General features: G+C 48.0%; 57 protein-coding genes and 2 pseudogenes (1 of these 59 only partly in view). 53 read left to right on the forward strand and 6 right to left on the reverse strand.

What is annotated here, in order from left to right:
- The 9 genes and pseudogenes from NATSA_RS06125 to folE2 form a co-directional block, all read left to right on the forward strand.
- Nucleotides 1-2,298, forward strand: partial view of a hypothetical protein gene (locus tag NATSA_RS06125; protein WP_210511116.1) — the 3' portion only. 1,209 nt of this gene lie to the left of the window's left edge; only the last 2,298 of its 3,507 coding nucleotides appear in the window; its start codon lies beyond the left edge, outside the window; its stop codon occupies nucleotides 2,296-2,298.
- Between the two features lie 337 nt (nucleotides 2,299-2,635).
- On the forward strand, nucleotides 2,636-3,394 hold the full coding sequence (locus NATSA_RS06130; RefSeq protein WP_210511117.1) for a MotA/TolQ/ExbB proton channel family protein: 759 nt from the start codon (nucleotides 2,636-2,638) through the stop codon (nucleotides 3,392-3,394).
- Nucleotides 3,395-3,421: 27 nt separating this feature from the next.
- Complete coding sequence (locus NATSA_RS06135) at nucleotides 3,422-3,691, forward strand: hypothetical protein (protein WP_210511118.1); 270 nt, start codon at nucleotides 3,422-3,424, stop codon at nucleotides 3,689-3,691.
- 11 nt (nucleotides 3,692-3,702) lie between these two features.
- Nucleotides 3,703-4,260: an ExbD/TolR family protein gene (locus tag NATSA_RS06140; protein WP_210511119.1), complete on the forward strand. Its 558-nt coding sequence runs from the start codon at nucleotides 3,703-3,705 to the stop codon at nucleotides 4,258-4,260.
- 17 nt (nucleotides 4,261-4,277) lie between these two features.
- Complete coding sequence (locus NATSA_RS06145; protein ID WP_210511120.1) at nucleotides 4,278-4,739, forward strand: ExbD/TolR family protein; 462 nt, start codon at nucleotides 4,278-4,280, stop codon at nucleotides 4,737-4,739.
- A gap of 179 nt (nucleotides 4,740-4,918) precedes the next feature.
- Nucleotides 4,919-5,944 carry a thiamine-phosphate kinase gene (gene thiL / locus NATSA_RS06150; protein WP_210511121.1) on the forward strand — a complete coding sequence of 342 codons (1,026 nt, stop codon included), beginning with the start codon at nucleotides 4,919-4,921 and terminating at the stop codon, nucleotides 5,942-5,944.
- Between the two features lie 65 nt (nucleotides 5,945-6,009).
- Nucleotides 6,010-7,932 (forward strand): annotated as a pseudogene (gene ftsH, locus NATSA_RS06155) (ATP-dependent zinc metalloprotease FtsH); the annotation flags it as partial.
- A 151-nt stretch (nucleotides 7,933-8,083) separates the two neighbouring features.
- Nucleotides 8,084-8,524, forward strand: a complete 441-nt coding sequence (locus tag NATSA_RS06160) for a 6-pyruvoyl trahydropterin synthase family protein (protein WP_419539846.1) — start codon at nucleotides 8,084-8,086, stop codon at nucleotides 8,522-8,524.
- A 3-nt stretch (nucleotides 8,525-8,527) separates the two neighbouring features.
- Entirely contained in the window at nucleotides 8,528-9,427 is a 900-nt protein-coding gene (gene folE2 / locus NATSA_RS06165) for a GTP cyclohydrolase FolE2 (RefSeq protein WP_210511124.1), read from the forward strand.
- Nucleotides 9,428-9,550: 123 nt separating this feature from the next.
- On the opposite strand, the gene NATSA_RS06170 is transcribed toward folE2, so the two are convergent.
- Nucleotides 9,551-13,312 (reverse strand): multifunctional oxoglutarate decarboxylase/oxoglutarate dehydrogenase thiamine pyrophosphate-binding subunit/dihydrolipoyllysine-residue succinyltransferase subunit, encoded by a 3,762-nt coding sequence (locus NATSA_RS06170; RefSeq protein ID WP_210511125.1) that lies wholly within the window; start codon nucleotides 13,310-13,312, stop codon nucleotides 9,551-9,553.
- A gap of 221 nt (nucleotides 13,313-13,533) precedes the next feature.
- Here NATSA_RS06170 and NATSA_RS06175 point away from each other — a divergent pair, with 221 nt between their 5' ends.
- From NATSA_RS06175 to NATSA_RS06200, 6 genes are all read left to right on the forward strand, one after another.
- A complete protein-coding gene (locus NATSA_RS06175; RefSeq protein WP_210511126.1) occupies nucleotides 13,534-15,339 on the forward strand; it encodes a M3 family oligoendopeptidase in 1,806 nt (601 codons plus the stop codon).
- A gap of 22 nt (nucleotides 15,340-15,361) precedes the next feature.
- Nucleotides 15,362-16,840 (forward strand): GAF domain-containing protein, encoded by a 1,479-nt coding sequence (locus tag NATSA_RS06180; protein WP_210511127.1) that lies wholly within the window; start codon nucleotides 15,362-15,364, stop codon nucleotides 16,838-16,840.
- A 1-nt stretch (nucleotide 16,841) separates the two neighbouring features.
- Complete coding sequence (locus NATSA_RS06185) at nucleotides 16,842-18,017, forward strand: phosphopentomutase (RefSeq protein WP_210511128.1); 1,176 nt, start codon at nucleotides 16,842-16,844, stop codon at nucleotides 18,015-18,017.
- 238 nt (nucleotides 18,018-18,255) lie between these two features.
- Complete coding sequence (locus NATSA_RS06190) at nucleotides 18,256-19,137, forward strand: sigma-70 family RNA polymerase sigma factor (RefSeq protein ID WP_210511129.1); 882 nt, start codon at nucleotides 18,256-18,258, stop codon at nucleotides 19,135-19,137.
- Between the two features lie 279 nt (nucleotides 19,138-19,416).
- A complete protein-coding gene (locus NATSA_RS06195; RefSeq protein ID WP_210511130.1) occupies nucleotides 19,417-20,493 on the forward strand; it encodes a hypothetical protein in 1,077 nt (358 codons plus the stop codon).
- Nucleotides 20,494-20,659: 166 nt separating this feature from the next.
- Nucleotides 20,660-22,219 carry a hypothetical protein gene (locus NATSA_RS06200; protein WP_210511131.1) on the forward strand — a complete coding sequence of 520 codons (1,560 nt, stop codon included), beginning with the start codon at nucleotides 20,660-20,662 and terminating at the stop codon, nucleotides 22,217-22,219.
- Between the two features lie 13 nt (nucleotides 22,220-22,232).
- Here the strand turns inward: NATSA_RS06200 and NATSA_RS06205 are convergent, their stop codons facing one another.
- Nucleotides 22,233-23,153 (reverse strand): universal stress protein, encoded by a 921-nt coding sequence (locus NATSA_RS06205; RefSeq protein ID WP_210511132.1) that lies wholly within the window; start codon nucleotides 23,151-23,153, stop codon nucleotides 22,233-22,235.
- A gap of 207 nt (nucleotides 23,154-23,360) precedes the next feature.
- On the opposite strand from NATSA_RS06205, the gene NATSA_RS06210 reads away from it, so the two are divergent.
- The 5 genes from NATSA_RS06210 to NATSA_RS06230 all read left to right on the forward strand — a co-directional run bounded on the left by NATSA_RS06210 (nucleotide 23,361) and on the right by NATSA_RS06230 (nucleotide 29,116).
- Nucleotides 23,361-24,137, forward strand: coding sequence for a hypothetical protein (locus tag NATSA_RS06210; RefSeq protein WP_210511133.1), 777 nt, complete (start codon nucleotides 23,361-23,363; stop codon nucleotides 24,135-24,137).
- 29 nt (nucleotides 24,138-24,166) lie between these two features.
- Nucleotides 24,167-25,060 carry a mechanosensitive ion channel family protein gene (locus NATSA_RS06215; protein ID WP_210511134.1) on the forward strand — a complete coding sequence of 298 codons (894 nt, stop codon included), beginning with the start codon at nucleotides 24,167-24,169 and terminating at the stop codon, nucleotides 25,058-25,060.
- A 252-nt stretch (nucleotides 25,061-25,312) separates the two neighbouring features.
- Nucleotides 25,313-26,044, forward strand: coding sequence for a hypothetical protein (locus tag NATSA_RS06220; RefSeq protein WP_210511135.1), 732 nt, complete (start codon nucleotides 25,313-25,315; stop codon nucleotides 26,042-26,044).
- 59 nt (nucleotides 26,045-26,103) lie between these two features.
- Entirely contained in the window at nucleotides 26,104-26,715 is a 612-nt protein-coding gene (locus NATSA_RS06225) for a hypothetical protein (RefSeq protein WP_210511136.1), read from the forward strand.
- Nucleotides 26,716-26,740: 25 nt separating this feature from the next.
- Nucleotides 26,741-29,116, forward strand: a complete 2,376-nt coding sequence (locus tag NATSA_RS06230) for a TonB-dependent receptor (RefSeq protein WP_210511137.1) — start codon at nucleotides 26,741-26,743, stop codon at nucleotides 29,114-29,116.
- 10 nt (nucleotides 29,117-29,126) lie between these two features.
- On the opposite strand, the gene NATSA_RS06235 is transcribed toward NATSA_RS06230, so the two are convergent.
- From NATSA_RS06235 to recG, 4 genes are all read right to left on the reverse strand, one after another.
- Complete coding sequence (locus tag NATSA_RS06235; protein ID WP_210511138.1) at nucleotides 29,127-29,861, reverse strand: P-II family nitrogen regulator; 735 nt, start codon at nucleotides 29,859-29,861, stop codon at nucleotides 29,127-29,129.
- Nucleotides 29,854-30,582 carry a DUF1538 domain-containing protein gene (locus NATSA_RS06240; protein WP_210511139.1) on the reverse strand — a complete coding sequence of 243 codons (729 nt, stop codon included), beginning with the start codon at nucleotides 30,580-30,582 and terminating at the stop codon, nucleotides 29,854-29,856. The genes NATSA_RS06235 and NATSA_RS06240 overlap by 8 nt, the downstream gene beginning before the upstream one ends.
- 4 nt (nucleotides 30,583-30,586) lie before the next feature.
- Nucleotides 30,587-31,279, reverse strand: coding sequence for a DUF1538 domain-containing protein (locus tag NATSA_RS06245; RefSeq protein WP_210511140.1), 693 nt, complete (start codon nucleotides 31,277-31,279; stop codon nucleotides 30,587-30,589).
- 85 nt (nucleotides 31,280-31,364) lie between these two features.
- Complete coding sequence (gene recG, locus NATSA_RS06250; protein WP_210511141.1) at nucleotides 31,365-33,440, reverse strand: ATP-dependent DNA helicase RecG; 2,076 nt, start codon at nucleotides 33,438-33,440, stop codon at nucleotides 31,365-31,367.
- Between the two features lie 190 nt (nucleotides 33,441-33,630).
- Here recG and rpsL point away from each other — a divergent pair, with 190 nt between their 5' ends.
- The 33 genes and pseudogenes from rpsL to rplQ form a co-directional block, all read left to right on the forward strand.
- Nucleotides 33,631-34,005 (forward strand): 30S ribosomal protein S12, encoded by a 375-nt coding sequence (gene rpsL, locus NATSA_RS06255; RefSeq protein WP_210511142.1) that lies wholly within the window; start codon nucleotides 33,631-33,633, stop codon nucleotides 34,003-34,005.
- Nucleotides 34,006-34,040: 35 nt separating this feature from the next.
- The gene (rpsG, locus tag NATSA_RS06260; RefSeq protein ID WP_210511143.1) at nucleotides 34,041-34,508 is read left to right on the forward strand and encodes a 30S ribosomal protein S7; all 468 of its coding nucleotides are present in this window, start codon (nucleotides 34,041-34,043) and stop codon (nucleotides 34,506-34,508) included.
- 24 nt (nucleotides 34,509-34,532) lie between these two features.
- On the forward strand, nucleotides 34,533-36,635 hold the full coding sequence (fusA, locus tag NATSA_RS06265; protein WP_210511144.1) for an elongation factor G: 2,103 nt from the start codon (nucleotides 34,533-34,535) through the stop codon (nucleotides 36,633-36,635).
- Between the two features lie 25 nt (nucleotides 36,636-36,660).
- Complete coding sequence (gene tuf, locus NATSA_RS06270; RefSeq protein ID WP_210510926.1) at nucleotides 36,661-37,848, forward strand: elongation factor Tu; 1,188 nt, start codon at nucleotides 36,661-36,663, stop codon at nucleotides 37,846-37,848.
- A 13-nt stretch (nucleotides 37,849-37,861) separates the two neighbouring features.
- On the forward strand, nucleotides 37,862-38,173 hold the full coding sequence (gene rpsJ / locus NATSA_RS06275) for a 30S ribosomal protein S10 (RefSeq protein ID WP_210511145.1): 312 nt from the start codon (nucleotides 37,862-37,864) through the stop codon (nucleotides 38,171-38,173).
- A 24-nt stretch (nucleotides 38,174-38,197) separates the two neighbouring features.
- Nucleotides 38,198-38,827, forward strand: coding sequence for a 50S ribosomal protein L3 (gene rplC / locus NATSA_RS06280; RefSeq protein WP_210511146.1), 630 nt, complete (start codon nucleotides 38,198-38,200; stop codon nucleotides 38,825-38,827).
- An 18-nt stretch (nucleotides 38,828-38,845) separates the two neighbouring features.
- On the forward strand, nucleotides 38,846-39,496 hold the full coding sequence (gene rplD / locus NATSA_RS06285) for a 50S ribosomal protein L4 (protein WP_210511147.1): 651 nt from the start codon (nucleotides 38,846-38,848) through the stop codon (nucleotides 39,494-39,496).
- Nucleotides 39,493-39,789 (forward strand): 50S ribosomal protein L23, encoded by a 297-nt coding sequence (rplW, locus tag NATSA_RS06290; RefSeq protein WP_210511148.1) that lies wholly within the window; start codon nucleotides 39,493-39,495, stop codon nucleotides 39,787-39,789. The genes rplD and rplW overlap by 4 nt, the downstream gene beginning before the upstream one ends.
- Before the next feature lie 11 nt (nucleotides 39,790-39,800).
- Nucleotides 39,801-40,634 (forward strand): 50S ribosomal protein L2, encoded by an 834-nt coding sequence (gene rplB / locus NATSA_RS06295; protein WP_210511149.1) that lies wholly within the window; start codon nucleotides 39,801-39,803, stop codon nucleotides 40,632-40,634.
- 6 nt (nucleotides 40,635-40,640) lie between these two features.
- Nucleotides 40,641-40,916, forward strand: a complete 276-nt coding sequence (rpsS, locus tag NATSA_RS06300; protein ID WP_210511150.1) for a 30S ribosomal protein S19 — start codon at nucleotides 40,641-40,643, stop codon at nucleotides 40,914-40,916.
- A 6-nt stretch (nucleotides 40,917-40,922) separates the two neighbouring features.
- Nucleotides 40,923-41,321, forward strand: a complete 399-nt coding sequence (rplV, locus tag NATSA_RS06305) for a 50S ribosomal protein L22 (RefSeq protein ID WP_210511151.1) — start codon at nucleotides 40,923-40,925, stop codon at nucleotides 41,319-41,321.
- 3 nt (nucleotides 41,322-41,324) lie between these two features.
- Entirely contained in the window at nucleotides 41,325-42,065 is a 741-nt protein-coding gene (gene rpsC / locus NATSA_RS06310; protein WP_210511152.1) for a 30S ribosomal protein S3, read from the forward strand.
- Between the two features lie 29 nt (nucleotides 42,066-42,094).
- Entirely contained in the window at nucleotides 42,095-42,517 is a 423-nt protein-coding gene (gene rplP, locus NATSA_RS06315) for a 50S ribosomal protein L16 (RefSeq protein WP_210511153.1), read from the forward strand.
- 11 nt (nucleotides 42,518-42,528) lie between these two features.
- On the forward strand, nucleotides 42,529-42,738 hold the full coding sequence (gene rpmC / locus NATSA_RS06320) for a 50S ribosomal protein L29 (RefSeq protein WP_210511154.1): 210 nt from the start codon (nucleotides 42,529-42,531) through the stop codon (nucleotides 42,736-42,738).
- A 20-nt stretch (nucleotides 42,739-42,758) separates the two neighbouring features.
- Complete coding sequence (gene rpsQ, locus NATSA_RS06325) at nucleotides 42,759-43,028, forward strand: 30S ribosomal protein S17 (protein WP_210511155.1); 270 nt, start codon at nucleotides 42,759-42,761, stop codon at nucleotides 43,026-43,028.
- Between the two features lie 35 nt (nucleotides 43,029-43,063).
- On the forward strand, nucleotides 43,064-43,432 hold the full coding sequence (gene rplN, locus NATSA_RS06330; protein ID WP_210511156.1) for a 50S ribosomal protein L14: 369 nt from the start codon (nucleotides 43,064-43,066) through the stop codon (nucleotides 43,430-43,432).
- Between the two features lie 12 nt (nucleotides 43,433-43,444).
- Nucleotides 43,445-43,798, forward strand: coding sequence for a 50S ribosomal protein L24 (rplX, locus tag NATSA_RS06335; RefSeq protein ID WP_210511157.1), 354 nt, complete (start codon nucleotides 43,445-43,447; stop codon nucleotides 43,796-43,798).
- 17 nt (nucleotides 43,799-43,815) lie between these two features.
- Entirely contained in the window at nucleotides 43,816-44,370 is a 555-nt protein-coding gene (rplE, locus tag NATSA_RS06340; RefSeq protein ID WP_210511158.1) for a 50S ribosomal protein L5, read from the forward strand.
- Nucleotides 44,371-44,378: 8 nt separating this feature from the next.
- On the forward strand, nucleotides 44,379-44,648 hold the full coding sequence (gene rpsN / locus NATSA_RS06345; protein ID WP_210511159.1) for a 30S ribosomal protein S14: 270 nt from the start codon (nucleotides 44,379-44,381) through the stop codon (nucleotides 44,646-44,648).
- A 22-nt stretch (nucleotides 44,649-44,670) separates the two neighbouring features.
- Complete coding sequence (gene rpsH / locus NATSA_RS06350; protein ID WP_210511160.1) at nucleotides 44,671-45,063, forward strand: 30S ribosomal protein S8; 393 nt, start codon at nucleotides 44,671-44,673, stop codon at nucleotides 45,061-45,063.
- A gap of 14 nt (nucleotides 45,064-45,077) precedes the next feature.
- On the forward strand, nucleotides 45,078-45,632 hold the full coding sequence (rplF, locus tag NATSA_RS06355) for a 50S ribosomal protein L6 (RefSeq protein WP_210511161.1): 555 nt from the start codon (nucleotides 45,078-45,080) through the stop codon (nucleotides 45,630-45,632).
- A gap of 15 nt (nucleotides 45,633-45,647) precedes the next feature.
- Complete coding sequence (gene rplR, locus NATSA_RS06360; RefSeq protein WP_210511162.1) at nucleotides 45,648-46,013, forward strand: 50S ribosomal protein L18; 366 nt, start codon at nucleotides 45,648-45,650, stop codon at nucleotides 46,011-46,013.
- Nucleotides 46,014-46,025: 12 nt separating this feature from the next.
- Nucleotides 46,026-46,553, forward strand: a complete 528-nt coding sequence (rpsE, locus tag NATSA_RS06365) for a 30S ribosomal protein S5 (RefSeq protein ID WP_210511163.1) — start codon at nucleotides 46,026-46,028, stop codon at nucleotides 46,551-46,553.
- 28 nt (nucleotides 46,554-46,581) lie between these two features.
- A complete protein-coding gene (gene rplO / locus NATSA_RS06370; RefSeq protein WP_210511164.1) occupies nucleotides 46,582-47,031 on the forward strand; it encodes a 50S ribosomal protein L15 in 450 nt (149 codons plus the stop codon).
- Nucleotides 47,032-47,056: 25 nt separating this feature from the next.
- Nucleotides 47,057-48,361 (forward strand): preprotein translocase subunit SecY, encoded by a 1,305-nt coding sequence (secY, locus tag NATSA_RS06375; RefSeq protein ID WP_210511165.1) that lies wholly within the window; start codon nucleotides 47,057-47,059, stop codon nucleotides 48,359-48,361.
- Between the two features lie 5 nt (nucleotides 48,362-48,366).
- Nucleotides 48,367-49,179 (forward strand): type I methionyl aminopeptidase, encoded by an 813-nt coding sequence (map, locus tag NATSA_RS06380; RefSeq protein WP_210511166.1) that lies wholly within the window; start codon nucleotides 48,367-48,369, stop codon nucleotides 49,177-49,179.
- Complete coding sequence (gene infA / locus NATSA_RS06385) at nucleotides 49,172-49,390, forward strand: translation initiation factor IF-1 (protein ID WP_210511167.1); 219 nt, start codon at nucleotides 49,172-49,174, stop codon at nucleotides 49,388-49,390. Before map ends, infA begins: the two co-directional genes overlap by 8 nt.
- Nucleotides 49,391-49,589: 199 nt before the next feature.
- On the forward strand, nucleotides 49,590-49,706 hold the full coding sequence (gene rpmJ, locus NATSA_RS06390) for a 50S ribosomal protein L36 (protein ID WP_210511168.1): 117 nt from the start codon (nucleotides 49,590-49,592) through the stop codon (nucleotides 49,704-49,706).
- 18 nt (nucleotides 49,707-49,724) lie between these two features.
- Nucleotides 49,725-50,105 (forward strand): 30S ribosomal protein S13, encoded by a 381-nt coding sequence (gene rpsM / locus NATSA_RS06395; protein WP_210511169.1) that lies wholly within the window; start codon nucleotides 49,725-49,727, stop codon nucleotides 50,103-50,105.
- Between the two features lie 23 nt (nucleotides 50,106-50,128).
- Nucleotides 50,129-50,530 carry a 30S ribosomal protein S11 gene (rpsK, locus tag NATSA_RS06400; RefSeq protein ID WP_210511170.1) on the forward strand — a complete coding sequence of 134 codons (402 nt, stop codon included), beginning with the start codon at nucleotides 50,129-50,131 and terminating at the stop codon, nucleotides 50,528-50,530.
- 21 nt (nucleotides 50,531-50,551) lie between these two features.
- A complete protein-coding gene (gene rpsD / locus NATSA_RS06405; RefSeq protein WP_210511171.1) occupies nucleotides 50,552-51,157 on the forward strand; it encodes a 30S ribosomal protein S4 in 606 nt (201 codons plus the stop codon).
- Between the two features lie 41 nt (nucleotides 51,158-51,198).
- Nucleotides 51,199-52,176, forward strand: coding sequence for a DNA-directed RNA polymerase subunit alpha (locus NATSA_RS06410; protein WP_210511172.1), 978 nt, complete (start codon nucleotides 51,199-51,201; stop codon nucleotides 52,174-52,176).
- Nucleotides 52,177-52,205: 29 nt separating this feature from the next.
- Nucleotides 52,206-52,853 (forward strand): annotated as a pseudogene (gene rplQ, locus NATSA_RS15745) (50S ribosomal protein L17); the annotation flags it as partial.
- Nucleotides 52,854-53,229 lie beyond the last annotated feature (376 nt).

Consider the following 53,229-nt stretch of genomic DNA (forward strand, 5'->3'; position numbering starts at 1 on the left):
GATCCCGAAAGAGCTGTGATCAGCGGTGCTGATTCTGTCGGATTCCGCCGCGATGCCGATTTTCTGCTCTACAGTAAAGTTGACACTGTGTTTGAAGGAGAAACGTACCGGGTATTTGAGCATATTCCCGGAGACTCATCGGGGGTGTACCGGGTTCAGTTCAGCAGGGTGCCTGACGGGGAGGGAGACTACCGGAGGGTTGGGAGGGCGGCTAACGGAATTTTGTATGAATGGGCCGGCCCGGGAATGGGTAATTACATGCCCGAACGGCGACTCTCCAGGCCGATCGAGCAAAACATGGTGGCGCTGCGCAGCCGTGTCCGCGCATCCCGGCACCTGGATCTCTACGGCGAGTGGGCCGGGAGTTCATTCGATCAGAACCGGTTGTCTCCGATTGACAATGAAGATAACCAGGATATGAGTTTTCTGGGTGGCATGGAACTCAGACCGTATCAGACACGGTTCGGCAAGCTCTCGCTTGATGTCAGGGGTCGTTATGAAGGAGAAAACTTCGCCTATTTTGACCGGGTGCGGGAAGTGGAGTTCGACAGGCGCTGGAATATTTCCGAGCTGGAAAAAGCCCGTGAAATCAGACTGGAAGGAAATGCAGGACTGGCGCCGTCCGATCAGACGGAAATACTGGCAGGTGCCGGACATATCGAGCGGGGTGGTTTCGATGGTACCCGCGGTGACCTGCGCATTCAGTCTGCAGAAGAAGGTCTGCCCGGAGTTGATTATCGTATTGAACTGGTTGACAGTGAGGACCGGCATTTAAATGAAAAAGGGTCGTGGCTGCGGCAGCGGGGCCAGGCAGATTACGAAATACCGTTGCCGTTTGGCTCCATCCAGCCTGAAATAATGTTTGAACAGGAGGAACGCATACAGAAAAACATACCGGCTGATACACTCCTTCCAACGTCATTTCGGTTTACAGAAGTCGGGCCCGGTTTGTTTTTCCAGGTTTCGGATGAGCTCAGGATCGGCGGATCGGTTCGTTACAGAAAAGACAGGGGTGTTTTGGACGGGGAGTTAACAAGCGAATCATCCGGGGTCACGCAGCGGTACGTATTAAACTTCCGCCGCGGGAACCTGTTTCAGACAGAAAACACACTCGGGCTCAGAGAACGCAGATTTGAAGATGCATTCAGACTGGAGCAGCAAAGAATGGACAGCCGGGGAGTCCTGGTGCGGTCGGTTACGGATTACCGCCCGTGGAACCGTCTGATAGAAACGCAGTTCCTGTACAATGCCAATACCGAGAGACGCCCGCTGCTACAGGAGGCTTTTGTTGAAGTAGGGCCGGAGCTTGGTCAGTATGTGTGGATAGATCTCAATGATGACGGTGTGCAGCAAGTCGATGAATTTTTTCCGGAGCAGAGTCCCAATGAAGGTACGTTCATCAAGCAGCTGGTTCCTTCCGATGAGCTGTTTCCGGTAATTGCTCTGCGGGCACGGTGGCGGACTGTCATCGACCCGTCGAGGATAATTGACTCCTATGACGCGCAATATTCCGATTTGCTCAATTTTCTGGCGGGCATCAGATGGCAGTCAATTATTGACATTAATGAGGAGAACCGCACCGAGCAGCTGGAGGATATTTACCTGCTGCGTCTGAACGAATTCAGGGATGACTCCCTGACCATCAGCGGCAGGCTTTATATTGAACAGGATGTGGAATTCTTCCGGAACCACACGCGCCGGGAACTCAGACTTACTGCCGACAGATTGTTGTCGCAGAACCAGCAGGCATCGGGCATCGAAAAACGGGAAGTGGCAAATCTTCAGCTGCGGGCAGGTTTGCGTCTCACAAGGCGCTATCGCACGACACTGCAGGCGGTGCTGCTAAGGAGTGACAATGAAAGTGAAACATTTGCTTCCCGAAATTATCAGATATCCGGGGCAGAGCTCAGGCCAAGACTGGACATAAGGTGGACTTCATCGGTTCAGACGGGGATCTCTGCTGCTTATCTGAATAAAACTGATAATTTCCCTGACGAAGCAGCAAGAGTAACAGGGTATACGGGCGCCATAGATTCCAGGATTACTTTGGGAAGAAGGGTTCAGTCAACTCTCAGACTGGAGCGCAGGGATTATGAACTTGAAGGCGGGCCATCAACCAGCCTTGGGGAGTTTGAGCTGACCGACGGTGCAGGTCTGGGGCAGACGTGGTCGTGGTCTGTTCAGTCCGATTACCGGATAAGTGATTTTTTAAGAGCCAGTCTGCAATATGACGGACGTACTCTTGTGGACAGACCGGCTATTCAGACACTCAGGTTTACAGTTAATGCTGTTTTTTAACATAAAATTTCCCTCAGGAGAGTTTTTTTACATGAAAATGCGCGGTGCTGAATAATTTGATTCTGAATGCACGCGTTTAGGATAGACTTGTATACCAAGTGACCGGCAACTTTCTGCAGTCTTATTATTAAAACCGGCAGATTCCGTATTGCCCGAATAGTTATAATTGAAAATATATCGATATATTTACTCTTGCAGCAAACAGACAGTTTTGATATCGGCAGCTGTCAAAAAACAGCTGTATCATGTTTTGACATTTGATTCAAAATAGTCTATAATCTGCTTATTGTGAATTGTCTTATAGAAAACAACATTTGAGAAAAAATCGGAGAATCGTATGACCCTCTCGTTTAGTGCATTGCTTTTCCAGGGAGCTCTGGAAGAAGGCTTATTCAACATGCTTGTCGGATATTTCAATGAAGGTGGCCCGTTTATGTGGCCCGTGCTCATTGCCCTGATCCTTGGACTTGCAATTTTTCTTGAGCGATTGATCACGCTCAACAGAGCAGACATCAATACGCGAAAATTTATCCTCGACGTCAAAGAGGCATTGCAGGAAGGTGGTATTCAATCTGCTGAAGAACTGTGCTCCTCAACTCGCGGACCGGTAGCATCCGTATTTCAGGCCGGCCTGCTGAGAGCCGATGAAGGTATCGATGCCGCTGAAAAGGCGATTCAGTCTTATGGCTCCATCGAAATGAGCTTTCTTGAAAGAGGACTTGTCTGGCTTTCTCTGTTTATTGCCATTGCACCCATGCTCGGATTTACCGGAACGGTTATCGGTATGATTCAGGCGTTTGATGCCATTGAGGCTGCCGGTGATATTTCACCAAGTCTTGTTGCCGGTGGTATTAAGGTGGCGCTTTTGACCACAGCCTCCGGACTGATTGCTGGTATTATTCTACAGGTCGGATACAACTATTGTGTTTCCAAAATCGACCGGCTTGTAGTGGATATGGAAGAAAGCTCCATTGTTCTTGTTGATTCCATCGCACTGCTTCAGCAAGGAAAGCAGATTATTTCCGAAGAAGAGCGCGCAGAGCGCAATGCTGGCAGCAAGGATGATGATTCATCCAGCGAAGAATCCGCTTCCTAACCACTCATTTTCAATTTATTATCCGTTATGTACGTACCCATAGCAATCGGAGTAATGCTGACATTGATCGCCATCGGATTTCTCTCGATGGTGGGCTTTGGCATCAAGAATATCATCCAGGGGAAACAGGATGCGACCAAGATCCTTATCTATGTTGTCCCTGCGGTAATATTCGGTATATCATACCTGATTTCCGGAGCCGTTACTGATGCAGCAATACTGACCATGTTGATCACCATGGCACTTCTTGCCGTTATGCTGGTGGTCACAGGTCTTCGCACCACATTTAAATTCTGAAGAATCCAGATATGCAATTAAAAAAACGTTCTCGTGAAGAAGCGGAAGTGCCTCAGGCAGGGATGGCGGATATCGCCTTCCTGCTGCTGATTTTCTTCCTCGTTGTCACGACTATTGACGTTGATACCGGTATCGGTATGCAGTTGCCACCTCCTCCTGATCCGGACGAAGAGCCGCCTCCCATTCGCGAGCGGAATCTTATGAACATTCTCGTGAATGCCAGAGGACAGATTCTGATCAATGAAGAGCAGGCCAGTCTGCACGAAGTACAGCAGCTGGTCATGGATTTCGTTGACAATCAAAACCGGGCTCAGGATCCGGAACTTGCAGAAGATCCAAGGTCGGCAATTGTATCTATCAAAACCGACAGGCAAACACCATATGAAATCTACATCGACATGCTCGATGAAGTGATCGGAGCCTACCGGCAGCTGCGGGATGAAGCAGCGCAAAGGGAGTTCGGTGTATCCTATCGCGATTACAGCAACCGTGTAGAACGCGAAGACAACGTAATTCGTGAAATGTATCCGCAGAATATCTCTCTTGCTGAACCGGATCCGGGATCTTAAATACTATTGTCACAACTATGTCAAAATTCCAAAAAAAGCAGGCAAATACGAAACAGCAGGTTCCTACGGCAGCCATGCCTGATATCATCTTCATGTTGTTGATATTCTTCATGGTTGTTACCGTACTCCGTGAAGTGGAACTGCAGGTTCGTGTGGATTTCACCCGTGCTGACAATATCGAGACCATTGAGCAGAAGCGTCTCGTCAGCTATATTTACATAGGACCCGAAATCCTCGGAGGAGGACAGTACGGCGATACCAGAGTGCAGATTGATGATGCACTGATTGATGATATTCACTCCATCCGGCGATTGATGTACGACAAGCTCCAGGAGGAGCCCCGTCTTATTGTTTCTCTAAGGGTGGATCAGCAGTCAGAGATGGGTATCGTCAGTGATGTCCAGGAAGAACTTCGTGAAGCCGGGACACTGAGGATCAACTACTCCACACTGCGCGGAGATGAGGCCGTAGCAATGTAACCTCAAGCAGATTACTCAGGGTTGTAGATTACCGCTTCCTGATGTTATCTTTATAAGACTGGCAATCCGGTTATCCGGATTGCCTTTTTTTATTTCTGGCAACCGGTTTGTGTTTTGGTTTAAAACCGAAACGTATGGTTAACAACCACAGCAAATGTTATAAATTTATCGTCTAATTCATGGCAAACGAGACAGGTCAAAACATATCAGATATCGGAAGAAATGGTCTGATTCAGGAAATATCCAAAAGCTCTGCATTTCGCACAGAAAAGGTCACCAGGGGCATCGGTGATGATGCTGCTGTCATCAGCACGAGTGATACTGAATATTCACTGATTACGAGCGAAACTTTTGTAGAGGGGGTCGAGTTTGATCTCACCTTTATGCCGTTCCATCAGATAGGGGCCAAAGTAATATCCGCTGCGGTCAGCGATATATATGCGATGAACGGAACCCCGGTTGCTGTACTTGTAAATCTCGCCATTCCCAACAGGGTTACTGTTGATATGGTGCAGGAGTTGTACAAGGGGATAGGCATGGCATGTTCAGACTACGAATGCCAGCTCAGTGGCGGCGATCTCACCGGGTCACATAATGCCCTGGTAATCTCTGTTACCGCATTCGGTGAAGTCGGTAAAAACAACATCGTATACAACAAGGGGGCGTCTGAAGTTGATGCCATATGCGTAACCGGCGATCTGGGAAGTGCTCTGGCAGGTCTTAAAATTCTTCTCAGGGAAAAAAAACACTGGCAGGAATCTGACGATCCTGTCATGCAGCCCGATCTTACCCCCTGGGATTATGTGGTAAAAAAACAACTTGTGCCGGTAGCAAGAAAAGATATCATCGGGAAATTCAGTGAGCTGAACATTAAACCCGCTGCCATGATCGACATCAGCCAGGGATTGCTTCCTGATCTGCAGCGCCTGATGAAAGAGTCTGAAAAAGGGGCTTATATCTACCAGTCAGCAATACCCATTGATCTGCAAACCAGAGATGTGGCCAACGAAATGAAAGAAGATGTTGATAAATACGCTATGTTTGGAGGAGAAGACTTTGAACTTCTGTTTACAGCACCTCAGAAAATGGTTGACAAACTGACGGATTCTTTCAAAGATATTACCATTATTGGTAAGGTCACGGATAAATCCGGTATAACGGAAATGCAATCAGCTGAAGGTGACGTCATAACTTTCGAACACTAACTGCCTTTTGCCTTCATTCCGGAATAATCATTCCGGAACTGGTATACTGACAGCATAATTGCGTAATGACTGAAAACAAAGACCCATCCGGCACGCAGGATAAGTCCCGAAGAAAAAAAGGGAAAGGCTCCGGCTTCCCCATATGGGTTTATATCATCCTGTTTCTGCTGTTGCTTGCCATTCCCTATCTGTCCATTTTTCCTGACGGGGTCAAGTCAATAACGTATAGCACCTTTCTTAAACAGGTGCAGGACGGGCATGTAGAAAGTGTAACCATTATCGACGGGACAACAATCGAAGGTTACTACAAGGCGGATTCGGTTGAAGAAGGACATATTTCCTATGAGATCTCAGAAAGTCCTTTCTCGGATGCACCGTTATGGTTTTCAGATGACGATGATCCTGACAAATATCCCTTTACGCTCACCATGATAGAAGGCGATGAAATTCGTGCCATCCTCGATGAGCACGGAGTCGCCTATGATGCAAAAGTAAGTGACAACTGGTTCAGCAATGTCTTCATCTGGTTTATTCCGCTTATGCTGATCATTGCATTGTGGATATTCATATTCAGAAGAATGAATCCGGGCTCACAGATGATGAATTTCGGAAAAAACAAAGCATCCCTCTATGATCATCAGAGTGACCAGAAAATTACTTTTAAAGAAGTCGCAGGCCTCCAGGAAGCAAAAGAGGAAGTAGAAGAAATTGTGGCGTTTCTCAAGGATCCGGCAAAATTTACCAAGCTTGGCGGCAATATACCCAAAGGCGTACTGCTCGTAGGTCCGCCCGGAACCGGGAAAACCATGATTGGAAAAGCCACGGCCGGAGAGGCGGATGTGCCGTTCTTCAGTCTGAGCGGATCCGATTTTGTTGAGATGTTTGTTGGTGTCGGAGCCTCCCGGGTAAGAGATCTTTTCAAGCAGGCAAAAGAACAGGCGCCCTGCATAATATTCATCGATGAGATAGACGCCATCGGCCGCAGCCGGGGTAAAAATCAAATGTCCGGATCCAATGATGAACGGGAAAACACACTGAATCAGCTCTTGTCAGAGATGGATGGTTTCAACACCGGAAAAGGGGTTATCATTATGGCTGCAACCAACAGACCTGATGTTCTGGACTCCGCATTGATGCGCCCGGGCCGGTTTGACCGCCAGATACTGATTGACAAACCGGATCTGAATGGCCGTATCGAGATCCTGGACGTCCATACTAAAAAACTTACAGTATCGGATAATGTAGATTTTCAGCTGCTTGCATCGCAGACACCCGGATTCGCCGGTGCCGAACTGGCCAATCTGTGCAACGAAGCGGCCTTGCTTGCATCCAGAAGAAATAAAGAACACATTGAAATGGGTGACTTTCAGGATGCTATTGAACGTGTGGTTGCAGGGCTTGAAAAAAAGAACAAGATCATTAGTCCGGCAGAGCGTGAAATCATTGCATACCATGAAGCAGGACACGCCATAGCCGGATGGTTTCTGGAGCACACCGATCCTGTACTCAAGGTAAGTATTGTTCCCAGGGGATTTGCCGCTCTCGGATATACGCTGCAGACACCGCTGGAAGACCGGTTTTTAATGACCACCGGTGAACTGGATGATAAAATATGCGCCTTGCTTGGCGGTCGTGTCTCTGAAGAAATAGTTTTCGGGAAAATTTCCACCGGTGCAAGAAACGATCTGGAGCGAATTACCCAACTGGCTTATGCCATGGTCACCGAATACGGGATGAGTGATGAACTGGGGCATATATCGTATAATGATATGTCCGGTGATACTGCTCCCGGATTTGGCAAAAAGTATTCGGATATCACTGCCCAGAAAATCGACCAGGCGGTTCAGTCGATTATCAACCGGAACTATTCAAGAACCAGAAATTTGCTGCAGGAAAAGAAAAAGCAGCTGATTTCGCTTGCCAATGCTTTGCTGGAGAAAGAGATTCTCGATTCGGATGATCTTGCAGAACTGCTCGGAAAACGTCCGGCTGACAAAGATGAGAATGCCGGCGGATCAAGACCGGGATGAAAAAATAAAAGGAACGTGATAGTATAGCCAAAGGAACCGTTTGATTATGTTTTGCGTTGTCTTAAACTCACTGACCTGATACAACAACAATAATCCTGTCACGTAAATTATAACCGTGATCTACGTTACCCGGAAAGAACATTTTACCGCTGCACACCGGCTTCATAACCCGGAAAAAAGTGACGAATGGAACAGAGAGACATTCGGACCGTGCAATCATCCCAACTGGCATGGCCACAATTACGTCATCGAAGTGACCGTTGCCGGGGAGCCGGATCCGGATACCGGATACGTTGTTGATCTTGGCAAGCTGAAACATACCATACACAATCGCGTTTTAAATAAGTGCGACCACAAAAACCTGAATCTGGACGTTGATTTTCTGAAAGGTGTGATTCCATCTGCAGAAAATCTTGCAAGGTGTTTCTTCTTTGAACTTAAAGAAGATGTAAACGAGATCACTTATGACGGGCAATTGTATGCCGTCAGACTCTACGAAACAGAAAGAAACATCGCAGAATACCGGGAAGACGGAACAACACTTACATAAGTTATGCATACAAACGGTTTAAAAAGATTCTACGATCCGACGTTTACGATTACGGATGCATATAAAAACACACTTCCGGACCTGCAAAACGGTCCGGCCTCACTGATTGAAGGGGCTAATGTGCCCATTCAGCAAGTAGGCATTTCCAATTTTCGCCTTCCGCTTCGATATGAACTGGAAGACGGTTCTGTAATGACGCTGGAAACGTCAGTGGACGGCTATGTCAGTCTTGATGCCGGCAAAAAGGGCATCAATATGAGTCGTATCATCAGAACGTTCTACGATTTCAAGGAAGAAGTCATGAATCAGGATGTTCTGGAGTACATTCTCAGGGCATATCGTGAAAACCTTGAAAGCAAGGAAAGTTATCTTCACCTCAAGGTAAATTTTCCCATGATTCAGGAAAGTCTCAGGTCTGATCTTAGCGGATATCAGTACTATCCGCTTTCAATAGAAGGCCATATGGATAGCATCGGCAAAATGCGCATGTTCATGCACCTGGATTTTGAGTACAGCAGCGCCTGCCCCTGCTCATACGAGCTTGCCGAGCACGCGCGCAAAACCCGGGATGTCGCCGCCATTTCCCACAGTCAGCGAAGTATTGCCAATGTATCAGTGGAGTGCAGTGAGCTGGCATCTCCCGAAAAACTGATCAGAACACTGCGTGAGGCATTGAAAACCGAGACGCAGGTAATGGTGAAAAGAGAAGATGAGCAGGCATTTGCAGAGCTGAACGGAGCGTATCAGAAATTTGTGGAAGATGCTGCACGGCTGATATATGAACATCTCGACAAGCAGGATGAGATTGTCGATTTTGTTGTGCGGTGTGCGCATCTGGAAAGCCTTCACAGCCATGACGCCGTCAGCCGGATTTGTAAAGGGGTCCCCGGCGGTCTGCGATAAACCTGGGGTATTATCCATTCCAGGTCCAGTCCAATACGAATTCTGTGAAACGCAGATTAAGCGCACCGTCAGGACAGATGTGACAAACGAGAACATGCTGCCCTGACGACGGAAGACTGAGGTTTATACTTCCTCCTCGATATCTACAGGAATCCCAAGGCCTTCTTTCACAAGCAGTTCCTGCTCGGCGGCGTGAATCTGTGCGGAACCGGTAGCAGGTGATGCCGAGGCAACTCTTCCGGCATACTCCAGCTTTTGTTTGTCATGCAGCATACTGCGCATACGGGGTTCCATGTACTGCCAACCTCCCATGTTTTGGGGCTCTTCCTGGCACCAGACGATCTGTTCTGTATTCTTGTACCGATCCAGGATTTTGGATATGCTTTCGTCAGGGAACGGATAAAACTGCTCTATACGTACAATAGCTACATTATCCGGCTTTTCTTTTTGGCGCATATCCTCAAGATCGTAATACACTTTTCCTGAGCAGAACACAAGACGTTTTGTCTTGCCGGAATCATCAGTGTTTTCGTCAGGTATGACTTCGTGAAACCTGCCTTCGGCAAGCTCTTCAATACTTGCCACAACCTTCGGATGTCTGAGCAGACTTTTCGGACTCATGATTACAAGTGGTTTTTTGTCCACTCTTAATGCCTGCCGTCTCAGCAGATGAAAATATTGTGCCGGTGTAGTACAGTTGGCAACCTGAATATTGTTGTCTGCACAGAGCTGGAGGAACCGCTCCAGACGGGCCGATGAGTGCTCCGGCCCCTGTCCTTCATAAGCGTGTGGAAGCAACAGTACGATACCGCTCTTCTGCCGCCATTTGGATTCACTCGCTGCAATGTACTGATCAATTATGATCTGAGCTCCGTTATTGAAATCTCCGAACTGGGCTTCCCAGAGTACGAGCGCTTCCGGACGAAGAGAGCTGTAGCCAAACTCAAATCCCATTACAGCAAATTCACTCAATAAGCTGTTGTAGACTTTATAATTGGCCTGGTCTTCGTCGATGTTGTTGAGGGGTACAAAGTTCTGTTCTTTGCTTGTCCCGTGCAGAACGGAATGGCGATGAGAAAACGTCCCCCGCTCGGAATCCTGCCCTGTCAGCCGGACAGGTTGTTTTTCGACCAGCAGACTGCCGAAAGCCAGGGCCTCGGCAAATCCCCAGTCGATTTTTTTCTGGTTTTTTTCAACAATTTCGCTGCGTTTGGCCAGAATTCTCAACAGCTTGGGATTTGCGTCAAAGTCCTGCGGAAGCGTGTTTAGCTTGTAGCCGATCTTCTTTAGCTTGTCAATATCATAACGCGTATCTGGCAGATTCTGAGACCATTCTTTTTCCGTTTTGTCCTTTCTCTTCAGCTGTTTCCAGGTGAACTTGCCGGGACTTTGGGCCTTCTTTGCATCCTTGAACGCAGCTTCAAGCAGCTCATCAAACTCATCGAAAATTTGCTGTGTCTCTTTCCGGGTCAGCTCGTTTCGCTTCACAAGTTCACGGGTATACAGTTGACGCACACTCGGATGAGTGTCAATTTCTTTGTAGAGTCCGGGTTGTGTAAATGCCGGCTCATCTCCTTCGTTATGGCCGTGCTTGCGATAGCAGATAAGATCGATGACCACATCCTTGCCAAACTTTTGCCGGTAATCCAGTGCAAGTTTGATACTTTGAATAGCCGCCTCGGGTTCATCACCGTTCACATGGAAGATGGGAGCAAGAATCATCTTCGCCAGATCCGCGGCGTATTCGGTTGACCTTCCGTCTTTCGGCAGTGTTGTGAATCCGATCTGGTTGTTGATGATAAGGTGGATGGTTCCTCCTGTTCGGAACCCTTCAAGCTGAGACATATTCAGTGTCTCGGCAACAACACCCTGACCCGCAAATGCGGCATCCCCGTGAATGAGCAGAGGAATGACTTTCTTTCCGGCATCCTCCGTTTTCATCTTATCCTGAATGGCACGCGCAGCTCCCTCCACAACGGGATTAACCGATTCAAGATGGCTGGGGTTGGGCATCAGAAGCATGTTGATTTCGTGATTATTCCCGGCCTTGTGAACTCCTGTAGTTCCAAGATGGTATTTAACATCACCGGTACCCATGGCACTCTCGGGATCAATATTACCCTCAAACTCGGCAAATACCTTTTTATAGGACTTGTTCAGGGTATTTACAAGAACATTCAGCCGGCCGCGATGGGCCATGCCAAGAACCAGGTCCGATACTTCATAAGTAGCTGCCCGTTCTAGCAGGTAGTCAAGCATCGGGATCAGCGAGTCAGCGCCTTCCAGGGAAAATCGCTTGTGTCCGATGTACTTCTTGTGCAGGAACTCTTCAAAGGCACTGGCCTGATTGAGCTTCAGGAGGATCCTGCGCTTCTCCTCCTTGCTCAGACCCGGATCGTTCGTTGAGGACTCCATCGTATCACGCAGCCAGGACCGTTCGTCAATGTCAAGAATGTGCGTGTATTCAGCGCCAATATAACCGCAGTACGTTTTTCGCAGAATGTCTATAATATTGCGAAGCGTGGTAACCTTGTCAGAGCCGGCCAGGTAAGGTACATAGAACTTACGGTCAAGATCCCACATCGTCAGCCCGTGGTAATGGAAGTCAAGCTCCGGGTTGTATCCGGTTCCGAACTGAAGGGGGTTGAGCTCTGCCATAACATGCCCGTGCCTGCGATAACGGTCCACAAGCCTGCTTACCGCAACTGCCTTTTTATCGGACTCGATATTGTCGCTGCCATCAAGGAATCCGGAATATTGGTCAACGCCAAACGGTATGGGCTCGTAGGGAATGTCGAGCTCTTCAAAAATGGATTCAAAAAAGTCGGTCGGACCGGCGAGAAATTCCTGAATGCGTGCCAGAAACGAGCCGGATTCTGCACCCTGGATAATCCTGTGGTCGTACGTGCAGGTGACATTCATGACCCGGCTGATGCCGAGGTGGCTCAGCAGATCCTGGGACATTGACTGGAATTCGGCCGGATAATTCATTGCTCCGGTTGCTATGATGGCCCCCTGGCCTTTCATCAGACGCGGCATTGATGCGACAGTACCAATGGTTCCCGGATTGGTGATGGAAATGGTGGTGTTTTCGAAATCTTCAACCTCGACTTCGTTGTTTCTGGCCCGGTCGATGAGATTGTTGAAGGCATTTAGAAATTCCGGGAATGAGAGTTTGTCAACGTCCTTGATGTTCGGCACAAGGAGACTGCGGGAGCCGTCTCTGTTTGGCAGGTCAATGGCAATTCCGAGGTTAACACTTTTCGGTATGACCCTGGCCGGTTTGTTGTCTTTCTCGCCGTAATGATGGTTGAGCTGGGGGTACTCTTTCAGGGCTCTTACGATAGCCCACGCAATAAAGTGAGTCAGTGATGCCTTGGGTTCAAGACGTTTTTCCAGGTAGCTGTTGATGATCCGCCGGTCTTCCATGAGCATTTTCACAGGAATGACACGCTGGGAAGTGGCCGTCGGCACTTCAAGGCTCTCATCCATGTTGGCGGCAATTTTTCCGGCAACTCCCTTTAGCAGCTTGACATCAGCCTGTTCGGTTTCCCGGTCTTCAGGCTCTTTTGTAACTTCCTTTTCGGACTTCTTCTTTTTTGCTTTGCTTACATCAGGGGCGCCCCGGCCTTCTTTAGTGTCCGGCTTTTTCTTTTCAGGTGCCTTTTTTTTATGCTTGTCTTCTGGAGGGGCCTCCATTTTTTCCGCCGGAAGAGTTGCCGTGTCAGTGTCCTCTGCCACGTCGGTCCCGCTCGCTCCGTTGCCCATTTCATCAAAATATCTTCGCCAGTAGTCCGGGACGGATTCCGGGTTTTCGAGATACTGTTCGTATAACTCTTCAACGAGAGCTGCGTTTGGTCCGAATTGTGCTTCTAATTTCTTCAAAATCAGAAAATTTGATGTACCGGTGGATAAAATTATGCCGTAAGGAAAATGATCAGCTTAATGTATCAGGATGAAATTCATTACGCCAGTTAAAAATAACGAAACAGAAGGGGAAAACGTTTTGATTTCGAAAAAAAATGAGCGTTAAATAGTTTCTCCGGATATACTTCCTCCCCGTTTTTTTTCTTATACTTTCCCATTCAACAAAACCAGATTTATTTATGGCTGATAGTAAAAAAACCGGTGCTGAAAACATTCGTTGGGATTTGTCAGATCTTTACAAGGGACTGGATGACCCGGCGTTTTCATCCGACCGTGAAAAAGCACTGGAGCTTGCCGGCACATTTGCCGGAAAATACCGGAACCGTGTGGCGAAACTTACACCTGCGCAGTTTGCCGAAGCACTGGAAGAGTACTCCGAAATCATCGAGCTGATGAGCCGTATCGGTTCTTTTGCCTATCTGAGCTGGACGACCAACACCGAAGACCCCGCACTCGGAAAAGCCGTACAGGAGGCCAACGAGCTGTCATCAGAATTGTCACAAAAGGTCGTCTTCTTCACACTGGAGTGGCTGAGCCTCGATGAAGATACGGCAAAGCAGTGGATTGACAGTGAAGAACTCTCGTTTTACCGGCATTATCTTGAAACTTCGCGTCTGGACAAGCCCCATACCCTTGAAGAAAAAGAGGAGAACATTCTCACCGCCAAGTCTGTGACAGGTTCCAGGGCCTGGGTCCGGTTTTTTGACGAAACACTCGGAGCTTCCCGCTTTGATTTTGAAGGAAATCAGCTTACGGAGACGGAGATTTTAAGTAAAATGCACGATCCCGATCGTGATGTCCGCCGTAAAGCTGCCCGGGTTTTTACCGACGGTCTCAAGAAAATGAGCCACCCGCTGACCTATGTATTCAATACGCTGCTGGCAGACAAGCACACAAATGACCGGCTGCGAAATTATCCGCACTGGCTCAGGGCACGAAATTTGTCCAACGAGATATCGGACGAAAGTGTGACCTCTCTGGTCGATTCGGTTACCGCCCGGTATCCGCTCGTGCACAGGTTTTATGAGCTGAAAAAGAAGCTGCTGAACCTGGATGAAATGAAAGAATATGACCGGTACGCACCCGTTCTGAAAAATCAGGAACGCATCGGCTGGAATGAGGCCAGAGACATTGTGCTCGAAGCATATAATGAGTTTCATCCGGAGATGGGCAACATCGCACGTCGTTTCTTTGACGAAGAATGGATTGATGCGGCTATTGTTCCCGGAAAACGGGGAGGAGCGTATTCCGCATCAACAACACCGTCAGTGCACCCTTATGTCTTCATGAACTACGACGGCAAAATCCGTGACGTACAGACCCTGGCACACGAGCTCGGGCACGGTGTCCACCAGCATCTTTCCCGCTCTCAGGGTGTGCTGCAGTCAGGAACACCGCTCACAACGGCCGAAACAGCCTCTGTATTTGGTGAAATGCTCGTTTTTCAGAAGCTGCTCTCCTCGCTTGACAGTCCCGTGGAGAAAATGGCGCTGCTGACCGGTAAGATTGACGATACCATCGCAACGGTATTCCGTCAGATATCCATGAACCGGTTTGAAGACCGAATCCATAATGCCCGGCGCAATGAAGGCGAGCTGACTGCCGGCCGGTTTTCCGAATTGTGGATGGAGACGCAGCGGCCGGTTTACGGGGACTCGGTCACGCTTACCGATGACTACAGTATGTGGTGGAGCTATATCCCGCATTTTGTTCATACACCGGGATATGTATACGCCTATGCATTCGGAGAACTGCTTGTCCTGGCTTTGTATCAGGAATATCAGAACTCGGACAACGATTTCAATCAAAAATACATGAAGATGCTGGAAAAGGGCGGGTCCGACTGGCCTCACCGGCTTACGGCCGGACTTGGTGTAAATATTAACGAACGGGCATTCTGGGAGCGGGGATTGACCGCCATCGCATCCATGGTGGATGAAGCGGAGTCATTACTGCCTGAACTCGATCTGCCACTGAAAGGATGATAGTGATTATAAACAGATGCCAATGAGCCTTACATATTCCGAAAACAGAGAAAAGGAGAACCTGCAGAATTTCAAAAAGGTGATACGCGATATGATTCTGCTGCTGCGTAATTCCCTGCAGGCAGAAACCGTTTCGCTGCACTGGATCAACCATCGCCGGGATATTGTAGTGCTGGAAAATTACGCGACGAATCTGAAAAATGTCGTTTATCAGGACCGCGTAAGAAGGAATGAGCATTTTCTGGGAAATTTCGATACGATTAAGTCGATAACCCGTCTGCAGCGTGATGTCCATTTTGACGGAAAGCAGCTGGATCACTACACTTCCACGGTTCCGGTATCCTATGTATACCTGATTCCGCTGGTCTACAATGCCGACACCCTTGCTATTACATCCGTTGAATCGGGGGCGAAATCAGAATTGAACATGTCAGATGAAGAAAGTGTTACAGCTTATCAGAAAGCACTTGGCAGACTGCTCCATAACTACCAGGAGCTGAATGACCTGTCACATCAGCAGTCGGAATGGACAGAGTATGATGACGATGTAGACCGTTTTTCCAGACTGGATCAGCCCTTTGAGCTTGCATCCGAATTAACCGAGCAGCTTCAGAAGTATGCCGGCAGCAACGGAGGGGTTATGCTGCTTGCAAGGGGACTCAAATCCTGGAATTCGGTGCTTTATTCGGCAGCTTCAAAATTTCCTCCTCCTGTTGGTCTGACGGTGCAGGAGGGAACCATTTCCGATCAGGCGTTGAAAAGTGGCGAACCCGTTTATTACACGCATGTTAACGCCAATCCCAAGCGAATCTCATATCAGGAGCCGTTATGCAAGGGCGCTACACTGGCAGTCCCGGTCATGCACAGGCAAAGAAGGCAGCTTCTTGCCCTTGTGTACAGCGAAGATTTACTTGTTTTCACCGAAGCTGTTAAACACAAAATCACCAATCTTTGCCGGGTTGCCGGTTTAAAACTGGAAGCATTGTTTCCTGATCTTGGTGTCGAAGAAGATGTATTTGCAAATAAAATTTCCTGCTACACATCCGATTTGTACAAAGGCGCCCTGAATGTCATCAGGAAACACCAGGATAATTATGATGTGCCCATGAAAACCTGGGTGGGGATGTTTGCCATCAGCAATATTTCCACCCTGAGAACAAGGTATCGGCCGGATGATTTGCTGCAACTGCAAAAAATGGTGCTTTCTGCTGCCAGGCCGCAAAAATTCGGCTGTTCCGGCATTATCGGCGAATACAGTGATTATGTGTATTCGTTCATTCTTCAGTCAACGGATGAGTCGGCTTTTGACTCATGGATACAGGCAGTTCAGAAAGAGTTTCAGCATCCGGTGAGCTTTGCGGATGATCAGAAAATTGAAATACTGCTGCGGACAGGATTCACGGAATTAAAACGCGGGATGGATCCCGAATCGGCCATTCAAAACTCCAGAAAGGCCATGAATGAGGCTGTTAAGCAGCAAAAATTTCTTTCGGAGGTATGACATGGGAAGCTGTTACCTGATTATTATCGATGGTCTGGGAGTTGGTGCACAGGAGGATGCGCATTTATATGGTGATGCCGGAAGCAATACCCTGGGCCATGTTGTTGCCCGGAGCAGATGTCGATTGCCGGAATTTGAGCGAATGGGTTTGGGGAATATTATCCCCCTCGATACAGTGGCCCCGGTCTGGGAACCGCTTGCTGCATTCGGTAAGATGAGGGAGGCGTCTTCCGGTAAAGATTCCACTACCGGACACTGGGAGATCGCCGGACTTCAGCTTGAAAGACCATTTCCAACCTATGAAAACGGGTTTCCGGATGATGTGATTGAAAATTTCTGCTCACTTACAGGTCTTGGTGGTGTACTTGCAAATAAACCGGCTTCCGGAACTGCAGTTATTGAGGAGTACGGAGAAGAGCATCAGAAAACCGGACTTCCCATTGTCTATACATCGGCTGACAGTGTGTTTCAAATAGCATGCGATGTTGATACGGTTCCGCTCGAAACCCTCTATGATTGGTGTGAAATAGCTCGGAAAAAGGTAATGGTGGATGAACATGCTGTAGGACGGGTGATTGCAAGACCCTTTGCCGGCAAACCGGGTTCATTCAGGCGTTTGTCTGACCAGCGGCATGACTATTCGCTGAAACCTTTCGAACCGTTTCTGCCCGGCTATCTGCAGGAAAAGGGGATTGAGACATGGTCCGTTGGAAAAGTGATCGACCTGTTTGCTGAATGCGGTTTTGATCACTCCCGAAGAACCAAAAGCAATGCTGAAGGAATTGAGCTACTGCTTGAAGTGATGGAACTGAACAACCGGGGATTCGTTTTTGTAAATCTTATTGAAACGGATCAAAACTTTGGACACCGTAATGACATCGAAGGTTTTGCGCAAGCTCTCGAGGAAATCGACAGGGAAGTTCCGCGTATACTTAAAAAGCTTAAACCGGATGATCTGCTTATCATAACAGGGGATCATGGAAACGATCCGGCGATGCCCAGTACGGACCATTCGCGGGAATTCACACCCCTGCTGATATATCCGGGAAATAAAGCAACAACTATGGAGCTGCCAATCCGGAATAGTTTTTCAGACATCGCAGTCTCCGTTTGTGATTTCTATGGCCTTGAAAATCCGTTTCCGGGTAAATCCTTTCTAAATAAGCAGCATATTTAAAATATTTACCCGGTTGCCGCATTTGACAGATAACATCCGTAAATTTGATTCGTTTTTTTGTGAGAAAGAGCAATCATATCATTCCTTCAGACCTGAAGTTGTATTTGCGTGCCCGGAGCATGTATTTCCCGTTTTCAGATCGGGCAGAAATCTGATCATAAAGATTGTATATTGATGCAACCGGTATGATCTGTACAGCGTAATAGTAATATGAACGTAAACCAAACCAGTTTTTCAAGTGGCTAAGAAGAAAAAAGAACCCAAAAATCCAAGTCCCAGCGGAATTTCAACAAGAGAATCCCAATCACTCGATCGCTATTTGCAGGAGATTGGCAAGGTGAATCTTATCACTCCTGATGAAGAAGTTGAATTGGCGAAAAAGATTCAGGCGGGTGACCAGCAGGCCCTTGAAAGGTTGACCAAGGCAAACCTGCGATTTGTTGTTTCCGTTGCCAAACAGTATCAGAACCAGGGGCTGTCGCTTGGTGACCTCATCAATGAAGGCAATCTCGGCCTGATCAAGGCTGCCAAAAGATTTGACGAAACCCGGGGGTTCAAGTTCATATCGTATGCGGTATGGTGGATTCGCCAGTCAATTCTTCAGGCACTCGCCGAGCAGAGCCGGATTGTCAGGCTGCCGCTCAACAGAGTGGGTGCGCTTAACAAAATCGGTAAAGAGTTGTCCAAGCTGGAACAGGAATATGAGCGGATCCCGTCTGCTGCCGAACTGGCTGAAAGTCTGGAAATGACCGTTTCCGAAGTTTCTGATACGTTGAAAATTTCAGGCCGGCACCTGTCCGTTGACGCCCCGTTTGCCCAGGGTGAAGACAACAGGCTGCTGGATGTTCTCGAAAACGAAGAAACACCCGACCCTGATAATGATTTGATGGGTGAATCCCTGAAAGTGGAAATTGAGCGGGCATTGTCAAAACTTTCCAAAAGGGAAGCCGAAGTTATACGCCTGTATTTCGGGATCGGCCGCGAACATTCGCTGACTCTTGAAGAGATCGGAGAACGATTTGACCTGACAAGAGAACGCGTGCGTCAGATAAAAGAAAAAGCACTCAGAAAACTGCGACATCACAACAGAAGTCTGGCACTACGGGTATATCTCGGCTAACCTGCTGGGTGAGCTGCAATAATATATTCTGAGCAGGCATAACATACTTAAGTCACTGTCCTATTCCGCGAATAATTAATGAACTTTTTACGGGCTGAATCGTAAAAAGATGTAGAAGAGAACCAAAAATCCATAAATAATGGTATATTAGGTACAGGCAGACTCTCATGTGTAATTACAATAAATAGCACTGGCAGCAGGATCAGGAACGAATCCAGACAAAATAAAAGTTTTATAAGCAGACACCGCTACACAGGCAGACAATTCAAGGAGGCCATCATGGCACGAATTAACAACATACCCATAGCAATGCTCGCAGCTGCCTTTTTGCTGACCGGATGCTATACCCAGGTCCAGGTAGTAGATGAGCGCCCTTCCCGCGCCCATACGGACAGATATGAGGAACAACGGGAAAAACCCATTAGCGACCAGGATCTTTATGATATGGGTTATGAAGATGCCTTGCATGACATTGACCTGTACTATCGTGACTTTGACCGGTATCGCTGGTCATCCAGATACGGATTAGGTTATCACCATCCGGCACACAGGCCTGCCAGCAGAGTAAGTTTCGGGTTTTCCTATCACTATGGATATCATCCGCATGCATTCAGACACAGCTATTTCTATGACAGCTGGGCATGGGCCCATCATGGATGGTACGGTCCTGCTCATTATCATTACAGCTGGTATGGTCCCGGCAGATATCATCGTTACCCGGCATACGGATGGGGCCCGGGTGTCTATTACGGACCCAACTACTTTATTACCTATAATTACCGCAACATAACCGGTGTATCGAGCAGCAGAGTTTACACCTCCCGGGGAACCAGCGTTACGGGTACAAGAGCCAATGCTGTAGCCAGAGATGCCTCCAGAGCATCTGTTACCAGAAGTTCATCTGCAACACGGTCAACAGTGAACCGTACAGGTACTTCGAATGTAACCCGGAGCAGCAATGTCACCAGGTCAACCAGCGGATCCTCCAATGTCAGAAGTGAACGCGGAACTACGGTCACCCGGTCCAGCACTGCAACAAGCCGAAGCAGCGGCACGGTTAACCGCAGCAGCTCCACAAGCCGAAGCAGCGGCACGGTTAATCGCAGCAGTTCCTCCAGCCGAAGCAGCGGTTCGGTCAGCCGGAGCAGTTCTTCGAGCAGAAGCAGTGGCTCGGTCAGCCGGAGCAGCTCTTCGAGCAGAAGCAGTGGCTCGGTCAGCCGGAGCAGCTCTTCCAGCAGAAGCAGTGGCTCCGTAAGTCGAAGCAGTTCGTCAAACAGAAGCAGCGGTTCAGTCAGCCGGAGCAGTTCCTCCAGCCGGAGCAGCAGCGGAAGTACTTCACGTAACAGAAACGACTGACATTACTTTTTTCAATAGCATCGTAAATCTGATGCAGAAGAATCATTTCTAAAGCGCGGACATTGCCTCAAATCAGCAACTGTGCCGCGCTTTTTTTACAGGGATATCATTTATGGCACGCAGTTCGTTTTGTCATCTACAGAACCATATTGAAAATTCACTATCTATGAAAAATCAAGGCCCCGCTCTCAGATTAATCATTACCATGCTGATCATATCCTTTTCAGGACTGACCGGCATTCAGGCGCAATACAGCATGGATGCATTGCGGCTCTCGAAGCAGATGCCAGGTCAGGATGCTCACAGCATCGCCCTGGGCAGCTCATCAGTTTCTCAACTCCAGGGATTTGGCTCTTACCTTAATAATCCGGCCGTTGCTGCCAAATTTCCGGAAAGTAATTTCTCTGTCGGACTCGGAGTCAGAAATATCGAGCAGCAGTCGACATATCTTGGAGAGCAGAGCACATTTGATGACAATCAGACCGGTATAACTCATATAGGATTTTCGTACAATGTTCCGACCGAAGTGGGAAGTCTGGTATTCGGAGGTGGTTATGTACAGACAGCGGATTACAATTCGGCATTTACCATAGATGCTTTCAACGATTTTACGTCACGTACATATCAGTTTCTGACCGACTACACAAGCGACATAGCTTTCAATACATTTGCTATTGATGATCATAACAATCAGCTGGAATCTGTTTTTGAATTTGGCGGTTTTCAGGGTGTTGATCAATTTGCAGAAACAACACGCCGTGGTCAGGCTGGTGAGTACAGCCTCTTCATGGCAACAGAATTTCAGGAGGACTTCTTTCTTGGCCTGACAGTGGGCATACCGGTTTCCAGATCCAAGTTTGAACAGGTTTTCATAGAAGATACTCCCCGGGACAGGTCCGGACAGAGAGTCTATACCGGTGAGCAGAACTCAGGAACCTACAATATTGACCGGGTCTTTTTTGAGGAGAAAATCAATGTAGATGCCGTAGGTCTGAATGCCCGGCTTGGTTTGCTGTATACGGGTCTGGGCTTTCTGGATATCGGAGGAAGCTATACTACTGCAACACGATGGAATGTAGAGGAAACATTTGATGCATTTGTTCAGACACGCTTTCAGGATGTTGTTACACTGGACGGTCAGGTCATTGTCGATGAGGATGATAACACGTTTGGACCGCAGTTGAGTGATGAAATCAACGGTGAATTTTCGTACAGCGCAACCTCTCCGGCGCGGATCAAAGTGGGTGCTGCCACCAAAAACCTTCCTCTGGCCGATCTTTCCTTTTCCGCAGAACGGGTGAACTTCAGCAGTATCAGACTCAGGGATTTTGACTCAGAAGAAAGAGAAACCCAGATTGAAGAAAACAATTTCATCAGCGAGAACTTCAAAGATGTCTGGAACTTCAGCGCAGGAGTTACATTTACCGGGATTCAAGGCATTCAGCCGCGCCTGGGCTGGTCGCTCCTGAGCAACCCTGTCGGCTATATTGCAGAAAACGACCGCCAGTATATCAGTGCCGGACTGGGAATAGGAGTCAACCAGGGCATGTCAATTGATATTGCCCTGCAGTACGGACTCTGGGAAACTACAGAAGACCTGTACTTTGTGGATGAAGAAACCGGAATCATCGAAGATGACTTCGGAGCACCTGTGACTTTTATTGAAACGGCCGATCAGGAAGTCGACCGTTTTCATGCAACGGTCGGAATTAATCTCCGCTTCTGAGAAACATTCTGATTTAAAGATTTCGGTAATCAAAGTGAATCTTTTTGGCTTTTTCGGCACTGATTCCCTGAGGATTCACGGTAAAGACCGCATTGTCGACTGTGCGAACCACATATGATGCTGTGCTTCCCATCATCAGGTATTCCAGACCGCTTCTTCCAACAGATGACATGAAGATCAGATTATAATTCTTTTCCTTTGCAAGTTTGCAAATTTCAGCCTGCGGCTTGCGGTTTCCGGAGATTACACGGGGAGTTACCTGGTCCCGGATATCCTTGAAATGCTTGTCGGCAAGGTCATTAATTTGCTGCTCCCGCTCGCTTGCTGTTTTCTCAGCAGCCTTGGCATCAAAAAACTGTTCTATACTCACAATATGGACCAGATCAATTTTGCCGCCGGTTTTCTCAGCCAGGCTGAGGGCAAAAGGAAAGACTTGATAGGAGTTTTCCGAGAAATCCGTAGTCAGAAGTATAGAGGCAAGATCACCCATCTCCGATTTGTCCGTGACGGTAATCATCGGTTTGTTGCACATGCGCAGCACCTTTTCAGTCACCGAACCCATGACAAACCTGCTGAAACCGGTGCGGCCGTGTGTACTCATGATGACCAGGTCAAAGTCCTTTGCATTGTATGTAATTGCACGGGCAGGATTGCCAACATCCAGAAGCGGTTCATTCAGAAACTCATCAGTCACATATTTCAAGGCCGTTTCATTTAGGCGCTGACGCAGAACATTTTCGATCTGACCGTATTTTTCATGGGGAGTGATACCTGAACCCACATAATAAAAACCATCAAGATCAGTGACAGGTATATAGGCATGAAATGGTGTTACCGTCCCATCGAAAGTCCGGGCATAAAGCGCTGCTGCTTTGAGTGCATGCTCACTCAGTTCAGAAAAATCTACCGGAACCAGTATTTTAATATGTTTCATGACAGCTCCCCCATATCATAGTTGATGGTAATGCTTCCTGTACTGAAATGTAACATTCAAAAGGCAATATGTACACACCTAAAAGGAATATTGCAGAGCCGGTTATGCGATATCCGGAAAGAAGACTTTGGTTATGAATGAATTGCAACTTGCCGATTATCTGTTAATGCACTAACATAAACACTTCCAAATTCTAATCCGACCATTATGAGTGGAAACCCCTGGAGTGAGATAATCTTAAAAGATGATGAGATCTCGGCTCACCGTATCGGCCCGCTTACCGTCTATCTGAAAAAAGTGCTCAATGAGCTTTGGATTGGCAGCGCCCGCGATGACAAGAACGACGGCGATCCGCTCCCATTGCCGGAAAAGCCGGACTGGAACCGGCTGGCGCTTCCTGAAGAATTCAGCACATTCAGCCTGACGCCGGTATTTCCCGATCGCCCCGTAGTTGCTGACAGTGAATTTCATTACCGTATTCTCAAAAATTCCGGAGCCAGAATCTATACGCGTATCCCCGCTTTCGTACGGATTGTTCCTGCTGACAAACCGGATCTGGTGCTTGCAGAAATTCCCACTGTAATACTTTCGGAGACATGGTTCGGGATTTTTACCGAAGGTGAATTGTCATATGCCTTGTCAACAACAGCAAGAAGAAAGCTTGTGCAGGAAATGTATGAACCGCATATGGTTATTTGCCCCGTTCAAATCGAGAACAAAAGCGATGAAGATCTGCGGTTTGAAAAGCTCTGTCTTCGTGTAGAACGGTTGTCGGTTTACATAAATGACGGGGTTCTCTGGGCTGATGAAACATCCGTAATGTATAACGGCAGAGAGATTAACAGTGATGTCAAAACGACCGGCACCATTCCGCCGGAGGCCGGAGGCGGAGCTATAATCACATCTCCGAGAGAAACGGTTAAATCAACGGTTGCTACAAGGACATTTAAACTGCTCAAAGAGCTGCATTTTCCCGGATTTTGATGGAAACCATTAACAAGGGTACATAGCGCATGGAAACATTATGGGGTCTTTTTGAAAGTTATATTACCGAAGACCGGCTATTTCAGCTGATCAGAATAGCCGTTATTCTGATTGCCGGTTTTCCATTGCTCGCACTGGTCAGACGTGCAATCGTCAGATATGTCTCCGGTAACTATAGGCCGCACTATGGTATGCTGGCAGGCAAATTGTTTTTTTACACGGGAACCACACTTCTGGTCATTACTGTACTCCACGAAATTGGCTTCGGACTTGCACCATTGCTCGGGGCTGCCGGCATTCTGGGTATCGCAATCGGATTTGCTTCCCAGACCAGCGTTTCCAACGTCATAAGCGGTGTCTTTTTGCTTGCGGAAAAATCTTTCCAGGTTGGTGATGTTGTCAGTGTGAGCGGAAATGTCGGTATCGTACTTTCCATTGATACCCTTTCAGTTAAAATCAGAATGTTTGACAACCGGTATCTGCGCGTACCCAATGAGTCCATGGTCAAATCGGAATTCATCAATTTAACCCGGTTTCCCATCCGCAGAGTTGACTGCCGCATATCCGTCGCGTACAAGGAAGACCTGAACCGGGTCAGTGAGGTTCTTTTTGATGTAGCAAAAAAACTGCCATACTCCCTGGAGGAACCGCCTCCTCTGCTGATTTTTGACCAGTTCGGCAATTCTTCAATTGATTTGCTCTTTGTCGCATGGACAACCAGGGAAAACTTCCTCAAATTGCGAAATGGTCTGAATATGGGTATAAAGGAACGCTTCGACAAAGAGGGCATCGAAATACCATTCCCGCACGTTTCCGTTTATGCCGGTTCTGCTACCAGTCCGCTTCCGGTTGACATCCTTTCAGGCAACTCCGAACTGATTACGGAGCCTGCAGGAAAACCATCCCTCCCGAAGAAGGACTGACTCAGTGCCGGAAAGCGTGAATCGGGGATGATTACAGGTGCAATCGGATTAAACCGGCAGGGCACTCTTTTACTCTTGTTTTTTATCCGTTAAAAGAGGGTGCAAGTTTTTACATGCAACAATCTTGCATTTGTGTCCAAATGCAAGTAAATTGCATTTATTCGTTGTTCCGGGCCAGCTGGGCCTGCGAAAAAGTAAAAAAAAAACTTAATTAAAGGCACTATGACTTTTTTCAAAACTTCCCGATTGTTTATGACTTTTTTCAAAACTTCCCGATTGTTTATGTTCCTGTTCGGCATTGCTTTTATAGTTTCGTCCTGCGATGACAACGATAATGATGATCCGATGTATCCGGAACCGGCAGGGTTTTCTATACAGATTGACGGTGTCGATTTTGTGATTTATGAAGATGGCAGTTATACATACAATCCTGAGGGTGTAACCCCTGAGTATGAGTACAATAACAGGGTCATGCTCAGTATGGTACATGAGGGCGGTAATCTGGTGGACACCAGGGAAACCCGTCCGGACAGCCCCCGGTACTACTCACCAGTGGTGCAAATACGGTTTCATGATGCCCAGGGTAATCATATTCCCTATCCGGAAGAACGGGACAGCGAAGGCGAGATAAATCCGGACGGTCAATATCGGCTTGAATACGATTGGGTTGACCCGGTAGAGGACCGTAAAGCCAATATCGAGCAGCATGGTGGTGACGGCTCGTGGGGATTTCACATCCGGGCAGATCAGCCGGGTGAAACCGGCATCGTCTTCAGCGTTTACCGGTGTGAAGATGTTGCTGATATCGTAAGTTTGGGATTTTCCGATGATCCCAACGACCCGCAACGCACAGAACGTGAATGCAATGTTGCCGAAGAGCAGGTCTTTGAAGCCAGTGCCCCGCTCATGATTTATGTCGATGATGAGTATGAAGGCATTGAGGAAGGCCGTTATCCGCATGAACGCCATTTTCGTATCCGCTAAATCAGAACCCGCAAAAACAACCTCAAAATAAAAGCAGTTCTGAATAGTTTTCTGTTAATATGAGTAAACTGAAATCACTTATAATCATTACCTTCTCAGCCTTGCTGGTGACATTGTCATTGCAGGGCTGTGAGGACAATCCTGTGGACTCTGAAGGCGGAGACCATGCGCCGGCAGTTGGTTTTGAATTGGAAATGGACGGCGATGTGCTGGTATCCTATTTCCTTCGTCAGTATGAATTCGATCCGGATGGTGTATTCGAAGATAATATCGTCCTTGATGAAGAAATAGCTGTTGGCGGCAAAGTTGTATTCCGCGAAGCAGATCTTGACCCTGAAACAGGTCATACGCCACAGATGAAAGTGCATTATCTGGATGAGAACCGGGATCGGATTTCTCTGCCGGAGTATTATGCTGACGGTGAAAGAAATCCCGACGGTGAATGGTATCTTGAATTTGAATATTTTGAGGCCGGCAGCCGTAACACACGCCTCTCTCCGGAAGACCGCCCTTTCCAGGCCGTTTATGACAAGACGGACGGACAAACCTGGGTATTCAAAATGGAAGCCAGGCATCACGGACGGGCCGATATGCGAATCAATCTGTTTCACCTTGATCATACCGACATGACCCCGATACCGCTTCCTGTTTATTTTGATCTGGAGTCATAGTGGATTTTCCTTCCCGATGCCAACCATGAGTACTGCTGTTTTTTCCCGCACGCTGATTACCTCCGCATTTTTTCTGTTTATTGCAGTTCATGCCGGGTTTGCTTCCGGTATGACAGAGGACCATTCTGCAGGTAGTGCCGGTTCGGCAGTGTCTGACGCGGGAATCCTGAAAGGATATGTCCATGACAGCGAAACCGGGGACCCCGTCGTGCTTGCCTCCGTCTATATTCCCGATCTCGACCGGGGAAGCGTCAGCCATGATGAGGGAGATTTCATCATCCGGAATATTCCCGAAGGTGAGTACAGAATCCGGTTTCAGCACGTTGGATACGAGTCCACATCCAAAAATGTAACGATCACAAGGGATGATACCACCCGGGTTTCGGTTTCAATGCGCCCGTCTGTTTTTCGGTCGTCGGAAGTGGAAATTGTGGCCAGGCATGCTGCAGAGGAGGATGATATCACCACATATGTCGAACGAACCGTCACCGGCCGCCATCTGCGTCAGCAGCTGGGCCGTACACTTGCAGAGACACTTGAAGATGAACCCGGCATGGCGCAGCGGTCAATGGGACCTGCACCTGCCAGACCCGTGTTGCGTGGCCTTGGTGGTGACCGCCTTTTAATACTTGAGGATGGCGGCAGGACCGGAGATTTGTCCGCCACTGCATCCGACCATGCGCTTTCGATCGACCCGATGACCGCCGAGCACATCGAACTGATTCGCGGTCCGTCTGCGATAGTTCATGGCTCCAATACCATGGGCGGCGTCATCAATGTGCGTAGAGGTCAGATTCCGTTTGATCATCCCGATCATATCCACTGGAGCGGTAGTCTGCAGGGAGAATCCGTCAACAGGGGAATGTCAGGCGGCTTTCGGGCTTTTGGACCGGTAGACACCAGCCTGCCGTTTTCCGGCCGGAGCTTGTCTTTCACCGACCGTATGGCATTCAGGTTTGATTTTTCGGGGCGGCACACGTCCGATATGGATACCCCTGCAGGTTCCCTTGTCAATACCGATATTACCACGCTCAATGCGTCGCTGGGGCTGAGCTACATCGACGACTGGGGTGTTATCGGATTTTCCGGCAATATTCTTGATTCAAAATATGGTGTGCCCGGGGGAGAGGGAATTGCCGAAGCACATCCAAACGGAGTCGACATTGAGATGTTCCGCCGGTATCTTGACGGAAGAGCGCGGTTTAATTTTTCGGACAGCTGGGCCAGAAGACTGGATGTGAGATGGAATTACTCCTACTACTTCCACAGGGAACTTGAAAAGCCGGATGACCCGGATATTCCGCAGCCGGTTGGTGCGGAATTCGGAGTGCTGACCAATAACATCCGCATGGATCTGCACCATCGTAACATGCTGTTTTTTGAAAAAGGGTTGGTTGGAGTTTGGGCGGAACATCGTGATTACGCATCGGGGGGCATGACCTTTACTCCGGAAACCATAGAGCGTTCCGTAGCCGGATACCTGTTTCAGGAGCGGGATTTCCGGTCCTTCAACCTGCAGATTGCACTGCGGTATGACTACAGGCACTTGTCGCCTGAAGAGGCAGAATCCATCTTTCTTGACCATGACATAACCAGCAGGGAATTTCATGGCGCATCCGGGTCTGTCATGGGCTCATGGAATATCACTTCCAACCTGAAACTGGGTTCTACGATCACCAGAACGCATCGTTCCCCTATCATTGAAGAACTCTATTCGGAAGGTCCGCATCTGGCGAATTTTTCATACGAGATCGGTAATCCTGCACTTACCAGGGAAAAAGGCTGGGGGAGTGAGGTGTTCGTGCGATGGAACAGAGAGCGGATGCGTGCCAGCATGGCAATTTACCGAAATCAGATGGACAACTACATATTTCCCCAGGACACGGGGGAACAAAGTCCCCGACGCGATGATCTGAATGTATTTCAGTATACGGAAAACAAAGTTCTGATGACCGGGGCCGAGCTGAATTACGAGTTGCTGTTGAACCGCAGTTTAACAACCGGAGGTACGGTCAGTTATGTCAGAGGAGATTTTATTGACGATGGTGAATCGTTTCCTTTTCTGGTTACAGAAGAACGTGAAAATGCGGTGCCTCTGATGCCGCCCCTGAACAGCCGGCTGTATCTGGAATACAGCCTGGGTTCACTGAAAATCGGCGGTGCCGCAAGGCTGGCAACACGGCAATCACGGACGGACGAATTTGAAGAGCCCACTGATGAGTATGCTGTTTTTGACTTGTATGCTCAGTACCACTTCAGCAGAGCAGGGGCATTGCATACATTTTCTTTTACTGTGGAAAACCTGGCCAACTCAGAGTACCGAAATCACCTTTCCCGGATCAAGTCAGTCATGCCTGAGCCCGGGCGAAACGTGAAAATGCTTTACAGGGTGTATTTTTAAACACCATTTATCAACTGCTTCCGTTTTTTTCTTCCTTGTCCTTATGCAGCATCTCATCAAGGAGGTGATTGATGCCCAGCACTTTCTCTACATTCAGCACAAATGCAATTCCCTTGCCGGGCTTGTCCAGTTCACCGGTTTTAACAATGGATTCCAGTACCTTGTCGGTGATTTTTTGAGGGACAAGTATCAGGACAACCTCTTTTTCAGGTTCAATATTGAAAGAGAACAACTTTCCGTGTTCATGAATGCCAGTGCCTCTGCCGGTCATGATGGTTCCGCCGGCAGCGCCGGCTTTGCGGGCTGCAGTGATGATTTCCTCGCAAAAGCCTTTGTTGACGATTGAGACTATGAGCTCGAATTGTGCAGTTTCATCCATCGATTTGAGTGGTTGATCAGTAGGTTTGTCTTTTTTCTTGTGCAAGTGAACAGCTCCGGTAAAACTGGTAATATCCAGTATAAAAGCAACGCCGTTTCCCGACTTGCCCATTTTTACACTTTTGCTGATGATGCCCAGAACCTCCTCGGCGTGTTCATCGGAAACGACAGTAAAAATCACATCTTTCTCCGGCTCCAGGGGGATGCCCCAAAAAGTTTTACACTTTTCTATTCCGGCGCCCTGGCCGTGAATGATGGTAGCCCCCTCTGCCCGTTTTCGCTTGGAGGCCTTCACCACAACCGAGGTTTTGTCACGGTTGACTATGCTGATAATTAGCTTTTGGCAGTGCTTAAGAAGGTCAATCATCTCTTTTTTCTTTCCATGCGTAAAGAAGCCCAAGGGTAAGAACGGAAATTATCGGCGCCAGGGCAACCAAAGCAATCATTCCGAAACTGTCCGTCATCGGGTCACGATCGGGCAGCACTTCTCCAACTCCAAGTGCTACCGCCATTATAAACGTAACAGTCATCGGTCCTGTTGCGACACCGCCGGCATCAAATGCAACAGAAGTAAACGTAGGTGAGGTAAAGTGCATCATGGTCAGAGCTATTGCATAACCGGGCAGAATCAGCCAGATGATCGGTATGCCGATCAGCAGACGCAGCATGGCAAGTGCGATAGACAACCCTACTCCGATACATAATGTGTACAGCAAAACTTTTTTCGGGATATACCCGCCAGATACTTTATCCACCTCATGATTCAGGATCCGGATTGCCGGTTCCGCAATGGTAGCTACAAACCCCAGTAAAAAGCCTATGGGGACCAGCACCCAGCGGGCATTTTTCGAGCCCAGCACTTCACCCATCATCGTACCTGCGGGTTCAAATCCGACATGAACTCCCTGGAGAAACAGTGTCAGGCCGATAAAAGCCAGTACGATTCCTTTGATAATATCGGTAACCTTTTTCAGCGGCAGATGCAGAAATGTAAACTGGGCTATCAGAAAAAATATTACAAGCGGTACAAGGGCAAAGACCACTTCTACAATAACATCCGTAAATCCGCTGAATATGGTGATATTCATTTTATCAGCCGTATATGATTCCGAGTATCAGCACTGCCAGTACCGGTCCGATGGATGCCAGTGCCACAAGGCCAAAACCATTGTCCGTAGTTTTTCTTCCCCCAAGCACCGCAGCCACACCAATCCCGTAGGCAAGGATAAAGGGTACCGCAAGGGGACCCGTAGTGACACCACCGGCATCAAATGAAATGGAAATAAATTGCTCAGGTACGAATATGGCCAGAATAAAAATCAACAGATATCCCCCCATGAGCAGGTACTTTATCGGGATATCAAATATGATACGCATGATTGCAAGTCCCACAAATATCGCCAGTCCAAGGGCAACGGTGTAGATCAGCAGATGGCGGTTTACCTCACCGTCCGAAACGGTATCAACATAATTTGCAAGAACGCGTACATCAGGTTCAGCGACGGTTACCACAAATCCAAGTAAAAAACTTATCAATATGATTATCCATACCTTTCCGATCTGAGGCAGAGCGGATCCGATCATCTCCCCGATGGGAAGCAGCCCGATATGCACCCCCAGCAGAAAGAAGATCAATCCTGCTGAAACCATCACTGCCCCAACGATGAACTGCAGAAAGTCTTCCATGGGCAGCCATATGATGGTGAACTGCAGGATAATCACAATCACCGTAACAGGTATGACTGCCTGAACGACCTCTGTTATTGTTTCACGAACATTTTGCATCGGGTACTTGTAGTTGGATCATGTACAAACTTCAGGGAGATACTGCATGACGTCTGTAGTAACATTGGGATGCCTCCCAAACATTTCAACTCATCTGGAAAAACTTTTTTTTCTTTTCAAGGTAAGGCAGAAATGCTTTTTTCAAAGCGGATAATTCAGGGTGATCCAGTTCGGGGTCCTGCTCCAGCAGTTCAAACGCCATGTTTTTGGCCTGTTCAAGCAAATACTGATCCGTGAGGATATCCGCATGCCTGAATTCCGGCAGACCGCTTTGCCGGGTCCCCAGGAAGTCGCCCGGCCCGCGAAGCTTGAGATCGGCTTCGGCAATTTTGAACCCGTCAGTGGTCTCCTCCATCGTACCCAGGCGGCTTCTGGCTTCCTTGCTTTGTTTGACATCGGTCATCAGCAGACAGTAGCTTTGCCTGGCCCCGCGTCCAATCCGTCCGCGGAGCTGGTGCAGCTGCGATAATCCGAACCTCTCGGAATGCTCCACGACCATGACCGAAGCATTCGGGACATTAACCCCAACTTCGATGACCGTGGTTGATACCAGGATCTGAATCCTGTTTTCCTTGAAATCACGCATCACCTGCTCTTTCTCATCTGCTGACATGCGTCCGTGGAGCAAGCCGGCCCTGCTGCCGGGAAACTCCACCCGGATCTGATCGTAGCCTTCAGTGGCATTTTTCAAATCCATGGCTTCCGACTCTTCGATAAGCGGATACACGATATAAACCTGCCCGCCGTCACCGAGCTGCTCTTTCAGAAAATCATGTACTTTCTTACGGTTCTTTTCAGAAACGACCCGCGTTTTTACCGGCTTCCGGCCGGGAGGCAGATCCCGGATGACCGAAAGATCGAGATCGCTGTACAGTGTCATGGCAAGGGAGCGGGGGATGGGGGTTGCAGACATGACCAGGATGTGAGGGTTTTCACCTTTTTCCCGCAATTGTGCGCGCTGGGATACGCCGAAGCGGTGCTGTTCGTCGATGACAGCCATGCCGAGTCTGTGGAAACGGATATTCTCCTGGATAATGGCATGCGTACCGACAACGATATGCGCTGTTCCTCCGCTGATGTCCGACTGGATGTCGTAGCGAAGTGCTTTTTTCTGATTTCCCGTAAGCAGACGAATGGTTATACCCAGCGGCTGCAGCCATTCGGACAATGAGTGGTAGTGCTGTTCTGCGAGAATTTCCGTTGGCGCCATCATCACAGCCTGGTAACCGCTGTCAACGGCCATGAGAAGCGCTCCGATGGCAACGACCGTCTTCCCGGATCCGACATCGCCCTGCAGCAGGCGGTTCATCTGATTGCCTGACCGGATATCCCTTTTTACGTCACCCAGTGCTTTTTTTTGTCCGTCCGTCAGTTCAAAAGGGAGCACTTGATTGAAAAAGCGACTGGTGAACGGCCTGGATTCTGACATCACGGGGCCCAATGCCTTGTCAAATACCTCTTTTTTCAGAGTGACCACACTGAGTTCAAACAGGAAAAGTTCTTCAAACTTGAACCGTTCCAGAGCAATGGAGTGCTGTTCAGGGGTTTCGGGAGAGTGAATATGGCGGAAGGCGACAGATCTTTCAGGGTATCCCAGTTTGCGGAGCAATCCGGGTGGCAGGAACTCTCCGGGCTTCAGCCGCTCAAGTGCTGCAAGTGCCCATTTTCTGAGGAGGCCTGATGTGATATAGGTATTTTTAAAAAACTTATTCCCGGGATAAACCGGCATGATGCCGGTAAAAGATTGTCCGGAAGTATCCTCGTTGACCGAGAGCTGCTCGGTTTCAGGGTGAGCCATGGAAAGAAAACGGCCATAACGCTTGACGGTACCAAAAAAGGCATAGAACTGCCCCTTTTTAACAGATTTTCTGAAATAGGATATACCCTTGAACCAGACTCCCTTTATGCGCCCGGATTCATCCTGAAGAATTGCCTCAAATCTTTTCTTTCTGCCGAAGCCGCTTTCGGTTGTCTCGACTATCCGGCCCATCACAGTGACTTTTTCACCGATGCCTTTCAGATTTGCAACAGGCAGCACTGTTCTGCGGTCGAGGTAGTTTCTGGGGAAAAACCTGAGCAGGTCCATAGGTGTGTGCACCCCGGTTTCTTCAAGTGCTTTTTGTCGGGCCGGACTGATTCCAGGAATTTCGGTAATCTTCAATTGGTATAGTGGTATATATCAGTTGTTGTTTTTTGGGGTGCCAAATTGCTGTCATGCGGGGCCTGGTGGGCAGCCGGAGAAACAATTCGTGATATTCCGGATGATTATTGTCTTTAGTATTTGCATTGAGTGGTAATGATTCCCTATATTTGCAAACTCTTTAACATCCATTTATCAAACCGATTGAACCGTGCCAACGATACAGCAGTTAATCCGTAAAGGCAGAAAGCTTAAAACTAAGAAAACTTCGTCTCCTGCGCTACAGGACTGTCCGCAGCGACGAGGAGTCTGCACTCGTGTGTACACAACTACGCCCAAGAAGCCGAATTCGGCTTTGCGCAAGGTAGCCCGTGTTCGCCTCACCAACGGAATTGAGGTGACCGCGTATATCCCCGGAGAGGGGCACAACCTGCAGGAGCACAGTATTGTATTGATCCGGGGCGGCAGGGTCAAGGATCTGCCGGGTGTCCGGTACCACATTGTGCGGGGTGCACTGGACACCGCAGGTGTTGATGAGCGACGTCAGCGGCGAAGTCTCTACGGAACAAAGCGACCCAAGCAATAACGATCTGTAATGTTAACTTTTTAGTTATTTGACCAATGCGAAGAAGAAGTGCCGAAAAAAGAATAGTTAAACCCGATCCGGATTTTGCAGACAAATCGGTGTCCCTTTTTGTGAACTGTCTGATGAAGGACGGCAAGAAATCGACGGCCCGCAAGATCCTTAAGCAGGCTTTTTCGGTCATTGAAGAAAAAACAGGCAAGGTGGGGATCGATGTTTTCAAGGATGCCCTTAACAATGCCGCTCCCGTAATCGAGGTTAAAAGCCGCCGTGTCGGCGGATCTACCTATCAGGTACCGGTTGAAGTCCGGCCGGACCGCAGCACTGCGCTGAGCATGCGCTGGCTGATCAGGTCCGCAAAAGCCCGCAATGACAAGTCCATGTCTGCACGTCTTGCCCGTGAGATTATGGATGCTGCCAATAATGAAGGTGGTGCCGTCCGTAAAAAAGACGATACTCACCGAATGGCCGAAGCGAACAAGGCTTTTGCCCATTTCCGATTTTAGAAATTACGTTTACGATAAAGAACCATGTCAGCTACAGCAACAAGCAATAAGAAAGTCCTGGAGCAAATCCGCAAAACGCGCAATATTGGTATCATGGCGCATATTGATGCCGGTAAGACAACTGCAACGGAGCGGATCCTGTTTTACACCGGAATCAGCCACCGTCTCGGTGAGACGCATGATGGCGCCGCTACCATGGACTTTATGGACCAGGAAAAGGAGAGAGGAATTACCATTACCTCAGCTGCAACCACCTGCTTCTGGGATGATCACCGTATCAACATTATAGATACCCCGGGTCACGTGGATTTTACCGTTGAAGTTGAGCGGTCACTTCGTGTGCTTGACGGTGCCGTAGCTGTATTCTGCGCCGTGGGTGCGGTTCAGCCGCAGTCCGAAACAGTCTGGCGCCAGGCAAACAAGTACGGTGTTCCGAGAATGGCCTTTGTCAACAAAATGGACAGAACCGGCGCCGATTTTTACAATGTGATCGATCAAATGAAATCCCGCCTGAAGGCCACTCCCGTTCCGCTTCAGATACCCATCGGCTCGGAAGATAACTTCCGCGGTGTTGTTGACCTGATGAGCATGCGAGCATTCATTTGGGACGACTCCACTCTTGGCAAAAACTTCGAGGAAATTGATATCCCGGAAGATCTTCAGGAAAAAGCGGATGAGTTCCGCAAAATCATGATCGAATCAATAGCCGATTATGATGACTCTCTCATGGAAAAGTACCTGATGGAAGAAGAGATTACGGGTGAGGAACTTGAGGCTGCTTTCCGCAAAGCGACCATCGATCTCAGCATTACACCTGTACTGTGCGGTTCTGCTTTTAAAAACAAGGGGATTCAGACACTGCTGAACTCCATTGTCAAGTATATGCCGTCACCGATGGATGTTGATGGCATTGAAGGTACCGACGCCAAAGGAAACGGTGAGAAGCTTGTTCGCAAAACCAGTATTGAAGAACCCTTCTCTGCTCTCGCGTTCAAAATCATGACCGACCCGTATGTCGGAAAACTGACCTTCGTCAGAGTATATTCCGGCGAATTGTCGGCAGGCTCATATGTGCTGAATGCATCAACAGGAAAGAAAGAACGTGTCGGACGGCTGCTGAAAATGCATGCCAATTCCAAAGAAGACATTAAGGAGGTCAGAGCCGGTGATATCTGTGCAGTTGTTGGAATCAAGAGCGTGCACACCGGTGACACACTTTGTGATGAAAAGTCACCCATCATTCTTGAGCAGATGGTCTTCCCCGAGCCTGTTATCAAACTCGCTGTTGAACCCAAAACAAAGGCGGACAATGACAAGCTGACAACAGGACTGGCAAAGCTGGCTGAGGAAGATCCTACCTTCAAGGTCAATGTAGACGATGAAACCGCCCAGACAACCATCGCCGGTATGGGTGAGCTTCACCTGGAGGTTATTGTAGATCGTCTGAAGCGTGAATTCAAGGTGGAAGCCAACGTCGGACAGCCGCAGGTTTCCTACCGCGAAGCTATTACCAAACCGGTTACCCATCGCGAAATTTACAAGAAGCAGACCGGTGGTAAGGGTAAATTCGCTGATATCGAATTCGAGATCATGCCACTGGAAGACAACACCGGCTTCGAGTTTGTTGATGAAGTCGTAGGAGGAAATATCCCCAGAGAATATATGTCTTCAGTAGAAAAAGGCTTCAAAGGGGCTATGGAGAGCGGCGTGCTTGCAAACTATACCGTTGAAGGTGTAAAAGTCAGAGTTTTTGACGGATCTTACCACGATGTCGACTCTGACGCAGTCAGTTTCGAAATGTGCGCCAAACTCGGATTTAAATCAGCTGCCCGAAAAGCCTCCCCGATACTCCTTGAACCGGTAATGAAAGTGGAAGTAATCACTCCGGAAGAGTACATGGGTGATATTATCGGTGACCTGAACGGGCGCAGAGGAGTCATCGGAAAAATGGAAAACAGGGTAGAAGGATCGGTAATTGATGCTGAAGTTCCGTTGTCGGAAATGTTCGGCTACTCCACGCATCTCCGGTCACTGTCACAGGGAAGGGCAGTTTACTCGATGGAGTTCAAGAAATATGCTCCGGTTCCCGAATCTATTGCAAAAGAAGTAATTGAAGAAAAAGCATAAATTATAAAGCTCAATACACTTAGCTATGGCAAAAGAAACATTTCAACGGACCAAGCCGCACGTAAACGTAGGAACGATCGGACACGTGGATCACGGCAAGACGACCCTGACCGCAGCGATCACCAAGACCATGGCCAAGCGCTACGGCGGAGTGGCCAAGGATTTTGCTGACATTGACAATGCCCCCGAGGAGCGCGAGCGCGGTATTACCATTGCCACGGCGCACGTGGAGTACGAGACCGAGAGTCGTCACTATGCCCACGTAGACTGCCCCGGTCACGCCGACTATGTCAAGAACATGGTTACCGGAGCGGCCCAGATGGACGGGGCGATTCTGGTGGTAGCGGCCACCGACGGACCGATGCCGCAGACGCGTGAGCACATTCTTCTGGCGCGTCAGGTAGGCGTACCGGAGCTGGTGGTATTCATGAACAAGGTTGACCTTGTTGATGACGAGGAGCTTCTGGAGCTTGTGGAGCTGGAGGTTCGCGAATTGCTGAGCAAGTATGAATTTGACGGCGACGATGCCGCTGTAGTGAAGGGATCGGCCCTGAACGCCCTGAACGGCGAGGAGAAGGCCGAAGACCAGATCATTGAGCTGATGGCGGCCGTGGATGAGAAGATACCTACGCCGGAGCGGGATGTGGACAAGCCGTTTTTGATGCCGGTTGAGGACGTATTCACCATTACCGGGCGTGGCACGGTAGCTACGGGCCGGATCGAGCGTGGCGTGGTCAAGCTCAACCAGGATGTTGACATTGTGGGTATCCGCGAGGAGAAGATGAAGTCGGTAATCACGGGTATCGAGATGTTCCGCCGGATGCTTGACGAAGGCCAGGCCGGAGACAATGCCGGATTGCTGCTTCGCGGCATAGGCAAAGACGACCTGGAGCGCGGGATGGTTATCTGTGCGCCGAACTCGATCACCCCTCACAAGAAGTTTTCCTGCGAGGTGTATGTACTGAGCAAGGATGAGGGCGGGCGTCACACGCCGTTTTTCAAGGGCTATCGCCCGCAGTTCTATTTCCGTACGACCGATGTGACGGGCGTATGTGAGCTTCCCGAAGGCGTGGAGATGGTCATGCCGGGCGACAATGTTGCCATGGAAGTCAACCTGATACAGCCGGTAGCCATGGAAGAAGGACTTCGTTTTGCCATCCGTGAAGGTGGCCGAACCGTAGGTGCCGGCGTAGTAAGTAAAATTCTGGACTAAAACTGATACGCAAGTGGCTACCCAACAAAAAATCAGAATCAAGCTGAAATCATACGATCACAATCTGATCGATAAATCAGCGGAAAAAATAATAAAGACCGTTAAGTCTACCGGTGCCGTAGTATCGGGTCCCATACCCCTTCCGACGGCCAAAAGTATCTTCACGGTTAACCGATCACCACACGTAAATAAAAAGTCACGTGAGCAGTTTGAATCTCGGTCGCACAAACGGCTTATCGACATTCTGTCGACAGGATCTCAGACTGTAGATGCTTTGATGAAGCTGGAGTTGCCATCTGGTGTTGACGTGGAAATTAAAGTTTAATCAGGAAATCAGTTCCTTACCAAGATGACTGGACTAATTGGAAAAAAAATCGGAATGACCAATGTCTTTGATGACAATGGAAACAACGTTCCTGTAACAGTAGTTGAAGTTGAGCCCTGTGTAATAACGCAGATCAAATCAATGGAAGTTGACGGCTACGATGCCATTCAGATAGCTGCTGTTGAAAAAAAGGAAAAGAACGTCAGTAAAGCACTGCGCGGTCATTTCGCAAAAGCTAATACCAGCCCGAAACGGTATATCCGTGAGATGCGGGATTTTGTCCCGGAAGGGGCCAAAGTGGGTGACACCCTTAAAATCGACGATGTCTTCAGGGAAAATACCTATGTTGATGTTGTCGGAACTACAAAGGGTAAAGGATTCCAGGGTGTTGTAAAACGCCACGGATTTTCCGGAGTCGGCGGACAAACCCACGGTCAGAAAGACCGCGAGCGGGCACCCGGTTCCATAGGTCAATCGGCCGATCCTTCCAAAGTATTCAAGGGAATAAAAATGGGAGGTCAGGATGGCAACAGCAGGGTCAAAGTAAAAAGACTACAGCTGATGAAGGTGCTTCCGGAGTCGAATCTTATTTTGATCAAAGGTGCCATTCCCGGTCCGAAAAACCGGTTGGTAGAAGTATATAATCACGGATAATTTGAACGGCTTTTTGCTATGAAAATCAAAGTTATAAATAAAGACGGATCCGAAAGCGGCCGGCAGGCAGAGTTTGACGATGCGCTGTTCGGTGCTGAGCCCAAAGACAATCTGATCTATGAGGATGTCCGATCTTATCTTGCCAATCAGAGAAAAGGCACGGCAAGCACAAAAGGGCGTTCCGAGGTCCGTGGCGGTGGAAGAAAGGCATATCGCCAGAAAGGTACCGGCATGGCGCGCAGAGGAAGTATCCGCTCACCATTGCTGAAAGGCGGTGGCACTGTCTTCGGTCCCAAACCAAGAAAGTATTCGGTGAGACTGACAAAGAAGATGAAACGGCTTGCCAGACTTTCGGCAATGATCTACAAACTGAATGACAATGCTGTAAAAGTAATTGAAGATTTTGACTTTGAAACACCTAAAACCAAAGCAGCTGTTGAGATTCTCAAGGCGTCCGGTGTTGAAGGGAAAAAAGTACTTGTGCTGACATCCGGAACCAGACCGGTGGTTTACAAGTCGTGCAGCAATCTTCAGAACGTCAAGGTACTTCAGGCAAACAACAGCTCTACATATCATCTGATGAATGCAGATGTTGTCCTGATGCAGGAAAGTGCTGTGAAAGAACTCGAGGAAAGTTTAAAAGGTAAGACTGTGGAGGCTGAAGCATGAAACGTGTCCTGATTAAACCATTGATAACGGAAAAGCTTACCGGTATTCAGGAGAAAGAGAACAAGTATGCTTTTCAGGTACACCCCAAGGCTACCAAAAAAGAAATCAGAAAAGCTGTTGAAGAGCTGTATCCGGAAGTGACCGTAACGAATGTCAACACGATGACCAACCCCGGCAAACCCAAGGGGCGGCATACACGCCGCGGATTTATTGCAGGAAGAACCACGGCGACAAAAAAAGCGATTATCTCTATTAAAGAAGGTCAGGAAATTGACTTCTTTACTGAAATATAAGGTATAAAAGCATGGCAACACGTAAACTAAAGCCCATTACTCCAGGCACGCGGCATCGCATTGCTCCGGATTATTCGGATGTCACAACGCGAAAACCGGAACGATCCCTGGTTGTAAAGCTCCACAAAACCGGTGGACGCAACCACAGAGGGAAGATAACCATGCGCCATATTGGCGGTGGTCATAAGAGAAGGTACCGCATTATTGATTTTAAAAGGGACAAGTTTGACATCCCGGCTATAGTCAAGACCATTGAATATGATCCCAACAGAACGGCAAGGATAGCACTTGTTGCCTACAGCGACGGAGAGAAGCGGTATATCATCGCTCCGGACAAGCTGAGCGTCGGGGATAAAATCATCAGTGCACAGAAATGGGTGTCACCTGACAACGGCAACACGATGCCGCTGGAGAAAATGCCGCTGGGTACAGTTGTTCACAATGTGGAATATCATCCGGGCAACGGTGGTAAACTTGTCAGAAGTGCCGGTTCAGGAGCACAGCTGATTGCCAAAACGGAAAAATATGCAACACTGAAAATGCCGTCAGGGGAGATCAGGATGATCAACGGCAAATGCCTGGCTACTGTAGGAGTGGTAAGCAATCCGGATCATTTTAATGTTCAGCTTGGAAAAGCCGGACGAAACCGCTGGAAAGGCAAAAGACCTACCGTCCGTGGTACGGTTATGAACCCGGTAGATCACCCCATGGGTGGTGGAGAAGGAAAATCATCCGGTGGTCATCCCCGTTCACCATGGGGGCAGATTGCCAAAGGGTACAAAACCCGGAAAAAGAAGAAGCTATCTTCAAAATTCATAGTTCGCAGAAGAAATCAAAAACAGTAAATCGGTATGCCTAGATCATTAAAAAAGGGTCCGTTTATACATCACAAGCTCCAGAAGAAGGTTGATAAAGCCAATGAATCCGGGAGCAAGAAAGTGATCAAAACATGGTCCCGCAGTTCCATGATATCACCGGATTTTGTCGGACTCACATTTGCTGTACACAACGGCAAACAATTTGTACCGGTTTATGTTACCGAAAACATGGTTGGACATAAACTCGGCGAGTTCTCCCCGACCCGGACATTTAAAGGACACCCTGTCAAAAAAGGTGAAAAAAAATAATAAATAATGGAAGATACAGTCACATATGAATCCAGGGCTGTTCAGCGGTTTATCCGTATCTCCCCGAGAAAAGTTCGCCTGGTAGCGGACCTTGTAAGGGGTGAACAGGTTGACAAAGCGGTAACACGACTTCAGTTTGTCAATAAGAAAGCATCTGAAGTGGTATCGAAGGTTATCCGTTCCGCTGCGGCCAATCTCAGAGACAGATTCGAAGACGAACCGCTTGACAATGAAGAACTTGTCGTTCGCGAGATATATGTCGATGAAGGTCCGACATTAAAGCGTATTCAGCCGGCTCCGATGGGACGGGCGCATCCGATCAAAAAGAGAACCAGCCATATTACGGTAGTGGTTACAAAAAAGGATGTTGAACTTGAAGATGAAAACCAAGTAAACGAGGAATAAGTTTTGGGACAAAAAGTAAATCCAACAAGTCTTAGACTGGGTATTATTCGCGGATGGGATTCCAACTGGTATTCGGAAGACCAGATACAGGAGAACCTCAGAGAGGATGAACAGCTGCGGAACTATCTTCATGCCCGTTTGCGCAACGGCGGTTTGTCTCGAGTGATCATTGAAAGAACACCGAAGAGAATTTTGCTCACACTGATGACCAGCCGTCCGGGTGTTATTATCGGAAAAGGCGGTGAGCAGGTGGAGTTGCTGCGTGAAGAACTTCGAAAGGTGACAAACAAAGATGTTCAGATCAATATCAGTGAGATCAAGCGACCGGAAACCGATGCCAATCTTGTAGCCCAGAACATAGTTCAGCAGCTTGAGTCACGAATCTCATTCCGCCGTGCAATGAAAACTTCCATTGCTTCAGCTATGAGAATGGGCGCGGAAGGAATCAAGGTCAAGGCCGCCGGCCGTCTTGGCGGAGCGGAAATGGCCCGGGTTGAACAGTACAAGGAAGGCCGTGTTCCCCTTCACACATTCAGGGCTGATATCGACTACGCTGTAGCAACAGCACAGACAATTTACGGAAGTATCGGAGTAAAGGTCTGGATTTTCAAAGGTGAAATTATCGGGGATGTTGATCTTACACCCTCAGCTGTAACCACCAAGCCTGAAGCCGAAGGGCAGCAGGAGAAGCGCAGGTCAAAAAGATCCCGCGGGGGTGGTCAGCGGCGCAGGAAAAAAAGCTGATTACTTTAAAGTTTTAAATAAATAGAAACATGTTAGAGCCCAAAAGAGTAAAGCACAGAAAGGTTCAAAGAGGCCGATTCAAAAAAGTTGCCGGCCGTGGTCATCAGTTGGCATTTGGTGATTTTGGTCTGAAAGCACTCGAACCGAAATTTATTACCTCGCGCCAGATTGAAGCTTGTCGTGTTGCAATTACACGGAGACTTCAGAGAGAGGGTCAGACCTGGATCAGAATCTTCCCTGACAAGCCTATTACAAAAAAGGCAGCCGAAACCAGGATGGGAAAGGGAAAGGGAGCACCGGATCATTTTGTAGCAGTAGTAGAGCCCGGCCGCATTCTCTTCGAAATAACCGGAGTGAGCGAGTCACTGGCGAGAGAAGCCTTGCGTCTTGCATCATTTAAACTTCCGATCAAAACCAAATTTGTTATGCGTCGGAGTGTCGACGGTAAATAACGGAAAGACGTATGAAAGCACACGAACTCAGAGATTTGTCAGTTGCTGAGCTGGAAGCTCGTATCAAAGATGAAATAGAGTCACTTCAAAAACTTTATTTCAACAAAGCTGTTGCCGGCCAGGTTGAGAGTCCTGCGACAATCAAGAATCATCGCAAGGAACTTGCTCGATTATATACCGTCATCAGGGAAAAAAAACGGGCTGAACAGGCCGAAGTTTAAGCAAAGAGGATAATTAAAACATGAGCACAGAAACAACTGCGCGAAATCAACGCAAACAACGTACCGGACGGGTTGTCAGTGACAAAATGGAAAAGTCCATCACTGTAGCTATTGAACGACAGATCAAACATCCGATCTATGGCAAGTTCATTACCAAAACCAGAAAATATATGGCTCATGATGAGAACAATGAAGCCAAGCCGGGAGATCTGGTACGCATCGTAGAAACCCGCCCGTTATCCAGGCAAAAGCGCTGGAGACTGGTGGAAATCATAGAAAAAGCCAAGTAACAAATCATTCTTGCAAGTATAGAAGGTTATAAGCCATGATTCAAACACAGTCCATACTAACTGTAGCTGATAACAGCGGCGCCAAAAAAGTGATGTGTATTAAGGTACTTGGTGATTCCAAGAGAAGATACGCCCGAGTTGGTGATCTGGTCATCTGTTCTGTTAAAACAGCTATTCCGGGCGGAACCGTAAAAAAAGGTGAAGTTGTTCGTGCGGTTCTGGTCAGAACCAAAAAAGAATTTCGTAGAAAAGACGGAAGCTACATCCGGTTCGACGAAAACGCCGCCGTTATTATAAACAAAGATCAGGAACCTGTAGGGACCCGGATTTTCGGTCCCATTGCCCGGGAACTTCGTGAAAAGAATTTCATGAGAATTATCTCACTGGCCCCTGAAGTACTTTAAACAAGCTGGATTATGCCACGTAAGAAAAACAAACAAAAGAAGCTTCATATTAAAAAAGGCGATAACGTCGAACTGATTTCCGGAAACGACCGGGGTAAGCGAGGGAAAGTGCTGCGTGTCTTTCCTGACCGTGACCGTGTGCTGATAGAAGGTATCAACATGAGAACCAAACATCAGAAACCGACTCAGGAAAACCCCCAGGGCGGAAGAATGAAACAGGAAATGCCTGTTCATATATCCAATGTCCTTCCGGTTGATTCCGTAAGTGATGAGGCAACAAGAGTCGGCCGGACCCGCGTCTCTGAAACCGGAAAAGGCCGATGGGTGAGAGTGGCCAAGGTCAGCGGCGAAACACTCGATAAATAGATTAGAATATTATCACTATGGCTGAAGCAAGATTATATACCGAATACAAAAGCGACATTGTCAGCAAACTGAAGAAGGACTTCAAGCTGGAAAATGATCTGTCTGTCCCTAAACTTACAAAGATAGTTGTCAATGCAGGTGTTGGTGAGGCCGTCTCAGACCGTAAAGTCCTTGATGATGTGGCTGGAAACATTGCCGCTATCACAGGACAGCGACCTGTTCTGACCAAAGCCCGGAAGTCCATTTCCAACTTCAAGCTCAGGGAAGGAATGCCGATCGGTTGCAAGGTGACCCTGAGAGGCAAGATTATGTATGAATTCCTTGACCGGCTAATCACACTGGCCCTTCCGAGAACCCGGGATTTCCAGGGTGTATCTGACAAGGGATTTGACGGTCGCGGCAACTACACACTCGGTATATCCGAACATTCCATTTTCCCGGAAATTGATACCGACAATCTGGACCGGATCCACGGTCTCGATATTACGTTTGTAACTACCGCGGAAAATGATGAGCAGGCATATCAGCTTCTGAAGCATTTTGGTATGCCATTTGTAAAACGAAATAACTGATTCCTAATATGGCCAAGAAATCCTGGATAGCTCGCAACGAAAAGCGAAAGAAAACGGCTGAGAAATATGCTCAGAAGCGAAAAGAGTTGAAGGAAGCCGGTGATTATGAGGCTTTGCAAAAGCTTCCGAGAGATGCCAGTCCAACAAGAGTGCGGCGCCGCTGCTCCCTTACCGGCAGAAGCCGCGGATACGTTGGAAGATATGGTGTTTCAAGAATCAAATTCAGAGAACTGGCATCCGATGGTAAAATACCCGGTGTAAAAAAAGCCAGCTGGTAAACAACAATTTCTGCAAACAATCATGACTGATCCTATATCTGACTATCTTGCGCGAATTCGTAACGCTCAGCAAGCCGGCCACCGCCGGGTTGATATTCCTGCATCCAAAATGAAAAGGGCTATGACCCAGATTTTGCAGGACAAGGGCTACGTTCAGCGCTACATGGATATCGATGACAATCAGCAGGGCTTGCTTCGTATTTTTCTGAAATACGATCATTATGGTCTGCCGGTCATCAAAAAAATGAATCGTGTATCACGACCCGGTCTTCGGAAGTACTGTACTGCCGATGAAATTCCGCGGGTCCACAACGGTCTCGGAATTGCTGTTCTGACCACATCCCGTGGTGTTATGACCGATAAGGAAGCCCGAAAGCTTCGTGTAGGTGGCGAAATTCTGTGTTACGTCTACTAAAATAATTTGTAACTATGTCTCGAATTGGTAATCTGCCAGTACCACTGGCCAAAGGTGTTGAGTTTTCCATTGACAAGGCCAACAAGGTCACTGTCAAAGGTTCAAAAGGTGAACTCTCCCTGCAAATTGATCCACGATTCAAAGTGGAGAAGAATGAGGATGAGGTTGTAATAGCCCGTGACTCGGAGGATAAAAAAGTAAAATCACTGCACGGTTTGTACCGTGTCCTGATTTCCAATCTTATTACCGGAGTAACAGACGGTTTCAAAAAAGAACTGGAAATCATCGGCGTTGGTTACCGTGCAATGGTTAACGGAAATGTACTTGAGATGTCACTTGGCTATTCCCACCCTTTCTTTTTTGTGCCGCCTGACGGAATCAATATTGAGGTGGACACCAAATCCTCAAAAAACCCCCGCATCATTGTGAGCGGAATCGACAAAGAACTTGTGGGCCAGGTTGCAGCTAAAATCAGAAGTCTGCGTCCGCCAGAGCCTTACAAGGGCAAAGGGGTGCGTTATGTCGGAGAATATGTACGTAAAAAAGCCGGTAAGTCTGCCGGAAAATAATCCAGGAGTCGAACAATGAGTAACTTTTCAAAAACGGCACGGAGATCAAAGATTCGGCGAAGAGTGCGGTCCAAAATATCCGGAACTGCCGATACACCAAGATTGGCTGTATTCAAAAGTTCAAAGCACGTATATGCGCAGCTGATAGATGATCAGGCCGGGCATACCATTGCGGCTGCTTCTACGGTTTCGAAAAACATGAAAGACCAGATGGGCGAGAAGGCCAAGATGGAAAAAGCCGAGGCCATAGGAGAATTTTTGGCCAAGGAAGCCATCGACAAAGGAATCAATCAGGTTGTCTTTGATCGCAGCGGGTACAAATATCACGGAATTATAAAGAGCCTCGCCGAGGGAGCTCGTAAAGGAGGATTACAGTTTTAATCCAAATCGAATATGCCAAAAGTTAAAAGAAAACAATACAACATTAAGGCCAGCGAACTCAATCTCGAGGAAAGACTGGTACATATCAACAGAGTCGCCAAAGTTGTAAAGGGTGGCCGGCGCTTCAGCTTCAACGCCATTGTTGTGGTAGGTAACAAAGAAGGCATTGTCGGACACGGACTTGGCAAGGCCAATGAAGTTGCAGACGCCATTCAGAAAGGTATAGACAATGCCAAAAAGAACCTTATCCGAATACCGTTGAACAAAGGGTTCACAGTACCGCATCCCGTAGTCGGGAAATGCGGAGCCGGGAAAGTCCTGCTGAGGCCTGCATCTGAAGGTACGGGTGTTATCGCCGGAGGAGCTGTGAAAGCTGTGCTTGAAAATGCCGGTATCCAGAACATCCTGACCAAGTCTTTGGGATCACCCAACCCGCACAATGTGGTCAAAGCTACATTTGATGCACTTAAGCAATTGCAGGATCCGATAGAAATTGCTCAGAGACGAGGTGTCTCTCTGAAGAAGGTTTTTGAGGGTTGAAAGAATTTTAATACCGAGGTAACTACCGATGAAATTACATAATCTTGCAGCACCGGCGCCAAACAGGAAGACCCGAAAGCGAGTTGGTCGGGGAGAAGGCTCCGGTTTAGGCAAACAATCAGGAAGAGGTCACAAAGGCCAGAAATCGGGCAGCGGATATTCGCAAAAGCGAGGATTTGAAGGAGGCCAGATGCCCCTTCAGCGCCGTATCCCCAAGTTCGGGTTCAAAAATCCGTTCAGAAAAGAATATGTCGGATTGAATCTGGACGTACTGGATGAATTCCGGAAGAAAGGAAAGTTGAGCGACAAGGTTACGGTTGCAGATCTCGTTTCGACGGGGATCATCCGAAAGAAAGATCGTGTAAAAGTTCTTGGCCGTGGTGAAATTGATGGGAAACTGCAGGTTGAAGCACATGGCTTCAGCAAGGCTGCAGTTGAAAAAATAGAAAAAGCAGGTGGCACTGCCACTAAAATCTGAAACATTTATTGATTGCTGAATCCGAATGAGTTTGATTCAAAATTTCCAGAATATTTTCAAAATTGAGGAGCTTCGCAAAAGAATCTTCTATGTTATAGGGATTCTTCTCATATACCGGCTTGGGACATATATCACCATGCCGGGCGTCGATGCTTCCCAGTTAACGGCAACTACAGGCGCTGCGACAGACCTGCTCGGGTTATTTGACCTGTTCGTAGGAGGTGCATTTGCAAGAGCCGGAGTCTTTGCCCTGGGCATCATGCCCTATATTACGGCTGCAATTATCATCCAGCTTATGGGTGCCGTTGTTCCCTACTTTCAGAAACTTCAGCGTGAAGGGGAAGAAGGGCGGAGGAAAATCAATCAGCTTACCCGATATGGTACCGTGCTGATTACACTGGTACAGTCCATCGGATTCTCAATTAATTTGATGAATACCTCTCCGGAAGCTATTGTCGTCAGTAATACCGCATTTATCATAACCGGTATGATTGTACTCACGGCCGGTACTGTATTTGTCATGTGGCTTGGTGAGAGAATTACCGAAAGAGGCATAGGAAACGGAATTTCGCTTCTTATTATGATAGGTATCATCGCCGCGCTTCCGACCAGCCTTCTGAATGAGATACAGACCAAAGACAATATCATCATCGTACTGTTTGAACTTGGTGTTCTTGTGCTCGTTGTCTCCTCAGTTGTACTGCTGACACAGGGACAGCGCAGAATTCCGGTCCAGTATGCAAAAAGAGTGGTCGGAAGAAAAGTCTATGGCGGTACCACGCAGTATCTGCCTCTGAGAGTAAATGCGGCGGGAGTTATGCCGATCATTTTTGCCCAGTCAATCATGTTCATTCCCAGCACGGTAGGGACCTTTTTCCCGGGCAATGAGACGGTACAAATGCTGACGGCATGGTCAAGTGATTTCACCGGTGTTGCCTATTCCATCATATTCGCAATTATTGTCGTTTTCTTCACGTTCTTCTACACTGCCATTGTGATTAATCCGAAACAGATGGCTGATACCATGAAACAACAGGGTGGTTTTATTCCCGGGGTCAGACCTGGTAAACAAACCGTTGAGTTTATAGACAATATACTTTCCAGAATTACACTGCCGGGATCAATTTTCATAGCCATTGTGGCCATCCTGCCGGCAGTAGCGGCGAATTTCGGTGTGACACCCGGTTTTGCCATGTTTTACGGCGGAACAAGCCTGCTGATTATTGTCAGTGTTTCACTGGACACTTTGCAGCAAATAGAAAGTCATCTGATGATGCGCCACTATGACGGTTTCATGAAAACCGGACGAATACGAGGAAGAAGAAGGTAAAAAACGTGATTCACCTGAAAAGCGACAACGAAATTGAAAAGATGCGTACCAGCGCCAGACTGGTTTCCAGAACACTGGCCAGGGTCGCAGGTCACATCCGTCACGGTGTGACAACGGGTGAGCTGAATCAGGTGGCTGAGGATTACATAAAAAAAAATGATGGCAAGCCGGTATTCAAAGGATACGGACCCAGAAGGAACCCTTTTCCTGCGGCATTGTGCATATCGGTAAATGAAGAAGTAGTTCACGGCATTCCCGGCGACAGGGTGCTGAAAGCGGGAGATATCATTTCAATTGACTGCGGAATCCTGAAGGATGGGTTTGTTGGAGATTCAGCTTATACTTTCATTGTTGAGGAATGCGATGATGATACGATGGATCTTCTGAAGACTACCATGGAGTCTCTCTACCTCGGCATCGAACAGGCACGCCACGGAAATACTACCGGTGATATCGGCTCAGCGGTTCAGCGGCACTGTGAGTCCCGCGGATATGGGGTGATCAGGGAGCTTGTCGGACACGGAGTCGGCAAAAAACTTCACGAAGACCCGGCTGTTCCAAATTATGGGATACAGGGCAGAGGCAAGCGTCTCAGAAGCGGTACCACCCTGGCAGTTGAACCGATGGTTACTATGGGTTCGCGGGAAATCAAGACACGTGATGACGGCTGGACGATCATAACTTCAGACAAAAAAAAATCAGCACATTATGAACATGACATTGCGGTCCGGGATGGTGAGGCTGACATTTTGAGCACTTTTGCCTATATTGAGGAGATAACCAAAATTCAAATAGACAACATCCTAACGCATGGCTAAACAAGAGCCCATAAAGCAGGAAGGTACCATTTTAGAAGCACTGCCAAATGCTCAGTTTCGTGTTGAATTGGAAAACGGGCATGAAATACTGGCTCATGTATCGGGAAAAATGAGAATGTATTACATAAAGATTCTGCCGGGTGACAAGGTTACCGTTGAAATGTCACCATATGATCTCAGTAAAGGCAGAATCACATACCGATACAAATAATTGATGAAGTGAACACGGCCGGACATGGTCCCGAATAAACAGGAGCATGATCAAGCACGGTCGATGAATTGCATGTGACATTATAAATCGAACTTAAGTAAACAGATGAAATACCCATGGCGGCTTATCGCCACACAGAAGCAAGCTTATTGCCAACATGGGTACTACATGTGACGTCAGAATCATAAATTAGAAACAGATGAAAACGAAAGCATCCGTACGTAAGAGAAGCCCGAGTGACAAGCTGGTTCGTCGCAAGGGAAGACTGTACATAATTAATAAAAAGAACCCACGGAACAAGAAAAGACAAGGGTAAACCCAGGAAACGAATCGTATGGCTCGAATTGCAGGAGTAGATTTACCAAAAAATAAAAGAGGTGTCGTTGGCCTGACCTACATCTTCGGGATAGGTCGTACACAGTCTCGTCGGATACTTGAAAAACTCGGAATTGATCTGAGTAAAAAAGTAAATGATTGGGATGAAGGCGAAGTGGCCAATATCCGGAAGGAAATTGAAAACGAGCACAAAACCGAAGGTGCTCTCCGCTCTGAAGTGAATGCAAATATCAAGCGGCTGATGGATATCGGATCTTACCGTGGCCTGAGACACAGAAAAGGGTTGCCGGTCCGAGGTCAAAGGACCAAAACCAATGCACGCAATCGCAAAGGCAAACGCCGTACGGTTGCTGGTAAGAAAATTGCCCCCAGAAAGTAACAGTGCAAACTACCTAATCAATTATGGCGAAAAAGCAAGCAAAAACAACGGCTTCAAGAAAAAAGAAGAAGCAGTTAGCCGATCCCAATGGTCGCGCTTACATCAAGGCTACATTCAATAATGTAACCGTAACCATTACGGATGCAGACGGCAATGTGGTGTCCTGGTCCACATCCGGCCGTGAAGGCTTCAAGGGGTCCCGGAAAAACACTCCTTATGCAGCACAGCTGAGTGCACAAACCGCTGCAAAGTCCGCATATGATATGGGATTGCGTAAAGTAGACGTCTTTGTAAAAGGACCGGGTTCCGGCCGGGAGGCAGCCATCCGTGCACTGGCTACATCGGGGCTCGAAGTGCAGGTAATAACAGACAAGACGCCTATTCCGCATAACGGATGCCGTCCTCCAAAGCGTAGAAGAGTATAACACAGACAGGTAAAAGATAACATGGCAAGATATACTGGACCCAAGCAAAAGCGAGCAAGAAGATTCAAGGAACCGATATTCGGTCCCAGCAAGGCACTTGAGAGAAAACCGTACGGACCTGGCGAGCACGGGCGTTCCCGCCGGATGAAGAAGTCCGAATACGCCATTCAGCTCGATGAAAAACAGAAAGCCAGATATACCTATGGTGTTCTGGAGCGTCAATTCCGGAATCTTTTTAAAAAAGCCAATGCCAAGGAAGGCGTAACCGGTGAAAACCTCATGAAATATCTTGAGGCGAGACTGGACAACACCATTTTCAGGATGGGATTTGCGAGAACACGCCGGCAGGCCAGGCAGCTCGTGACTCACCGTCACGTGATAGTAAACGGCAAAGTTGTAAATATTCCGTCCTTCTCCGTCAGAGCCGGTGATGTGATTTCCATCCGTCCCAAGTCAAGAAATCTTGAAGTGGTGAGTGATGCGATTAAAAACACATCCAGAAGAAAGTACAAGTGGCTTGAGGTAGACCGGAAGTCACTCTCAGGCAAGTTTCTGCACTATCCTGACATGGAAGACATTCCGGAAAACATCAATGTGCAGCTTATCGTCGAATTGTACTCCAAGTGATCCATTCAACAGTCTGAAATTAACGAAACCCCCGTTGCCTTATGAGCACGAACAATTTATTAATGCCCGAAAGCCTTGTAGTGGAAGAGTCGACCGAAACTTTCGGAAGATTTGTACTCCAGCCTCTTGAAAGAGGTTTTGGCGTGACCATTGGAAATGCGTTCCGCCGTGTTCTTCTTTCCTCCCTTCCCGGAGTGGCGATTACCGCTGTGAAGATTCAAGGTGTCAAACATGAATATTCCAGTATAGAAGGCGTTTCGGAAGATGTCTACGACATCATTCTGAACCTCAAAGAAGTAAGATTCAAGCAGGTCGAGCAGAGCAGCGGCGTGATCAATCTTGTCAAAGAGGGTCCGGGCGTACTTACCGCCGCTGATATCAATGAAGCAACTGCCGAATATACGGCACTGAATACCGATCAACCCATCGCAACACTCTCGGAAGGAACAAAAATCGAGCTGGAGCTTCGTATGGGAAGAGGTAAAGGATATGTTACCTCTGAAGATATGACCCTTGAGAACGAGGGTGACATTGACCTGATTCCTGTGGATGCTGTATTTACACCCATCAAATCGGTAAAATATGATGTGGACAATGTCCGTGTAGGTCAGCGTACCGACTATGAAAAGCTTTCGATGGAAGTAAATACCGACGGATCCATCAATCCTAAGGAAGCATTTACCATTGCAGGCAAAATTCTCAAAGATCACATCGAGAAGTTTATCACCGAGCAGATTGACGAGCCGTTTTCCCAGGAAGAAGATGAGGTGGATGCTGAAAAGGTGCGTGTTGCCAATCTGCTCAAGACCAGTATTGAAGATCTCAACCTCAGTGTGCGGGCTTACAACTGCCTGAAGTCAGCCAACATCAACACCATCGCTGAACTTGTATCCAAGGATGAAAGCGAGTTGTTGAAGTTCCGGAATTTCGGACGAAAGTCACTTGCCGAGCTCACTGAAGTAATCGAAGAGAAGAATCTGCATTTCGGAATGGATGTAGACAAGTATCTGGATGAATAATTTACGCTTAACGAAGAAATTAAAATATCATGCGTCATTTAGTTAAAGGGCGAAAGCTGGGCCGAACGGCTTCTCACAGAAAGGCAACGCTGATGGCATTGTCGGTGGGACTCATAAAAAATGAGCGGATTGTTACGACACTTGCCAAGGCCAAGGCTTTGAGAGGGTACGTAGAGCCAATTATAAACCGCTCAAAGCAGGACAGCACCCACAACAGAAGCTATGTATTTCGTCACTTAAGAGACAAAGAAGCAACAACCCGTCTTTTCGATGAAATAGCCCCCATGGTGGAAGATCGTGCCGGCGGATACACCCGGATAATCAAGCTGGGTGTAAGGCTTGGGGACGGTGCAGAAAAAGCCATGATTGAGCTGGTTGACTTCAACGATGAGAAGCCTGATGTTCCGGGTAAGAAGAAGCGCCGGACAAGGCGGGGAAGAGCCGGTTCAGGCGGCAAGAAGACGGCCAGGGGAAGTGGCAGGGCCGCTGAAAGCAAGAAGGAAAAATCCGGTGAAACCGGAGAAGCTGCTGCTAAAGCTGCTCCGAAAAAGGCGGATAAAGAGCAAGCCAAACCAAAGGCTGCCGCGACAGAACCGGAAAAGAAACCGTCTGATGCAGAGTCCGGGGCAATCAAGCAGGCTCAGCCTGAAACACCGGAAAGCAAAGAGAAGAAAACGGCTGAAAAAGAATCTAAAGAACCGGCAGCCAAACCTTCTGAAAAAGATAGTAAAGATACAGCTGCCAAATCTGATAAAGCGGAACAGAAGAATGAGTCCGCGCCGGAAAACAAAGCTGAAGAATCATCTGCCGGCAAAGATGAGGATGCAGGAGATGCTAAGTCATCTGCGGAAAAAAAAGAAAAGTCAGACGACGCTGACAGCGACAAAACTGATAAAGACAAGTAGCAGATACAGTTACCATTTTTTCGCTGATTTGTATAAATAGATATTGACAAGGTCAGCGGGGTGGTGGTATATTGTGAGTTCCGCCGGCTGAGCAGGAAGGGAAGCGGGCGGGCGTTGTCGGTTTTTTTTCGAAAGGAGTTGACAACGG

Origin of the sequence: Natronogracilivirga saccharolytica, assembly GCF_017921895.1 — a bacterium.
GTDB lineage: Bacteria > Bacteroidota > Rhodothermia > Balneolales > Natronogracilivirgulaceae > Natronogracilivirga > Natronogracilivirga saccharolytica.

Bases quoted from the DNA above. Each gene is read 5' to 3' on its own strand.
- NATSA_RS06130 (WP_210511117.1), top strand. From the start codon at position 2,636: ATGACCCTCTCGTTTAGTGCATTGCTTTTCCAGGGAGCTCTGGAAGAA.
- NATSA_RS06135 (WP_210511118.1), top strand. From the start codon at position 3,422: ATGTACGTACCCATAGCAATCGGAGTAATGCTGACATTGATCGCCATC.
- NATSA_RS06140 (WP_210511119.1), top strand. From the start codon at position 3,703: ATGCAATTAAAAAAACGTTCTCGTGAAGAAGCGGAAGTGCCTCAGGCA.
- NATSA_RS06145 (WP_210511120.1), top strand. From the start codon at position 4,278: ATGTCAAAATTCCAAAAAAAGCAGGCAAATACGAAACAGCAGGTTCCT.
- thiL (WP_210511121.1), top strand. From the start codon at position 4,919: ATGGCAAACGAGACAGGTCAAAACATATCAGATATCGGAAGAAATGGT.
- folE2 (WP_210511124.1), top strand. From the start codon at position 8,528: ATGCATACAAACGGTTTAAAAAGATTCTACGATCCGACGTTTACGATT.
- NATSA_RS06175 (WP_210511126.1), top strand. From the start codon at position 13,534: ATGGCTGATAGTAAAAAAACCGGTGCTGAAAACATTCGTTGGGATTTG.
- NATSA_RS06180 (WP_210511127.1), top strand. From the start codon at position 15,362: ATGAGCCTTACATATTCCGAAAACAGAGAAAAGGAGAACCTGCAGAAT.
- NATSA_RS06185 (WP_210511128.1), top strand. From the start codon at position 16,842: ATGGGAAGCTGTTACCTGATTATTATCGATGGTCTGGGAGTTGGTGCA.
- NATSA_RS06195 (WP_210511130.1), top strand. From the start codon at position 19,417: ATGGCACGAATTAACAACATACCCATAGCAATGCTCGCAGCTGCCTTT.
- NATSA_RS06200 (WP_210511131.1), top strand. From the start codon at position 20,660: ATGAAAAATCAAGGCCCCGCTCTCAGATTAATCATTACCATGCTGATC.
- NATSA_RS06205 (WP_210511132.1), bottom strand. From the start codon at position 23,153: ATGAAACATATTAAAATACTGGTTCCGGTAGATTTTTCTGAACTGAGT.
- NATSA_RS06210 (WP_210511133.1), top strand. From the start codon at position 23,361: ATGAGTGGAAACCCCTGGAGTGAGATAATCTTAAAAGATGATGAGATC.
- NATSA_RS06215 (WP_210511134.1), top strand. From the start codon at position 24,167: ATGGAAACATTATGGGGTCTTTTTGAAAGTTATATTACCGAAGACCGG.
- NATSA_RS06220 (WP_210511135.1), top strand. From the start codon at position 25,313: ATGACTTTTTTCAAAACTTCCCGATTGTTTATGTTCCTGTTCGGCATT.
- NATSA_RS06225 (WP_210511136.1), top strand. From the start codon at position 26,104: ATGAGTAAACTGAAATCACTTATAATCATTACCTTCTCAGCCTTGCTG.
- NATSA_RS06230 (WP_210511137.1), top strand. From the start codon at position 26,741: ATGAGTACTGCTGTTTTTTCCCGCACGCTGATTACCTCCGCATTTTTT.
- NATSA_RS06235 (WP_210511138.1), bottom strand. From the start codon at position 29,861: ATGATTGACCTTCTTAAGCACTGCCAAAAGCTAATTATCAGCATAGTC.
- NATSA_RS06240 (WP_210511139.1), bottom strand. From the start codon at position 30,582: ATGAATATCACCATATTCAGCGGATTTACGGATGTTATTGTAGAAGTG.
- NATSA_RS06245 (WP_210511140.1), bottom strand. From the start codon at position 31,279: ATGCAAAATGTTCGTGAAACAATAACAGAGGTCGTTCAGGCAGTCATA.
- rpsG (WP_210511143.1), top strand. From the start codon at position 34,041: ATGCGAAGAAGAAGTGCCGAAAAAAGAATAGTTAAACCCGATCCGGAT.
- fusA (WP_210511144.1), top strand. From the start codon at position 34,533: ATGTCAGCTACAGCAACAAGCAATAAGAAAGTCCTGGAGCAAATCCGC.
- tuf (WP_210510926.1), top strand. From the start codon at position 36,661: ATGGCAAAAGAAACATTTCAACGGACCAAGCCGCACGTAAACGTAGGA.
- rplC (WP_210511146.1), top strand. From the start codon at position 38,198: ATGACTGGACTAATTGGAAAAAAAATCGGAATGACCAATGTCTTTGAT.
- rplD (WP_210511147.1), top strand. From the start codon at position 38,846: ATGAAAATCAAAGTTATAAATAAAGACGGATCCGAAAGCGGCCGGCAG.
- rplW (WP_210511148.1), top strand. From the start codon at position 39,493: ATGAAACGTGTCCTGATTAAACCATTGATAACGGAAAAGCTTACCGGT.
- rplB (WP_210511149.1), top strand. From the start codon at position 39,801: ATGGCAACACGTAAACTAAAGCCCATTACTCCAGGCACGCGGCATCGC.
- rpsS (WP_210511150.1), top strand. From the start codon at position 40,641: ATGCCTAGATCATTAAAAAAGGGTCCGTTTATACATCACAAGCTCCAG.
- rplV (WP_210511151.1), top strand. From the start codon at position 40,923: ATGGAAGATACAGTCACATATGAATCCAGGGCTGTTCAGCGGTTTATC.
- rplP (WP_210511153.1), top strand. From the start codon at position 42,095: ATGTTAGAGCCCAAAAGAGTAAAGCACAGAAAGGTTCAAAGAGGCCGA.
- rpmC (WP_210511154.1), top strand. From the start codon at position 42,529: ATGAAAGCACACGAACTCAGAGATTTGTCAGTTGCTGAGCTGGAAGCT.
- rpsQ (WP_210511155.1), top strand. From the start codon at position 42,759: ATGAGCACAGAAACAACTGCGCGAAATCAACGCAAACAACGTACCGGA.
- rplN (WP_210511156.1), top strand. From the start codon at position 43,064: ATGATTCAAACACAGTCCATACTAACTGTAGCTGATAACAGCGGCGCC.
- rplX (WP_210511157.1), top strand. From the start codon at position 43,445: ATGCCACGTAAGAAAAACAAACAAAAGAAGCTTCATATTAAAAAAGGC.
- rplE (WP_210511158.1), top strand. From the start codon at position 43,816: ATGGCTGAAGCAAGATTATATACCGAATACAAAAGCGACATTGTCAGC.
- rpsN (WP_210511159.1), top strand. From the start codon at position 44,379: ATGGCCAAGAAATCCTGGATAGCTCGCAACGAAAAGCGAAAGAAAACG.
- rpsH (WP_210511160.1), top strand. From the start codon at position 44,671: ATGACTGATCCTATATCTGACTATCTTGCGCGAATTCGTAACGCTCAG.
- rplF (WP_210511161.1), top strand. From the start codon at position 45,078: ATGTCTCGAATTGGTAATCTGCCAGTACCACTGGCCAAAGGTGTTGAG.
- rplR (WP_210511162.1), top strand. From the start codon at position 45,648: ATGAGTAACTTTTCAAAAACGGCACGGAGATCAAAGATTCGGCGAAGA.
- rpsE (WP_210511163.1), top strand. From the start codon at position 46,026: ATGCCAAAAGTTAAAAGAAAACAATACAACATTAAGGCCAGCGAACTC.
- rplO (WP_210511164.1), top strand. From the start codon at position 46,582: ATGAAATTACATAATCTTGCAGCACCGGCGCCAAACAGGAAGACCCGA.
- secY (WP_210511165.1), top strand. From the start codon at position 47,057: ATGAGTTTGATTCAAAATTTCCAGAATATTTTCAAAATTGAGGAGCTT.
- infA (WP_210511167.1), top strand. From the start codon at position 49,172: ATGGCTAAACAAGAGCCCATAAAGCAGGAAGGTACCATTTTAGAAGCA.
- rpmJ (WP_210511168.1), top strand. From the start codon at position 49,590: ATGAAAACGAAAGCATCCGTACGTAAGAGAAGCCCGAGTGACAAGCTG.
- rpsM (WP_210511169.1), top strand. From the start codon at position 49,725: ATGGCTCGAATTGCAGGAGTAGATTTACCAAAAAATAAAAGAGGTGTC.
- rpsK (WP_210511170.1), top strand. From the start codon at position 50,129: ATGGCGAAAAAGCAAGCAAAAACAACGGCTTCAAGAAAAAAGAAGAAG.
- rpsD (WP_210511171.1), top strand. From the start codon at position 50,552: ATGGCAAGATATACTGGACCCAAGCAAAAGCGAGCAAGAAGATTCAAG.
- NATSA_RS06410 (WP_210511172.1), top strand. From the start codon at position 51,199: ATGAGCACGAACAATTTATTAATGCCCGAAAGCCTTGTAGTGGAAGAG.